This is a genomic window from Chryseobacterium wanjuense, from assembly GCF_900111495.1.
GTDB classification, from domain to species: domain Bacteria; phylum Bacteroidota; class Bacteroidia; order Flavobacteriales; family Weeksellaceae; genus Chryseobacterium; species Chryseobacterium wanjuense.
The window spans coordinates 979384-1037054 of the sequence record NZ_FOIU01000001.1; the positions used below are offsets into that span (position 1 = coordinate 979384).

Sequence of the window (57671 nt, forward strand, 5' to 3'; positions counted from 1 at the left end):
AGATGGAGTTCCGTTTGAAGATGAAGAAATTGACGAAGATAAAATTGATAAAGGACTTGATATTCCGGGAGTGGAAGATGATGATGAAATGGAAGATATCGGAAGCGAAGACGAAGAAAACAATTATTGGAGCCTGAGTGATAATGAAGACGATCACGAAGAGGAAAATGATGATGTTTTAACTTAAAATTTAAGCATATGCTCTATTGAACCTTACTGATTTTCAGTGAGGTTTTTTATTGGGTTTTCATTGAATGTTTTAAAATTTATCATTTAATTTTTATTTTTGAATTAAGCTATCCGAATTTATCCGCAACGAAATTCCCCTCCTCCGGAGGGGTGGATTCGACCAACGGGAGAAGACGGGGTGGTTTTAAAATAATATTGAAATACTATATCAACAGACCACCCCGTCAAAAATTCTTCGAATTTTCGCCACCCCTCCGGAGGAGGGGAATTTTACACCGTTGAATTTTCATCGTTTATTTGCAGGGATTTTCTAATTTGAATATCTTTAAAACTTTGAATTTTAAAATTAATTTTAAACGTTACACATAGAACTTAAACCGTAATATGACTTTCCAAGAACAGATACAGCAGGGGATTCCCAACCAGTTACCCGCGGCAAAACCATACGAAACCAATATCAATCATGCTCCGAAACGTAAGGAGATTTTAGGAGAAGAAGAGAAAAAATTAGCCTTAAAAAATGCTTTACGTTATTTTGAACCAAAATTTCATGCAGAATTATTGCCGGAATTCAAGGAAGAGCTGGAAAAGTATGGAAGAATCTATATGTATCGTTTCCGTCCGGATTATGAGATGAAAGCTCGACCAATTTCGGAATATCCGGGAAAATCTGAGCAGGCAAAAGCGATTATGCTGATGATCCAGAATAACCTGGATTATGCAGTCGCTCAACATCCTCACGAGCTGATTACGTACGGTGGAAATGGTGCCGTATTTTCCAATTGGGCGCAGTATCTTTTAACAATGAAATACTTGTCGGAAATGACGGATGAGCAGACATTGGTGATGTATTCTGGGCATCCGATGGGGCTATTTCCTTCGCACAAAGATGCACCGAGAGTGGTTGTTACCAATGGGATGATGATCCCGAATTATTCTAAGCCGGATGATTGGGAAAAATTCAATGCATTGGGTGTCACGCAGTACGGACAAATGACGGCAGGAAGCTATATGTATATTGGTCCGCAGGGAATTGTTCATGGTACGACGATTACTGTTCTAAATGCTTTCAGAAAAATTAATAAAGAACCACAGGGCGGACTTTTCGTAACTTCAGGTTTGGGCGGAATGAGCGGAGCTCAGCCAAAAGCAGGAAATATTGCAGGCTGTGTCACAGTTTGTGCAGAAGTAAATCCTAAAATCACCAAAATTCGTCACGAACAGAAATGGGTAAACGAAATCCATGAAAACCTCGACGAATTGGTAGCAAGAGTAAGAAAAGCTCAGGAAAACAAAGAAACTGTTTCTTTGGCTTATCTTGGAAATGTGGTTGAAGTATGGGAAAAATTTGATCAGGAAGATTTAAGAATCGATATTGGTTCAGACCAGACTTCACTTCACAATCCGTGGGCGGGAGGATATTATCCTGTCGGACAAAGTTTTGAGGAATCTAATACAATGATGGCGGAAAACCCTGAATTATTTAAAGAAAAGGTTCAGGAAACGTTAAGAAGACATGCAGAAGCCATCAATAAACATACGGAAAAGGGAACTTATTTCTTCGATTACGGAAACGCCTTCTTGCTGGAAGCTTCAAGAGCCGGAGCCGATGTAATGGCAGAAAATCCTACATTGGGAAGAGAATTCAGATATCCGAGCTATGTTCAGGATATTATGGGGCCGATGTGTTTCGATTATGGTTTCGGACCGTTCCGTTGGGTTTGTACAAGCGGAAAGCCGGAAGATTTGCAGAAAACCGATGATATTGCCTGTCAGATTTTAGAAAAGATCCAGCAGAATTCTCCTGAAGAAATCCAACAGCAGATGAAGGATAATATTCAGTGGATTAAAGGTGCGCAGGAAAATAAATTGGTTGTAGGTTCACAGGCTAGAATTTTATACGCCGATGCAGAAGGAAGAATGAAAATTGCTGAAGCCTTCAACAAAGCGATTAAAAACGGAGAAATCGGACCAGTTGTTTTGGGAAGAGATCATCACGATGTGTCGGGGACGGATTCGCCGTACAGAGAGACTTCTAATATTTATGACGGTTCGAGATTTACGGCAGATATGGCGATACACAATGTGATTGGTGACAGTTTCCGTGGGGCGACGTGGGTTTCCATTCACAATGGAGGCGGTGTCGGCTGGGGAGAAGTGATCAATGGTGGCTTCGGAATGCTATTGGATGGTAGCGATGATGCCGACAGAAGATTAAAATCAATGCTGTTCTGGGATGTGAACAATGGAATTTCCAGAAGAAGCTGGGCAAGAAATGAAGGCGCCATTTTCGCCATCAAAAGAGCCATGGAAGTGGAACCGAAGCTGAAAGTTACACTTCCGAATTTTGTGGATGAGAGTTTGTTTTAACCCACTTTGTCAAAGTTGAAAATCTTTGACAAAGTTTTGATATAGGAAAACCTGCCGTGAGGCAGGTTTTTATCTTATTTTGATAATTTACCGAAAGTATTTATCAACGTAAATCCATAGTAAATTTTATAAATATTTATCATCTATTGAATTCCCAATAACCATTTTTTACTTTATGTTCATTAAAAAAAGAAAATATATTGGGTACAAGATGCAGATCATTAGATAATTTGTTTATAATATTTTCTAAGGGATCAAAATTATCAACTTCTATAAATTTATAATTTCTATACTTGAAATGAGTGGTTGATTCTTGATAAGCTTTTATGAGCATTGTTTTATATTCTAATCCTATAAATTCACATAACTCTAAATTTCTATTGAAATATCCTCCCCAATTTAAAGTTAATAAATACTCAATAGCTTCTGAGTTCCAAAATTTTTGTAAGATATTATCCATTGTTGTCTGTCTTAAATTACCGTCTAAATGTCCAACATATAATCTTTCTTCATTATTATTTAATAAGACCTCAATTTGATAACTAGGAATATAACGTAATCCCATTTGTTGGTTAAAAAGTAAGTAAATAGAATAAATGATATTCATAGGATTGTATATTGATATATGAGCATATTTTATATGTTCCTTTTCATAAGTTAATTGCTCAAGTATTTCTAAAATATGATTTCTCCAAACAATATTGTCTGATAAAACATTTTTAATTTCTTTTTTAACTCTAGCTAAATTAGCAGTATTCATTAAATCTAAGGTAGATGTATATCTTTCTTTAGTTGTACCACTAGCTATAATTTCTTGCTCAATTATATCATTAGTAAGGAAAATATTATCAAGTAAGGCACCATATTTTTTAATTTCAATTAGTTGCCACTTTTCATCTTCAATAAATTTAACATATTTAGCAGGAGTACCGATTTCTACATAATCACATTTTGGAAAAGGCATCTGATTAATTATCATCTGGTTAAGCATTTCCATTTTTGTATAAAAAGTTTCTTCTAAATTTTTTATCTCTTCAATCTCTTCAATTATTTCTGGAGATGAATAATGTTTTAAAAGAATCTCTGTACTACTATTTAAAGATAAAGTTTGATTTATTGAATAAATCATATATTCAAAATTTAAATTAGGATCTAAGTTTTCTGTTCTAATTTCATTATACATACTAATTTCAAAATTTTGAATTGATTTTAAGACTAGATCTGAATAATTTTCAGGGGATTTTAAAATAATTAAGATAAAGTTATTTATGTCTCTATTTTGGAAAAAATTTATATGCTCTCGAATTCCTTCTTGAAGTGAAGCTTCATCAAGATAATATCTTGCCATTTGAATAGCACTTAATATTCGATCTTCTTGTGTAGCATTTGTATCTATTTTTTTTACAGAGATTCCCTCTTCATTAATAAAAAGTTGATATCCATATGATTTTAAGTCCGTACTATTTATAAAAGAAGAATACGGAACTAATAATTCTTTCCATTCTGTAGAAACAATAACGAGTTCTATCTCATCAGATTTGACAGCCAAATTTTGTTTTACTGCTTCTAGATATTTATATAGCTCATGTATGGCTTCTCTTGAAGAAGCATTTGATTTTTTAACTTCAATAATCACATATTTGTTTTCATTATTTATAGCAAGAATATCAATAAAACTTCTTGTTCCTATATTATTGGGTAAATATGCTTCCTTATCTAAAAATATATAATAAGGGTTAATTAAAGATAAATTTTGAACTAACAAGTCTCTTATTTGATTTTCTGTCATAGCTAAGTGTTTTTGGTTATTATTTATGTCAAATATAGCTATCCTATATATTTATCAAAAGAAAAGCTTTCTATAATTTTTAATCATAATCTCTTAAATCAAAAACACCCAACCCCTCCAGACAATAAAAACCCCTTTGAGACAACTCTCCAGAGTCCTCCATTTAATTAAAACAAGCTTGCTTGTACTTTCCGGAGATCTCCGGAATGCCCCTGCACCTTGCAGAAACTCTCCCGACATCTCCGGAGAGTTCCCGCAAGATGTTTGTAACTAAATAACTTTTTTATATATTTGATTTTTAATTTATTAATTCAAAAAAACACAAACAAATGAAAATCGCACTCACGAAATTGAGCACTAAAGACCTTGCGACTTTAGCTCAAAGAATTATTTCAAACTCTCAATCAGGAAAATATCCTGTTATTACCAATCATCCTCTTGCAGTGGCTTTACAGACTTCATATATGGAGTACGACAAAGTATATACGAAGCAGACCTTCAGCGGAAAAGGAAAAGACGTAGCCTCTGCAGATCGTGAAAGGGATGTTGCGTATTCCAATTTGAAAGTATTTCTGAACGGTTACCGACAGCTTCCTTCGGCTCCCAATGTTCAGCTGGCGGAAGACCTGTACGGAGTGTTTAAAACTTTCGGACTGGATATCGACCGTTTAAGCTATTCTTCACAGACCGCGCAGATGAAAAAGCTTATCGAAACATTAGAGCTTCCGGAAAACCAGCAGAAGATGGCGGCACTTTCTATCAACACCGCTTTTGCGGAAATGAAGACGAAACAGGAAGATTTTGAAGCCATTTTTGCACAGCAGGCGGAAGCCAATGCAGACCTCCGGCAGATGACAAGCGCTTCAGCCATTCGTAAAAATCTGGAGAAAATATTGAAATCGTACCTTAACCTGATCACAGCGATGAAAGACGTTCCGGGATGGGAACTGCTGTATTCCGATGTGAATGAACTGGTAAAAGCCGCGAAAAATTCTTCGGTGCCAAAAGGCAGTCAGGACAATGGAAGCCCTATCGTAAAAAAGGTAGATTAATATAAGGGGGCAAAAAATAAAGCCTAAATCATTAACTCAGCTTTCAGCATGACAACTCTAATAATGATGTCAGGCTGAGCGGAGTCGAAGCCTTTATAATAAAAACCTCCAGCAAACAATCACCGGAGGTTTTTAAATTTATTTCAAAAAAACTTAATTCTTCACAGCCTTAATCGCCGCTTCATAATTCGGTTCATGCGAAATATCCGCAACCTGCTCTTCATAAATGATTTTCCCCGAAGGATCGATCACGACAACAGCTCTGCTCAAAAGACCTTTCATCGCAGAATCTGTGATTTCTACACCGTACGTTTTCCCGAAATCCGAACGGAAATCCGAAAGCATCACGACATTTTTTATTCCTTCTGCGCCGCAAAATCTCTTCTGAGCGAAAGGTAAATCTTTAGAAATGCAAAGAACCACCGTATTTGGGATGTTGGCTGCATCTTCATTGAAGTGGCGCACGGAAGCTGAACAAACACCCGTATCCACACTTGGGAAGATATTAAGAATCAGGTATTTTCCTTTATAAGAATCAAGGGTTTGATCTTTCATCGTTACATCCGTAAGGGTGAATTTTGGTGCAGGTTTATTGACTGCAGGTAATTTGGCGTAGGTTTGTACCGGTTTTCCGCCCATCAAAACAGTGTTGGCGGTTTTAGCATTTTGTGCAAAAATGAATACGGAAACAAATAACAACGCGCTGAAAATTAATTTTGGATACATGAAATTTTTATTTTTTTAATTCTTTTTTTTATTGAAGTACAAAAATCACGAAAGATTTTTATGTTTTATCTTAGAATGTTTAAATATTTAAAAGTTAATAAGATGAAAATTCGAAATTTTAAAATGTTATGTATTTTTCACAATTTCAACTCATTATGTTTTTGAAAATTTTTTGGCTTTTGTCATCGAATAGACATCTAAGGTATACTTTTTCTGTTGTTAATATTAATTTTAATTCAAAAACCTTTTAAATAGAACAAATCTATCAGTCAGCTATTTTTAAAATCATTTTTTACGTCTAACTTTATTCTATTAAAATTTTCACACTAATTAAAAAAATAAATTTATGGATTCAGTAAATACGCCATCGTTTCATGAAATATTCAAATCCGAAAACGAAATCCCCGAAGAATATAAAGTACCCGAGATTCATCAGAGGGTTTATCTTTTAAACGGGGAGTTGGTCGAGTGGAACGGTGATGTACAAAATATTTATTCTCCCGTGTGTATTCCCACAGAAAACGGTCTGGAAAGAAAACTGTTGGGAAGCATTCCGAATATCAGCCCGAAAGAAGCTATGGAAGTGTTGGAAGCTTCGGTAAAAGCCTACAATAATGGGTTGGGAGAGTGGCCGACAATGTCTGTGGAGGGTCGTATCAAATGTATGCAGAAGTTTGTGTACCTGATGATCCAGCAGCGTGATCTGGTGATTAAATTATTGATGTGGGAGATCGGAAAAACATTGGCAGATGCTACTAAAGAATTCGACAGAACGGTAGATTACATCAATCAGACCATCGATGCTTTGAAAGATTTAGATCGCGAATCTTCACGTTTTCAGCAGGCAGAAGGAACGATTGCACAAATCCGCAGAGCGCCGCTTGGCGTGGTGTTGAGCATGGGGCCTTTCAATTATCCTTTAAACGAAATTTTCACCACTTTGATTCCGGCACTGATTATGGGAAATACGATTTTGTTTAAACTTCCAAAGCATGGTGTTTTGGCACATTATCCTTTGTTAAAAGCTTTTCAGGAGGCTTTCCCGAAAGGAACGGTGAATACTTTATACGGAAAAGGTTCCGAAATCATCACCCCAATCATGGAAAGTGGAAAAGTACAGGTTTTGGCGTTTATCGGTTCCAGTAAAGTGGCTAATGGATTGAAAAAACTGCATCCGAAGGTGAATCGTTTGAGAGCTATTTTAAGTTTAGATGCCAAAAACGCAGCCATCGTTACGAAAAATGCAGACTTGGATGTGGCGGTGAGCGAATGTATTTTAGGCTCGCTTTCTTTTAACGGACAAAGATGTACTGCGCTGAAGTTAATTTTTGTTCAGAAAGACGTGGCAGAAGAGTTTACAAAAAAATTATCAACTGCAGTTTCTGCGATGAAAGCCGGGCTTCCTTGGGAAAAAGATGTGAAAATTACCCCACTTCCGGAAGTGAATAAACCTCCTTATCTAAAAGAATGTATAGATGATGCTTTGGCAAAAGGAGCGAAAATTATGAATGAAAATGGCGGATTCACAGAAGAATCTTTCGTTTTCCCTGCGGTGGTTTATCCGGTGAATAGTGATATGAAATTGTATCATGAAGAACAATTCGGTCCGTTAATTCCTGTGGTTCCGTTTGATGAGATTGAAGAACCGATCGACTATCAGGTGAATGCAGATCATGGGATGCAGGTGAGTATTTTCAGTGAAGATCCGGTGGAAGTGGCGAAACTTATCGATCCGTTTGTGAATCTGGTAAGCCGTGTGAATATCAATTGTCAGGCTCAGAGAGGGCCGGATGTTTTCCCGTTTACTGGTAGAAAAGACAGTGCGGAAGGTACACTTTCTGTGTTTGATGCGCTTCGTTCGTTCTCGATCCGCTCTTTGGTGGCGGCAAAAATCACAGATTCCAATAAGAATTTGTTAAATACCATCGTAAGAGATCACGACTCGAATTTCTTAAGTACAGACTATATTTTCTAGTATAAATTCCTGATTTTAATATATATAATCCTCAATGAATCTCCTGATTCTTGGGGATTTATTTTTTAGAGCTCTGAAATTTTTTTATCATTAAAATTAATTATTCAATTTAAATTTTTAGTGTAAAAAATTTTAGTTATTTTAATTAATTGTTAATAATTTATTTTGAAACAAAAGAGTTGTAATTTTATTTTTATTTCATTGTTTTGATTAGAATGTTAAATTATATATAAATTTATTTGAGGGTTTTTAAAATTGTATAAATTTACACCCAATAAATTTTAACACGAAAATGAAAAAGAATTTTACACATGTTAAAGCATTGGCTTTTGCTGTTGCTCTTGTAATTTCACCTGCTTCTTTACTTCAAGCTCAAAATCAGAGAAATAACACTGAAATCTCAGTACAAAACTTACCTGAAATTTCGAAAAATTCTGTTATGGGGAATTTTCAGGCTAATTTTAGCGGACAAGACATTCCTGCTGGTTTTTTAATTACTCATTTAGGAGAATGGTTGGGAACAGATAGTGATCATACTTATAAGCTTGTTAAAGAATCTACTGATGAACTAGGGATAAAGCATTTTGTTTATCAGCATTATTTTAAAGGAGTAAAAGTTGGTGATGAACTTATTTTACTTCACGAAAAAAATGGGAAACTTACGTACGTAAACGGAGAAATTAGCGATAAAATCAATGTACAGGTCGGAAATTCGATTTCTGAAATGGAGGCAGAAAAAATTGCAGCTTTAGATATGAAAGCAGTCGGGAATACAAAATTTTCCGATTACGAACAATTAATCACAAAAGTAGATAACGGACGTGGGATAGAACTGCATTCTGTGTCTAAAATAGAAGGTTTTTCTTTAAAACCATTAAATGCATTTATCTATTATATTGATAATTCTACAAAAAATATTGTCAAAAAAGTTTCAAAAAACTATGAAGTAGATACACCGTCCAACAGCTTGACCTTATACAAGGGAACGCAGCCAATCACGGTAGATTCATATAATGGAAACTACAGACTGAAGGATAATGCAAGAAACATCCACACATTAGACGGTACGAATCTGGACGGAAATTACGATCCGACAACAGGTGAGCTTTCCGGTGGGCAGGAGTATACAAATGCAACCCCGGATTTCACGGCGACTAATACAAAACCAGCAGTTGAAGTACAGTGGGCAATGGAAAAGGCACACGACTATTATATTAGCAGACACAACAGAAACAGCTATGACGGAAACGGATCTATCCTGAGAAACTATTACCATTTCGATTTTGGTATTTTTGGTAATACCCCTGGATATGGACTGAATGCCGCAGCCATTGATGCCAGTGGAATTGTTTGTATGGTCTATGGAGACGGAGCGTATCCTCCTTATGCATCTGGTGTTGTTGCCAATCCTGTGGTGGGAATTGATGTGGCAGGACATGAATATTCGCATTTAATTATTGGAAGAAATGGTTTGGGAGGATTAAATTATCAGGGAGAATCAGGTGCTATTAATGAATCTATTGCCGATATGATGGGTGCTGCGATTGAGTTTTACTCGGGAATCAACGCCAACTGGACAATCGGAGAAGGAATTTTAAATCCGGCTGTATTACCTCCGGGATATTTCAGAAGCCTATCAAATCCTAATTCCGGACCTGCGGCTGTAGGAGGGCAGCAACCGGACACTTATATGGGAACCTATTGGGCTAGTACTGCGAATCCTAGTGATAGTAATGACCACGGTGGTGTGCATACCAACAGTGGAGTAGGAAATTACTGGTTTTATCTTCTTTCCAGCGGAGGTTCAGGAACGAATGATATTGGAAATGCTTTCAACGTTACCGGAATTACAATTCAAAAAGCGGAAAAAATCATTTACAGAGCCCTTACCAACTATATGACGCCGAACAGTACTTATATGGATGCTTACAACGCAACCAAACAAGCTGTAACGGATCTTTACGGAGCATCGGGCAACGAACAGCTTCAGAACGTAAGAGCTTGGTATGCAGTAGGAATCGGAAACGGAGTTTTGGCGACGAATGAAGTAGCAAACGGAGGTGAGAATCAGTTTACAATCTATCCAAATCCTGTTAAAGGCGGTATGTTTACGATAGAAAATAACAAAAATGATTCAACATTCGAAATTTATGATGTTTCAGGAAAGCTGGTAAAACATGCTGATAAATTAAGCAAAGGAACCAATAAAATTAACATCAACGGACTTGAAAAAGGGATCTATATCGTGAAAATAAATTCTAATGGAACTTCTGTTTCTAAGAAATTAATTGTAGAATAATAATAAACTTAAATACATATAAAAGGCCCGGCGGAAAATATTCTGCCGGGTTTTTTAATTATTTCATTAAAACTGTAACATTTTTTTTAAACTAAAACTAACTTTATAGAGCGCAATACAACATGATCTCATTAGAACAGGAATTTTTAGAAAAAATTGAAAAACATAAAGGAATCATTTTCAAGATTTCTAAAATGTATATGGACGAAAAGGACGACCGCGACGATCTTTTTCAGGAGATCACGTATCAGATATGGAAAGCGTATCCAAATTTTAAAGGACACAGCGAATTTTCAACATGGATGTATAGAATAGCGCTGAATACAGCCATTATTTTCCTTAAAAATGAAAAGAAAAGAAGTTTTATAAAAAATGAAGACTTCTCTGAATATAAAATCACCCAGGACGAATTTGATCATGAAAAAGAAGAAAAACTGAATGCAATGTATGGAGCCATTCATCAGTTAAACCCAATTGATAAGGCGTTTATTTTTTATTACCTCGAAAATTTTTCAGGAAAGGAAATTGCCGAACAGATGGGAATCTCCGAAGGAAATGTACGGGTAAAAATGAACCGTGCCAAAAATAAGCTGAAAGATATCTTAAACTCAAAATAGCAGAGAGCCGGGTAAATCACGAAACTCAGAACCCGCGTCTCGCATCTCAAAACAAAAAATCAACCATATGAATATAGATGAATTAAAAAATACATGGAGTGAAGACAGGGATGATGAAACTCCTGAAATAAGCACCGAACAAAAAAATAAAATAAATTTCCCGCTTGAAAAGATGCGCAAAAATATGCGAATGGAATTTTGGTCAACGGTGGGAATTTTCATTTTTGCATTTGCTCTGATTGCTTTGTGTGAAGCGCCATTTAAGTTTAAATTTTACATTACAATCCTAATCGCATCAATGGTTTTTGTAACTTTTTTCTTTTTTAGCCAGTTTTTTAAGCTTTACAAGGAAATGACCAATCCTGTGATGAAAACCTACGACGGTTTAAAGGATTTGCTGCATCAGCTTTATCTGAATAAACAATATTATTTTTCGTTTTATGTTGCTTTTGCGCCGTTTTTGGTGTGTGAATTAATTATTGTCCTGGAATTTATTCCGTATCCGAAACCTCCTTCAAATTTGAAGATTGCAAGTATTATTATCGGAGCATTAGTAGTGACTATGATTTCCTTATTTTTTCTGGGAAAGTTTTGGTTTCAAAAGTTTTACGGAAAATATATCCAGCAAATAGAAGGTCTTTTAATAGAATTGAAGAAATAGGTTTCGGCGGGCTGAAAGCCCGCCGAAACCTCCAAATATTATTTATGTAAATTTTTCTCTCTCTCAATTTCGCTCAATACCCAATCCATCTGCGGATCATTTTTATCAATAACATCCTGCAGCGTTTCGGTAACCGTGACATTAGGAACAACACCTTTTTTAGTATTGGAGAAAGTAATATTGGGTTGTACCAGAAGCAATCCGATGGGTAAATCGATTTTGGAATTAGGCAATTTTTGGAAAGAATAAAATCCGGCTACCGTTCCGTCATTGGCGCCTCCAGTTTCTTCACCTACAAGTACAACTCTTTTATCATTTTTAAGTTTGGAAGTAATAATTGATGAGGCAGAAAAACTTCCTCCATTAATTAAAACGAAAATTTTTCCGTTAAAAGTGTCTTTATTAGGTTTTGCAACTTTATCAGCTTTCATTTTATAATACACTTTTCCGTCCTTCTTATACGTACTGAAAGTTTGTGCAAAAAAGAAAGTAGGATAAGTAAGTCCTTTATAAGCATATTGTAAAATATTACTCTTTCGGAAATAGCTGGTTTTCAGGGGAGAAATTTTCGAAGTGACCTGCGAAGGCTTTATCAAAACATAAGGACTGGAAGTAAGATAAGAATACAAATTATTAATCTCATCCAGAGATCCACCGTAATTATTTCTTACATCTATAATAAGGTATGAAGATTTAGCATTTTTAATCTTTTCAAAAGTTTCTTTATAAAATTTTTCAGAATAATCTCTTGAAAAACTTTTTACTTTTATATAAGCAATCGAACTGTCTTTACCCAGGAATTTAAAATTCCGGTTATACGAATTGTTAAAAGCTACGTAATCATTAACTTTTTTCTCGGCCGTTCGCTTTTTCTGTTCCTTATCATTTTTAAGGTCATTTTCAGATTTTGATTCTCTTTTTAAATAATAAACTTTTCGTTCTCCGTTGTAGAGTGTTTCAATTTTTGCATGATCCGTAAAACCGTTTTCTGCCACATAAAAATAGAAGAACCAATCCTTCAGGAAATAAGGCTGAAAAGTTGTATTAAAGCCGTCGCTGCTTACAAGCTGTCTGTATTTTTTCAGATATTCGGAAACAGGAATATCGTTGATCGTCAGAATTTCTGTTCCGGGTTTAATATTTTCAATAGAATCTTTGTTTTCAACAATAAAAAGATGATCGTCTTTCACATAATATTCGAATCGGCTGAACATTCCTTTTTTATGTTCCAATCCTTTAATTTCCTTTTTGGTAAACTTTTTCCGTGGAATTCTTAATGAAAGATGCCCTTCACGAATATCTGCAATTACGGGCTGCAATTTAAAATAAAACTGAAGCGGAGTAAGAGGTTCGGTAATGGTCTTTTTGAGACTGTCAAATTTATGATCCAGATCCTTTTGAGAAATGTACCAATAGAGCTGCGGATGCATTTCTTTCAGTTTGGAATACGCAAAATCTACATCCTCTTTCAGCTTTTCGGGCGGAATACAGGATGCTTTCTGCTCATTATGTCTTCTGATTGATCCACAGGAAGTTATAATAAGAAGCAAAAACAATATGAAATAATTCTTTTGCACGTTTGGTTTTTCGACTGCTAAATTAAAAAGTTTAATAATTAAAATTGATATAATTTTAGTTAAAAAATAAAGGTTTATCATTTTCAAATCGTCATGATAATATAAAGTCATACATTTAACCCCTATTTTTATACATAAAAATGATCTATATACTTATTGCGGCAGCTGTTTTCATTGTTTTATTATATTTAATAATTACCAATCGTAGTGTTTTCGGTGCGGAAGCAAAAGGGAAAAGATTGGAAAGAATGCACCAGTCCAGACATTATAAAGACAATCAGTTTCAGAATCTCAGCTATACGCCTTCGTTAGCAGAAGGATACACTTTTCCGAAAGTGCTCTACGATTTCTTTTTTAAGAAGAAAAATCCGCTTTTAAAACCGTTAAATAATATTCCTTCCATTCATACGGATCTGAAAAATATTCCTAAAAATCAGGATGTTTTTGTCTGGCTGGGACATTCTTCGTATTACATTCAGACAGATGGAGTTTCTTTTTTAATTGATCCCGTTCTTAGTTTATATGGTTCTCCGTTTAAATTTTTCAATAAAGCTTTCACCGGAGCGGATATTTTTAAGCCTGAAGATATTCCGGTGCTTGATTATTTAGTGATTACCCACGACCATTATGATCATTTGGATTATCCCACGATCAAAGCCATTAAAAATAGGGTCAATACAGTGATCCTGCCTTTGGGAGTCGGTGCTCATTTGGAAAGATGGGGCTACAGACCTGATCAGCTGATTGAAGAAGAATGGGGAGATAATGCCGTTTTAAAAAGTGAAATTAAAATTACGTTTACCCCGGCAAGACATTTTTCCGGAAGAAAAGTGAAAAGAAACGTTACACTCTGGACTTCCTACGTTTTGGAAACGCCTACCAAGAAAATATTTTTAGGAGGAGACAGTGGCTACGATACACATTTTAAAATGATTGGAGACAAATACGGACCGTTTGATTATGCCATCATCGAAAACGGGCAGTACAACCAAGCCTGGAAATATATTCATGCATTGCCGGAAGATGTGATTCAGGCGAGTATTGATGTGAATGCGAAAAATATTATTCCTGTTCACTCCTCAAAGTTTGCTTTGGCTCTTCATGCCTGGAATGAGCCTTTGGAAAAGGTAACAAGTCTTGGGAAAGAAAAAAATCTTACTATTTTAACACCTATGATCGGCGAGCCGCTTGATTTAAATAAAACGGATCATCAATTTAAAGCCTGGTGGAAAGAGTAGCCTAAGCGTGCCAGATGTCTTTATATCTTGAAGGGTGATTTTCAAATTGTTGTCTCACAAAATCACATTCAGGATCTACCAGCAGGTCTTTTTCTTCGGCATAACGCACCAATTCATCCAAAAGCATTTTGGCATATCCATGACCTTCACGCTCTTTGTCGAGCTTGGTGTAGTAGACAATCAGGAGTCTGCCGTCAATCTCTATGGACATATAGCCGACTCTTTTTCCATCAATCAGCATCTGCAATTCGTCTTGATATGGAGATACTTCAAATTTTATATTTTCCATAAATGTTGAGATTTGGTGATTAATCAATGATTTCTGAGAACTTTTCTCCTTTTAAAATTACAAATTTAAAATGAAACTTAAATAATAAATTCAACAAATGCTTTCCAAAAAGCTTAAAATATTTGAAATATCCGGGTTCAGAATTCACTTTTATTACTAAAATTTCATCCATTTTATAACCTTCTTATTCATGATTTTATATTTAATAATCTGTAAAACATTTAAATGAAATTAAAAGATATTCCATAGGTTTTCAATAAGTTGGAATATATTTAACAAACATTGTGAATGCTTTTTGTCAATTTGGCATTTTAATTGAAACATACCTAATACTTTAATTTTAAAATGGGGTGAAATGAAAAAATTATTATTGATAGCAATGCTTGTTGGAACATTTGGTGTAAGCTATGCACAATCAGATTATTACAACGACTATAGAAGAAGCATCACGGATGTTAACTGGCAAAATGTAATAGCAGATTTGGTATTGACAACCGTACAGGCCAATCAGATTTATGCCTTGAACGACAGATATCGTGATTACAACTCATGGAACAGGATATATGTACACAATCCCGACAGATGGAGAGAAGACAGATATGTGGAACTGGAAAGGATTTTAGGAAGAGATAAATATGTAAAATTTAAGACCAAATATTATAAAGGACAAAATCCGGTAGCGTATTACAACAGAAATAAAAACAACGACAAACGCTACAAGCATATGGATAAAAAAATAAAAGTTCATAAGCAAAAGCACGGAAACGGGCATCACTAGAACCAATTTATCAACTATACATTCAATTTTAAATGGCAGGTCTGCGGATCAGCCATTTTTTTATATAATCAAACCCCAAAATCCAAACCCCAAACCCCAAACCTCAAAACCCGAAACCCGTATCTCGTATCCCGCACCTCACCTCACCTCAATCACTTTTATCAATTACTTCAATTTGAATACTAAAGTTCTGTTTGAATTTTATAATTTTGAACTATGGAATCCAAAGAAACAATAAAAGGTTTTTACGAACGAAATGCTCAGAACAAAGGTCTGCAATGTATCAAAACTCCCGGAGTAGGGCATTTCAATGTGTTTTCACGAGAAAATTGTTCATCAATTACGCCTTACAGCAGAAGAGATTATTATAAAATTTCATTGATTATAGGAAAAGGTAAACTTCATTATGCAGATAAATGGATTTATGTGGATAAGCCTGCATTGCTATTTTCAAACCCTGTAGTTCCTTATTCGTGGGAAGCGGAAAACAAGGATCAGAAGGGATTTTTTTGTCTTTTTACCGATCAGTTTCTGCATACCGGAAACCGTTTCGGAACACTTCAGGATTCCCCGCTTTTTAAGATCGGCGGAACTCCGGTTTTCTTTATTGATGAGCAACAGCAGGGAATAGTTTCGGATATTTTTTTTAAAATGATGACGGAAATCCAATCAGATTACCTGCACAAATATGATATGTTACGGGCGTACCTTCATCTGTTGATCCATGAAACGATGAAAATGCATCCGGCGGAAAATTTTGAACCTTATCAGAATGCTTCGCAAAGGGTAGCGTCTCTGTTCATGGAACTTCTCGAAAGGCAGTTCCCGATCGACAGTCCTGAGAGATATCTGAGACTGAAAACACCCACGGATTATGCCGAAAATCTTTCGATACACGTCAATTCGTTAAACCGTTCTGTGAAGGAGATTACGGGAAAAACAACAACTCAGCAGATCACTTCAAGGATCATTCAGGAAGCCAATGCTTTGCTGATGCATACTGACTGGAATGTCTCGGAAATAGCTTATGGACTGGGTTTTGAAGAGCCTGCTTATTTTACCAACTATTTTAAAAAACAAACCGGATTGACACCAAATGCCATAAGAACTTCCGTTGTTTGAATTTTATAATTCTTCGTTTGAATTCTATATTGAAACCGGAAAATCTCTGTCATAATTTTGTCATGTTAATTTAAAATCACAAACAACTATGAAATTTAGAAAATTAGGAAACACAGGAGAGCAGTTGTCTGCTATTGGTTTGGGATGTATGGGGATGAGCTTTGCGTATGGTCCTACCGACGAACAGGAGAGCATCCATACGCTGCATCGTGCATTGGATTTAGGCGTGAACTTCTGGGATACGGCGGATATGTATGCGAATGGAGAAAACGAAAAACTGATTTCAAAAGTTTTGGTGCCGAACCGTGATAAAATTTTTATTGCTACGAAATTCGGATTCAGGTTTAAAGATGGAAAAGCGAGTCATAGCGGTGCTCCGGGAACGTATTTCGATGGCTCACCGGAATGGATCAAAAAAGCAGTTGATTTGAGTCTTCAACGATTAAAAATTGACGAAATTGATCTTTACTATGCTCACCGGGTTGACCCGAATATTCCTGTTGAAGAAACCGTCGGTGCAATGGCGGATCTTGTAAAAGCGGGAAAAGTAAAATATTTAGGATTATCGGAAGCTTCCGCAGAATCCATTAGAAAAGCGAATAAAATTCACCCGATTACAGCATTACAGTCAGAATATTCATTATTAACGAAAGATGTGGAAAAAGAAATTCTTCCGACTATTCGTGAGCTGGGAATTACTTTGGTTCCATATTCTCCTTTGGCGAGAGGGCTTTTCTCAAATATTACTGAAGTACAGAATTTTGGAAATGAAGATTTCAGAAAATCGTTGCCGCGTTACCAGGAGGAATATCTTGAAAATAACAGAAGTCTAGCTAAAGAATTCAATGATTTTGCACAGTCTAAAGGTGTAAAAGGAACTCAACTGGCTCTGGCCTGGGTACTGAATCAGGGAGATGATATCATTCCGATTCCGGGAACAAAACGCATTAAATATTTGGAAGAAAATATTGCAGCGATCAATATCGAACTATCTTCATCAGATTTGGAAACCATCGATTCTATCCTGAAAAAATATCCGAATACGGGGGAAAGATACAACGAAGGTTCTATGAAATTAGTGAATAATTAAAAAACGTATATCAAATTCAGGTTCATGAATTTTTTAAAGGAATCTGAATTTTTTCATGAAAAGATTTAATGATAGGGATGGTCACACTTAAAGAAAAAAATAAACTAATTGCTACAGTTTTAGCATTTGCAGTAATTCCGATGTCGGGATTAGCGACGGATATTTACCTGCCTTCAATGCCGAGTATGGCAACGGAACTACGCCAGCCGGAAAGTAACATACAGCTTACTTTATCGATATTTTTAATCAGCTACGGATTAACACAGTTTTTTGCCGGAAGTATTGTCGATTCATTCGGTAGATACAAGGTTTCGATGATTTCGCTGGCCTTATTTGTAGTGTCTTTTTTAATTACGGCAACGACACAAAATATTTTTGTCATTTATGCCATGCGCGTTTTACAAGGTATTTTGTCGGGATTTGCAGTGGTCTCCAAACGGGCATTTTTTGTGGATGTGTATGAAGGTGACGAACGGAAACATTATCTCAGCATAATGACGATTGTCTGGTCGGTTGGTCCTATCATTGCGCCTTTTATCGGTGGGTATTTGCAGAAAAGCTTCGGATGGCAGTCAAATTTTTATGTTTTGGCAGGATATAGTTTGCTGCTCTTATTATTAGAGTTTATATTTTCAGGGGAAACATTGAAAAAGAGAAATCCTTTTCATTTTGAGTTCTTATTGAAAGAATATAATTCAATGTTTAAAGCAAAAGACTTTTTCTATGGAATGATAATGTGCGGATTGAGCTACTCGATGATTATGTTCTTCAATCTCTGCGGTTCATTCATTATTGAGCATAAAATGGGCTATTCTGAAGTGGTAGCCGGATATGTTTCACTAATCTTGGGATTTGCTTGGATGACAGGAGGTTTTTTAGGAAAAGCATTAATCAATAAAGCATTTTTGCCTAAAATTCGGTATGCTAACTTTATTCAATTGATTTTAATCATTTTGATGTTTGTTGCTTCATATTTTTCAAGCAATATTTACAGTCTGGTAGCTTTTGCTTTTTTAATTCACGTGACTGCCGGATTTATCTTTAATAATTATTTTTCATACTGTATCGGAAGATTTCCGAATTCTGCAGGAATTGCAGGCGGTCTTACAGGTGGAATTGCTTTCATTATCACCTCTGCAATCAGTTACGGGATTGTTGCGATGATCAGACCTCAGATGCAGCTGGAAGTGGCGGAAGGCTATTTTGTACTGGGAATTTTAGGGTTATTTATTTTAAGTATGATTAAACTACGAAAAGCGCATGCATAGTGTTAATCCTTAAGTTTTAACACTTCAATTATATTTTATATTTTTTCTACCATAATTTTCAACAATAAATCCTCTCATTACTGGGAGGATTTATCTTTAACATAAGATTAAATATCTAAAAAGTTCTACAAATATTTTCACAAATTGTATTGATTGTTAAATGATTAGTTGTGTTTTAGTGTAGAATTTATGAGATTAGAGTTTCATAAACTATTCTTCTCCAAAAATTAATTCGGGAGTGTATAATTTTCTAAACATAAAATAAGTCACCGAAAGAACTGTAAAGGCTACAATAGCATCAATTGCCGATGCAAAACCGATCACTGCGATCTTTGAAAAGAATGCAAAAATAATATCGAAGAACATTCCTGCGAATACCCATTCTTTCAGTCTTAATAATCTGTTGGGAAGTAATAATACCAGGATTCCGGCTAATTTAAATACTCCTAAAATATAGATAAAATGCGATGGATAGCCTAATTGCAGCGTGATGTCCCAAACTACAGGATTTTTTGTGAGTTCAAAGAAGCCGCTTGCTCCAAACCATACTGACATAAAAATTGCTCCTGACCAATAGATGATTTTTGTTGTTTTTGTTTTCATTTTTATTTGTTTAAGTTGTTAATATTTTATTATTTGAATTGATTGAAATATATGCTGGCAAAGCGCAAGGGCACGCAATGAATTTATAAGGTTTATATTTTAAGGCACAAGAACACTTCGACAGGCTCAGTGTGACAAAAGATTTTTCAATGAAATTTGCTCCTAATTATGAAGTTTTCAATTTTATAGGAGATAAAATCTTTGCGATTTAAAAGCTTAATACATTTAATAAAGCTTTGCGTCTTTGCGTTTTAAACCGTATTAAAAAATAGCCTTAGCAGAACCCAGAATCTCCCCGGTTTTTGTATTCTGAATCATTCCGATAACCTCCCAATCGTTGGTGTTGAAATTTTCAGGAAGCTTAAAGCTTGTAGTTCCTTCTGAAGAATTTTTTAAAGAAATTTGATTTTGCTGATGAACAATCTGCCAATGTTGCAAATGACGGCCTTCATTTTCACCTTTTTGTACATTGGTGGCGGATTTTTTTTCAACCAAAGTGATGAGAAGCTTGTTTTGTGAATTATTTTCTACTGTTTTATAATTTACATTGATTTCTTTCTCCGAAGAGTTTGCGGATAAATCGATATGAAGATTTTTAGAATTAAATAAAGCATTCTCAATGGCGTCTTCAACATTGTTTCGGTCCGAGCCTACAAACTCTTTTTTACCGTTCACAACCAGTTGGGGCGTATAAACCTGTGAGCGCAATGTTCGGCTGTAGTACTGCTGTCTCTGGGAATTTTCCACGCTGCTGAATTTATCTTTCCAGCCCAGATTATTCCAATAATCTACGTGATAGGCAAGGATATAGACCGGTTGATCTTTGTACAGTTTTTCAATTTCACCCATCAATTGATCTGCAGGCGGGCAGCTCGAGCAGCCTTCGGAAGTGAACAATTCCAGCACAGCGAAACCATTGGCTTCTGTTGGATTATTTTGTTGAGGTTTTTCTGATTTGTTAGTATACACAAATGCGGAAACGGTAAACATTAAAGCTACGAAAGCCGCTGTTCCTATAAGGTTTTTTAGTATCATTTCTTTTAATTTTGATTCAAAAGTAGATACCTTTCCGTCGTGAAAGAATACAAAAAAGGTTCAACCGGACAAAATGAATGGTGAACCTGTATATTATTAACCTGAAGTTTTTAAAATCGAGAAGGAATTTAAAAGTTGGAAGTTTAACGGTCTTCCAGCCAGGTAAAGAAACTGTGCGTTTTTTCTTTATTAATAAGAAGCTTTTCAGGAGTTTCAATGGTTAATTTAACCAAAATTTTACGCTGAAAATAATGCTCCATTTCTTTGATTGCCTTGAAATTTATTAAGTATTGTCGATTAATCCTGAAAAATTGTTTTTCAGAAACCTGCTCGGCAACCTGACCCAAAGATTGGCTCAGCTGAAACTGTTCTTTGTCGAAAGTCACAAGATGGGTAATCTCGTTATGAATGTAGAAGTAAGCAATATTTTCCGTCTGAATCGTGGTGTATTTTTGATTTTTAAAAACCAAAAAATTACTCTTACTTGCCGCTTGTGGCTGGGCTATTTTCTGCAAAAGGGATTCGAGCTCCGGCAGTTCGTTTTTCTGGAAGAATTTTTTTAACTCGTCCACCTTTCTTAATGCTTCGGAAATATCCTCCCGGGAAAACGGTTTTAACACATAATCAACGCCTTTGCTTTTGAAAGCATCAAGCATATATTGATCGAAAGCGGTGCAGAAAACCACCGGACAGGTGATGTCAACCTGCTTGAAAATTTCAAAGGAAAGACCATCGGACAGGTGAATGTCCATAAAGATCAAATCGGGCATACTGCCTTTGGACAGGGCTTCAATGCTCATTTCGATGCTGTCGTAGACGCCGGTGATTTTGGATTCGGGTTTTAGTTCTGAGATTAGGTTCTGAAGAGATTTCGCAGCTCTGAACTCGTCTTCAATGATGATGATATTCATGGATGAATGGTAGTTTTATTTGAAAGATTTTTTCGTCTGAATTTATTTCTATTTCCTTTTCCAGCAGATGTTTGTAGCGCAATTTTACATTGTCTAGTCCGACCCCCAGAGAATCTTCTGTCGCCATTTTCTTTTGAATAGGATTTTCAATGATAATCTTATCTTCGGAGTTGTAAATTTTGATGTGTAAAGGTTTGCTTTGTGAAACAATATTATGTTTAATACAGTTTTCAACTAATAATTGTAAGGTAAAAGGAGGAATTAATGTTTTTAAAACTTCGCTATTTAATTCATTGGTAAAAGTAATTCCTTCACCAAAACGGGCTTTTTGTAGAAAAAGATACGAATCGACGATTTTCATTTCTTCTTGAACAGTAATGAGGTCTAATTTTCTGCTTTCTAATGTAAAGCGGTAAAAATCAGAAAGTTTCATAACGAAGTCAACCGTTTCGGAATCATTCGTTTCAGCCATTGATTTTAAGGTATTTAAACTGTTAAAAAGAAAATGCGGATTGATCTGTTGTTTTAATAATTCAAATTGCGCTCCCAGGTTATCGCTTTTCACTTTTTCAAGCTCCAATTGAATTTGTTGACCGGTATAATTATTTTGAAGCAACGTTAAAAACATATAGCAGACCAAGTTGATCAAAATTCCTCTAACCTCGACCATGAGCATGGCCGGACCAAAATTGATGTGCGATAAAATAAGTTGCTGAATCCAGGCCAGGCCAAACATAATGACCATCCCGAAAGCCAAAACGATCATTAATCTTGAGTAAGAAATATGTTGCCTTTTTCTGCCGGAATTCCGGTTGAGCATATAGATGTTGAGATACCACATCATGATGGAAAAAGCTGCGGTGATGGCAGAGTTTACAACCGCTTCTTTCCAGTTGAAAGCGTGGGAAGCTAGCTGCGGAACGGATGATAAAGCCCCTAAAAATATGGAACTTACCCAGATTACAGCCGGCGAAATTTTGAGTTTTTGTTGTTGCATGACAACTATCGGTTTTAAAGATGTTAAGTTATGTAAAATGTTGCAGATTTAATAGTGAATAGTGAATTTTGCTACACAGGTCAATCGTCAATTTTTTAAGGTGAAAAAAATTCACAAGCGAAACGAATTGACTATTCACCATTGACTTGTATAAAACAATCCGGAGCCGATTTCTCAACTCCAGATCATCACTTTCACTTTTTACTTTATTTATGGTCTTACTACAGGTTTATAGCTCATGAAATATTTTATTCTTTCCTCCTTGTTTGAAGGATTATTTTCAGTTCTTACTTGGTCTTTCAGCTGATAGGAAATAGTTCCGTTTTTGTCGCTGTGTATAGTTTCTACACTTAATAATTCACCTGTGATCGTTCCTCCGATGTATTGCGGATTTTCATGGTATTTCCAGGTGACTAATTTAAACTCGGAATTAGCTTTTGGTTGATTATTTTCAGTTGCTAAAGATTGAAGCGCTTCCTGATTTCCATACAAGGCAGACATGGTTTCTTTCTTCGGATTCAATGAATTTGAAATAAATTTTAAATCTCCGGGATCGAAAACGATTCGCTTTAAATCTTTATCCGGTTCATCGATTTTACATGCAGTGAATAAAGCACAAACGGACATGATGATGAATAATATTTTTTTCATTATTTCTGAAGGTTTTTAATTAATCTTTCGGTATTTACTTTCATGGGAACGTCAAACAGATATCCTGTCTTTTCTCCTAACTGTCGGTGGCAGGCGATGCATGATTCTTTGGCAAACGATGCTGTTTTTCCTGTAGGATGGAGTTCATTTCCTGAAAATTTTGCAAATCCCCAACCTTCCGTATCGGTATATTTTTTCGAATCTTTTACCATGAATTGGGCATTCACAAACTCTCCAGGTCTGATTTCTCCATTGGATAATTCCTCTTGTTTCCAAACCGATTTTACAACGATGCTTCCATCCGGCCAAGGGTGAAAATTATCTGTTTCAACCGCCTTTACAGCAATGTCATTTCCATAGATTACACGGATTGAATTGTCAAATAGGGTACTCATACTGATCACTTTCCAGTTTTTGAAATCATCGGTATACTTTACACCGTTTGGCGAAACCGGAAATTTTGATGAAGTATTATTTTCAGGTAAATTAATATTTTGATGAATATTTTTTTCTTCCTTTTTTGCGGTATCAACTCCTGATAATGATAAAGTATATTTCTTAATGATATCAATATCTTTTTGAGTGACCTTCGCTGATGAATGTAGAATGGTGTATTCATGAAGAGGCATTTTTCCGCTTTGCATCATATTTAAAATGGCATACATTTTCCCCTGATGTTCCCCCGCAGAATAATTCCATTCTGAAAAATTAAGGACTTGTCTGGCTCTTTTTACATCTTTGTTCACTGCCCATGAGATCGGTGCAATCTTGTCGTACCAGCTCAGATTTTGCTGATTAGAATGACAATTAAAACATGAGTTTTCCAAAATAGAAATGACTTCACGCGGTGCTTCGATTTGTTTGGTGACAGATTTCCCTTCCAAAGGCTGATTGAAAAACTGCAATCCTCCAAAGATTCCCAAGACTACCAAAAATACAATAGCAATGGGATTTCTTTTCTTTTTTACTGTTTCCATAAAATTGTTGGTTTATTTTTTTTGATGAACCAAAAGTAGCCTGTAGAAAAGGTTTTCGAAACGAAAAAAGAGGTGAAACGGACAAATAGAATGGTAAAAGTGGAATTTTTGAGAGTAAAAAGAAGTTGAAAAGAGAAGGAAGCTGGAAGATGGAAATTTATACTAACTTCCGACCTCCCGCTTCCATGCTTCCGGCTTATAAAATCATTCCGCCGTCGATAAGAATTTCCGTTCCTGTCATAAAGCTTGCCACATTATTATTGGATAAATAGACTACTGCTTTTGCTACATCTTCTGCAGTTCCCATTTTTTTCAAAGGAATTTGGTCAGTGAGCCAGGCATCAAGTCCTTCCAGTGTTTTTTCATCCAAACCGGCTTTTGTCATGATTTCAGTTTTCGTAGGTCCCGGACTTACAATGTTCACCCTGATTTTTCTTGGGGCTAATTCTACTGCAGCTGTTTTTGCAATTGAATTTAAACCCGCTTTACTTGCCTGATAAATTGAGCTGTTAGGTCTGTATGTAGTCGCCACATTGGAGGATAAAAAGACCACTGATGCACCGTCATTCAGCAAAGGGATGAATTTGCTTAAAGTAAAATAAGCACCTCTGAAATTAATATTCATCACATTGTCAAAATTTTCGGGATTCATATTTTCTATTGAGCCTAATGTTCCTGTAATTCCGGCATTAATGAAAAGTATATCAACTTTTCCGTACTGGTTTTCCACTTCTTTTTTTAAAGCATCAATATCATCAAGATTCGCCTGATCCGCCACAAATGGAATTGCTCCCAATTCTCCGGCTGCCTTTTCAACGGCTTCTTTTCGTCTTCCCGTGATGATTACTTTTGCCCCTTCGGCAATTAATTCTTTGGCGGTTGCATAGCCAATTCCGCTGTTTCCGCCAGTTACGATGGCTAGTTTGTTATTAAATGTATTCATTTCTTTAAAATTTTTGACAAAGTTATTTCAAATTGGTATACTTTTGTAATCAGTATCACAGAGTATATCAGTATCATTCATTATATCACTTAACTTTGCAGACATGGAAAGAGATCAAACCGAAGAACTTAGAGCATTGCAGGACACCCTATATTTTATCGGGGGAAAATGGAGAATTCCTGTTATCAATTCTATTTGTAATGGCAACAGACGTTTCCGCGAAATTGAAAGAAGCATCCCCGGAATCACCACAAGAATGCTCTCAAAAGAATTAAAAGATATGGAAATGAATAAGCTGGTAAAACGAACCGTTTATCCTGAAACACCGGTTTTAATTGAATACGAGCCGACGGAATATTGCAGGACTTTCGGAAAGATCATCGCTGAAATGATCAATTGGGGCAGGGAACACCGTAAAGTAATTGTTGAGGGGTAAATTTCCTGATTTGCATGAAAATTATTAATCATATCATTAAATCTTTTCATTTTTATTGAATAACTTTTATGTATACCTTTGTAAAAGCAAAACTAAAAACAAAATAAAATGGTAGAAAATGAAATCAGAGCAATGCTTGAAAGATATTTCGATGTATTGCAAACACAAGACCTTAATGAATTCGATAAAGTATTCAATTCCAATAGTGTATTATATTCTGCACAGGATGGTAACTTCGTAGTAAGACCATTCGATGAATACAGAGAAATGGTGAAAAATAGAAAATCTCCTGTGGAGATGGGTTCAGGCCGTAAAGACGAAGTGGTTTTTTTAGACATTTTATCAGATACGATGGCTTTTGCCAAAGTACGTTTACAATTATTTGACAATATTATGGTAGACTATCTGAATCTGGTAAAAGTAGACGGAAACTGGAGCATTGTTTCTAAGTTATTCTATAGAGAAGGTCCTGCTTCATAAGCTGTTATAAAAAAAGGATTCGGTATTATTGAGTATTGTGGATTTCCGCTTTCAGATAATCTATAAAGCTGTTAAAATATTGTGGATGTTTTAATGCCTTTAAGATCGCAATATACTGAATCCTTTTTAACCCTTTTTTTCCGATTCTTACTGTTTTCAGCGAAGGATCATTCTTCAGATATTGCTTTGCAGACCATTCTGACATGGTCATGACACCCATTTCCGCTTTTACCATAGATAAAGAAGCTTCGGTAAGAGGAATCGGGGTTATTTTTTTTGGAGTAATATTTTCAGGTTTTAAAAATTGATCATACAAAGTCACCTTGTCAATAGGCAAAGAGTGGATGATCAGGTTTTCATCGATAAAATCATTAGGTGACACATATTCTTTGGATGCCAATCTATGGTTTTCGGAAACGATCAAAACAATTTCATCTTCAAAAAGTTCCAGAAATTCTACATTTTCATTTTTTGCGGGATCACTGATGATCGCAATGTCTAAAGTACGCTCCAGAATTCCTTTTAAAGGATTACCTGTGATTTCCACAACAATATTCAGATCAATTTTAGGGTAAGAATCCTGAAATTTTTTCAGTAAAGGAGCCAGCCAGTGATATCCGGAATAGCATTCGCTGCAGAAGTTGATGCTTCCGACATCTCCATGAATCAAATTATTAATTTCATTTTGAGTATCATGAAGTTTATTAATGATCTCATTTGCTGTATGGTACAGCTTTTCTCCGGCTTCTGTAAGGATGAGCTTCTTATTATTTCTGGTAAAAATATCTGTTCCCAGTTTTTGTTCGGCTTCTTTTAATTGATGGCTTAATGCAGATTGAGTAAGGTGCAGTTTATCACTTGCTTTTGTGATACCGCCTTCTTCTACGATGGCTTTTATTAGTTTTAAGTGTCTTATTTCCATTTGTGTTATATTTTAAAATAAAATTTCCCCTCTTATCAAGGGGAAATTTTTTATAGTGGATTTAATTAAATTCCGTCAATGATTTCATTCAAAACTGTGCTCGGTCTCATCGCAGCATATGTTTTGTAGGTGTCAGTTTTGTAATAACCATCAATATTTTGAGGCTTACCTTGGGCAGCGATCAGTTCCTGATTGATTACCGCTTCATTTTCCTGCAATGCCTGTGCAATTGGAGCAAATTTTGCTGCTAAATCAGCATCTTTTGTCTGGTTTGCCAGTGCTTCCGCCCAATACATCGCCAGGTAGAAGTGAGAACCTCTGTTGTCGATCTGTCCTACTTTTCTAGCCGGAGACTTATCTGTAGCTAAGAATTTTGCATTTGCTTCATCCAATGTATCTGCTAAAACCTGAGATTTTGTATTCCCCTGAGTTTGTGCTAAATGCTCTAAAGAAGCCTGTAATGCCAAGAATTCTCCTAAAGAATCCCATCTTAAATACCCTTCTTCCAGGAATTGCTCAATGTGTTTCGGAGCAGAACCCCCGGCTCCTGTTTCGAATAAACCACCACCGTTCATCAATGGAACGATAGAAAGCATTTTTGCAGAAGTTCCAAGCTCAAGGATTGGGAAAAGGTCTGTTAGATAATCTCTCAACACGTTTCCTGAAACTGAAATAGTATCTTTTCCTTCTCTTGCTCTTTTCAACGTTTCCGTCATAGCATCTTTTACATCAAGAATCTTAATGTCGAGACCGGTTGTATCGTAATCTTTAAGGTATTTTTCAACTTTTTTAATGATCTCTCTGTCGTGAGCTCTTCCTTTGTCTAGCCAGAAAATAGCCGGAGTATCAGATAATCTTGATCTGTTTACCGCTAATTTTACCCAGTCCTGAATCGGAGCATCTTTTGTCTGACACATTCTGAAGATATCACCTTTTTCTACTTTTTGAGAAAGAAGAACGTTTCCGTTTTCGTCCTGTACTTCAATAGTTCCGTCTGCAGTTGCCTGGAAAGTTTTGTCGTGAGATCCGTATTCTTCAGCTTTTTGAGCCATCAAACCAACGTTCGGAACAGAACCCATCGTTGTAGGATCCAATTTTCCGTGCGCTTTCATATCGTCGATTACAGACTGGTAGAAACCTGCATAAGAACGATCCGGAATGATACAAACCGTATCTTCTTCTTTACCTTCTTTGTTCCACATTTTTCCTCCACCTCTTACCAAAGCAGCCATAGATGCGTCAACGATAATGTCAGAAGGTACGTGGAAGTTGGTAATTCCTTTGTCAGAGTTTACCATCGCGACTCTTGGTCCGTTCGCCAAAGCAGCCTCAATATCAGCCTTAATATCAGCTTCCTGAGCATTTCCTTTGATTTTTTCGAAAAGATCTGCAAGACCGTTGTTTGGATTAACATCTAAAGACTTGAAAGTCTCAGCATATTTTGTAAATACATCTTTAAAGAACGTTTCTACGATCGCCCCGAAAATAATAGGGTCAGAGATTTTCATCATCGTAGCTTTCAGGTGAGCAGAAAGAAGCACGTTTTTGTTTTTAGCCTCTTCGATTGCTTTTTGAACGAAAGCTTTCAAAGCGTTTAAGTTCATTACAGAAGAATCGATCACCTCACCCGCCTGAAGGTTTGCGAAATCTTTTAATAAAGTTTCAGCACCATCATTTCCTTTAAATACAATTTTGAATTTTGTAGCGTTTTCTACTGTGGTAGAAGTTTCTGTTCCGTAGAAATCTCCGTTGTCCATGTGAGCTACGTCAGTTTTGCTGTCAGAAGCCCAGTCACCCATTCTGTGAGGGTTTGCTTTTGCGTAGTTTTTAACGGCTTTTGGAGCACGTCTGTCAGAGTTCCCTTCCCTTAATACAGGGTTTACAGCACTTCCCAATACTTTAGCATATTTAGCTTTGATCGCTTTTTCTTCATCATTTTTAGGCTCTGCAGGATAATTTGGTACCGCGAAACCTTTAGATTGTAATTCTGCGATCGCTTCGTCCAACTGAGGTACTGAAGCTGAAATATTAGGTAATTTGATAATGTTCGCATCAGGTTGAGTAGCCAGCTGACCCAATTCAGCCAAAGCATCACCGATTTTCTGATCATCTTTCAAAAATTCCGGGAAGTTGGCTAAAATTCTTCCTGCTAAAGAAATATCCGGAACTGCGATCTCAATGTTTGCTGATTTTGTAAAAGCTTTTACAATCGGTAAAAACGAGTGTGTAGCCAGCATTGGAGCTTCGTCCGTAAGTGTGTAATAGATTTTTGATTTGTCTGACATTATACTGTTATTTATTATTTGATTTTTTAAGACTCACAAATTTAGTTAAAAATTAATTTTTTTAGATCAATCCCAAATAAGATTTTCCATTTTAAGAATTATTTAACCATTATTTACTCGGAAAAGCACATCAATTTGATTAAATTTGAAAAACTAAAAAAAATAAATTATGTCTACGACAATTACATTAAAAGGAAACGAAGTACATACAATAGGAGTGTTACCGTCTGTGGGAACTACAATCAGAGATTTTGCATTGGTAGACTCAGGATTGCATGTGAAGACTCTTGACAATTTTGACGGGAAGAAAAAAGTTTTCAATATTTTCCCAAGTATTGATACACCGACGTGTGCGTCTTCAGCAAGAAAATTCAACGAAGAAGCTTCATCTCTTGATAATACGGTAGTGATTAACGTTTCTAGAGATTTACCTTTTGCATTGGGTAGATTCTGTGCAGCAGAAGGACTAAGTAATGTGGAAACTTTATCAGATTTTAGAGGAAGTTTTGGTGATGATTATGAAGTGACGATTGCAGATTCTCCGATGAAAGGTCTGTTGAGCCGTGCCGTGATTGTTACGGATGCCGACAACAAAGTGATTTACACAGAACAGGTTTCAGAAATTGCAGATGAACCTAATTATGAGGCAGCTTTGGCAGCATTAAAATAATAAAAGAAATACAATTTTTGTAAAGAGCCTTGTGAATTTTCGCAGGGCTTTTTCAGAGGTAAACTAAACACAAATGACACGAATTTTTTCACGAATAGACACAATCCTGTCATTTCGGCAAAGAAGAAATCTATTAACCATATTTATTAAATGAAAATATTCTCGATTATTTCATCAATAGGAGCGGGCTTTAGCCCGCTTAAATAAAAAATCAATCAAATTGGCTTTAGCCAAAACGTAAAAAAAAAATGCAAAATTTATTCAAAATTCTCATCATTCATCCTGAAAAAATACTGACCTCAATCATCAAATTATAATCATAAATAAACCTACCTTTACCTCATGAAACGTTCCGGAACAGCAGATTTACCGCTTCACTATGGCAAAGTACCGCCTTGGCTGTATGAGCGTATGTCTATTCTCGGGCTTTCCATTGTGGAAGTAATTTTAATGGATTATGGGAAAGATGAAGTTCTCCGCCGATTGGCAGATCCGTTTTGGTTCCAGAGTTTTGGCGCGGTGATGGGGATGGATTGGCATTCTTCGGGAATTACCACTTCTGTCATGGGTGCTTTAAAACGTTCTGTCAACCCCAATTCTCAGTCTCTCGGCTTGTATATTTGCGGAGGAAAGGGCAAATTTTCCAGAGATACACCTTCAGAACTCATTCAGATTGCTGACAAAACCGGTTTGAATGGAAATGAGCTCGTAAGAGCCAGCAAACTTTCTGCAAAGGTTGATAATACAGCGATTCAGGATGGCTATCAGTTGTATTTGCACAATTTTATTTTGTCAGACAACGGAAATTGGAGCGTCGTACAGCAGGGAATGCACGAATCAGACGGAACGGCAAGACGTTATCACTGGCATTCCGGGAACATAAAATCGTTTGTGGAAGAGCCTCACACAGGAATTAACGGGATTTCAAGGGGGCAGATTCTAAATCTTACCGATTCCGAAGCTTCAGAAAACAGGAAGGGAATTTTAGATATTTCCCATACCGATTCTGCGGAAATTATGAGCGATTTTGCACGATTAATTCTTCCCAATCATCATGATGTTCAGGCTTCTGATGTTGATTTAAGACGTCTCGGAGCACTTTTGTATGTAACCCGAGAACAGCAGCCTCAGAATTTTGAAGATTTACTGATGTTAGAAGGCGTTGGTCCGCGAACGATGCAGTCGCTGGCTCTGGTAAGTGAAGTGATTCACGGTGCGCCTTCAAGATTCAAAGATCCGGCAAGATTTTCCTTTGCTCATGGCGGAAAGGACGGACATCCGTTTCCGGTTCCCACCAAAGTTTACGATGAAAGTATTCAAATCTTAAAATCTGGAATTGAAAAATCAAAACTGGGAAATTCAGATAAATTAAAAACTTTAAACAAGCTTCATCAAATTGTTGAGGCTACCGAAAAAGATTTTACTCCCAATTTCGACATTCAGGAAGTTATCGAAGAAGAAAGACAAAACTCATGGAGATTCGGCGGAAAAACGGTCTTTGGAGATGCTCAGAAACCTTCTAATCCTAAGCCGATTCAGCTTTCTTTGTTTTAATTTTTTTTAACCACAAAAGTCACAAAAGATTTATAAAGCACTCTGCGTTTAATAATTTATAATCAATATAAACAGTCCTTAACCCTCGTATGTAAAGGATTGCACGGTTTTAAAGTATTGTAAATTATCATTTTGTTTAATATTTCCTTTATCATTTCCCATAAAAATTCTATTTTAGAGCTTCAAAAAAACATTGACTTGATGAGCAGCAAAGCCTTAGAAATCTGTTATGATTTCCCATTTTTCCTATCCGAAGAGCTTGAAGAAATATTTCAGGCTCATGAAAAAGTAGTGTTTCAGAAAGGAGAGTTTATCCTGGAAGAAGGAAAAACGGCCAACGAATATTATATTTTGGAGAGGGGGCTGGCTCGTTCGTTTGTGAATGATTTTAATGGAAACGAGGTGACAACCCATTTTTTCGTGGAAAATGAGGTGATTATCGAAGTTTCATCTTTGTTCCAAAGGATTCCGACACAGGAAAATATTGTCTGCATTAGCGATTGCGAATGCTGGAAATTCAGTTTTGAGACTTTTCAGGAATTATTTCACAAAATACCGAACCTCAGAGAATGGGGCAGAGCTTGGATGTCTCAGCAGCTTTTCGTTTACAAACAGCGTTCGGTAGAGATGTTTACACTTTCTGCTACAAAACGTTATCTTAATCTTTTAGAACAAAAACCTCATGTCATTCAATTTGCTCCGTTGAAGCAGATCGCTTCTTATCTGGGAGTTACAGACACTTCCTTAAGCCGGATTCGTAAAGAATTGGTTTCTCATCCGAAGAAAGTTTAAATCTTGTCTTATGGCAAGTTGATTTTCATTGTGACTTGGTAATTTTGGTTAAAAGTTTAACATTAAAAAAATTACAAAATGACAATCAACCAAATTTACGTAAACCTTCCTGTAAAAGACGTTCAGAAAACAAGAGAATTCTGGACAAAGCTTGGCTTTTCTATCAACGAGCAGTTTTCAGACGAAAAGGCAATTTGCGTTATCATGAAAGAGGATCATATTTATGCCATGTTCCTGAATGAAGAATTTTTCATGACTTTTACAGACCGTCCTATTGCTAAAGGCGATACCACTCAAACACTCCTTGCTATTGGTGTGAACAGCCGTGAAGAGGTTGAAAATATGGTGAATACAGCTATTGAAAACGGAGGATCAAAATACAGTGAAGCGCAGGATCACGGCTGGATGTATCAAAATGCTTTTTCTGACCTGAACGGGCATCAGTGGGAAGTAATGTTTGCTGATATGTCTAAACTTCCGACAGAATAAACTTTCAAAAATTAAAACTAAACATTAAAAAAAATTACAAATGAAAATTAATCAGATCTTTGTCAACCTTCCGGTAAAAGATATTCAAAAAACAAAAGAGTTCTGGACAGCTATTGGATTCTCAGTGAATGAACAGATTTCAGACGAAAGAGCCGTTTGTATTGTGTTGAATGACAATATTTCCGTCATGTTTTTAACAGAAGAATTTTTCCAGACTTTTTCGGAAAGACCGGTTCCAAAAGGTGATACAACCCAGGTTTTGGTAGCCATCGGATTAGACAGTCGCGAGGAAGTAGATCAGGTAGTGAATACGGCAGTCGCAAACGGAGCTTACCAGCATGAAGAACCGCAGGATCATGGCTGGATGTATCAAAATTCTTTCTGGGACATCAACGGGCACGGCTGGAATGTCATTTTTGCAGATCCTTCTCAAATTCCTGCAGAATAATTTATAAGCTCTTGCAAATTAAGATTTTAAGTTTAAAATTTCATATACGCAATCATCTGCTCAATCTGCGAGAGAATACAAAAACCCAAAATCCAAAATATGAAAAACGAAATAGAAATAGTAAAAGTTCAGATATTCAGCAATTATAAGGTAATCTCAATGAATATCGAAGGAATCACCAACGAAGAAGCCATGACTTTTCCCAATGGTGAAACCAATTGTATGAACTGGGTTTTAGGCCATTTAATTTATATAAGAAACCCATTGCTAAATATTTTAGGTGAAAAAGCTGTTTGGGATGGGGACAGGTTTTCCTGCTACAACAGAGGCGAAATTCCCTTGGAAAGGAAAGATGAGTTTGTTTCTTTTGAAGAATTAAAATCTTATTTAAAACAATCTCAGGACAGATTAGAAGCAAAGCTCGACAGCATTGAAAGTTTTAATTCTGAAAATATTAAAGATATTTCAACACTTTGCCTTCACGAAATATACCACAGCGGACAAATGGGCTATCTCAGAAGAATTCTTGGGAAACCGGGAGCGATAAAATAAATTTCTGAAAATAATTAAAAAACAATTAAAAAAAATCAACAAATGGATACACCAAAATCAAAAAAATTAGACATCATTATTCCTGCCTTTCGAGGTCACAGTCAGAGTTTTCTGATGGTTCTCGATGGCATTTCAGAAGAAGATGCATTGAAAAGAATTGAAGGAAGAACCAATCACATCGTTTGGATGGCTGGGAATTTTCTGGATATGCGTTACGGTCTTGGAGCTGTTCTCGGGCTTCAGGAAGAATTTGAATTCAAAGATTTTTTCTTTCAGGGAAAGGCACTGGACGAAAGTTTTACATATCCGACTATCCAACAGTTGAAAGAGGCTTTCCATAAAATTTCACCCCTTGTTTATCAAAAATTATTGGAAGCTTCTGATGAAGAATTGGATAAAGCTTTTCCGATGGGAATGAACATCGATTTCTTTCCGGAAACTGTTCTGAACTTCGTAGGAATGTGTATCGGCCGTGAAGATTACCTGTGCGGACAAATGGGATTGATGCGCAGAATTCTGGGTTACGAAGGAATGAAATATGATTTTGATAAAGATTTAAAATATTAATCGATGAATCCGGTTGAAAAAGGATACAAGCAGGTCAATGGAATCAGGATGTATTACGAAATCTACGGTTCCGGAGAGCCTTTGGTATTGATTCATGGAGGCGGAAGTTCTATTTTGTTCGATTATAAGGAAGTGATCTCAAGACTGGAAAATCAATTTCAGTTGATCGGAATCGACCTTCAAAATCATGGAATGTCCGAACACCGCGATATTCCCGAAACCTTTGAGCAGGATGCCCGTGATGTTGCCGCTCTTTTGAAAGAAATCAATGTCAGAAAAGCGTCATTCTGGGGCTTCAGCAATGGAGGAAGTACGGTGATGCAGCTCGCTCATCTTTTTCCCGAAATAGTTGAAAAATTGGTGGTTGCATCAGCATTTTACAAACGAGCCGGAATGATGGACGGCTTTTTCGAAAGTATGATGGAAGCAACGTTGGAATCGATGCCGGAACCTCTTAAAATTAATTTTTTAAACCTTAATCCAGACTTTTCGAAACTTGAAAATATGTTCGACAAAGACAGTAAAAGAATGCAGACTTTCGAAGACTGGAGCGACGATGTTTTGAAAGGGATAAAATCTCCCACACTGTTCATTTCAGGTGATAAAGATGTGATGAAGCCTGAGCATGTTGTAGAAATGTGGCGATTGGTGGAAGGTTCCCAACTGATGATTCTTCCGGCGACTCACGGTTCTTATATGATGGCCGATTTTGGAGGAAATGTGGATGAAAAACTGATTGATTTAACAGTGAGTGAGGTGGAGAAGTTTTTGAGGAATTAAAATTTAAAAAATAGATTATTAAATCCGCTGCACTTCTTTTCAGAAAGACGACTTTATACATAGCAAACGTTCATCCTTTGCTGAGTGAAACGCCTTTGCGAACGAAAAATATTTTCAATCAGATCAAAAAACCTTTGTGTTAAATTAAAACACTAATAACATAAATCCTTTCACAAATCTCACAAATATTTCGTGTCATCCGTGAAAAAATTAGTGCTATTTGTGTTTAGAAAAAAACAAACTTTAAAAATAATATATCATGGCAAAATTAAATCCATACTTAAATTTCGACGGAAAAGCAGAAGAAGCTTTTAATTTTTACAAATCGGTTTTCGGAGGAGAATTTCTTGGGGAAATTCATAAAATGGGCAATGCTCCCGGAACTGAAAACTTATCGGAAGAGGAAAAAAACAGAGTGATGCACATCGCACTTCCGATCGGGAATGACCTATTGATGGCATCCGACATTGTTCCGAGCTTCGGACAAAAACTGAATGTTGGAAATAACAATTATGTTTCAATTTTCCCGGAATCCAAAGAAGAAGCAGACCGACTTTTCAAAGGTCTTTCGGAAGGTGGAAACATAGAAATGCCGATTGAAGACCAGTTTTGGGGAGATTATTTCGGCAGCTTTCAGGACAAGTACGGAGTTCATTGGATGGTGAACTATAACGAAGAATACACAAAATAATCTTATATTTAAACTAAATTATAAAAAAAGGGTAACTGAATTTTGGTTGCCCTTTTACTACACTAAAAAAATACAACGATTTATGGAACCTATTAACATTGACATAACGATTTTAGCTCCCGTACAGAAAGTTTGGGATTATTACAACGATCCGAAACACATCACAAAATGGAACTTTGCCCACGAATCATGGCAGTGCCCACGTTCTGAAAACGATCTAAAAGTAGGCGGAAGATTTAAAAACAGAATGGAAGCCAAAGACGGAAGCTTCGGATTTGATTTTGAGGGAATTTATGATGAGGTGATTCCTAATGAAAAAATAAAATATCATATGGAAGACGGTAGAAATGTGGATGTGAACTTCGATAAAATCGATGAAAATACTACGAAAGTAAGAATAGCTTTCGATCCTGAAAAGCAAAATACTGTGGAAATGCAGAGAGATGGCTGGTATGCTATTCTTAATAATTTTCACAAATATGTTGAAAACCATTAATTAATACCTTTTTTAAGCCATGATCAATTTAGTAATAATGGCAAAATGTTTAAGTTCCATTTGCGCGGTGAGTCATGTGGTACAGGGAGATTTTTTGCAGGGCGTTATTGCAATGCCTGCAAGAAGAGCATTGGAAAAAGAGAAAATAGATTCTTTGGAAAAATTGTCGAATTATTCTGAGGAAGAAATCATGCAGCTTCATGGCTTCGGAAAAAATGCAATGGAAAAACTAAAGATTTACATGAAAGAGAATCATGTTTCTTTTAAAAATTAATATTTAAACACAAATTACACGAATATTTATCACCAATGACACAGATAATCTGTGAAATTCATGATAAGATTTGTGATTATCAGTGTTTAGCGAAACTAAAATTTTAAATTATGAATAACGATATTTTCCCGTGTCTTTGGTTCGACGAAGATGCTAAGGAAGCAGCAGAATTTTACAGTAAAGTATTTGACGGAAAAATCACTGCAGACACGCCTGTTGTGATGAATGTTGATCTTTTTGGTCAGAAGCTTATGCTGTTAAATGGCGGTCCTCAATTCAAAAAAAATCCTTCGGTTTCTTTCATGGTGATCTGTGAAACGGAAGATGAGGTTCAGAAATACTGGGATCAGCTGCTGGACGGCGGAATGGCTTTAATGCCTTTGGATTCCTATTCCTGGAGCAAAAAATACGGCTGGATTCAGGATAAATATGGAGTGACGTGGCAACTCTTTTTAGGTGAAAAAAGAACTGAGCAAAAAATTATTCCGACATTAATGTTTATTAATGAAAACAACGGAAAAGCCATGGAAGCGATGGAGTTGTACACCAAAACTTTCCCGAATTCCAAAATTGGAAACATTCTGAAATACGGAGAAGGAAGTGAAGGGCATCCCATTCAGGAACCTGATGAAAATATTCAGCATGCGCATTTCGAAATCGATGGCTACAGCTTTTTCTGTATGGATAATTCTTATGATCATCAGTTTAACTTTAATGAAGGAATTTCAATGGTTGTAATGACCGATGATCAGGAGCAGACCGACCGTTACTGGAATACGCTGACTTCAGACGGTGGAAGGGAAAGCATGTGCGGATGGTTGAAAGATAAATACGGTTTTAGCTGGCAGATTGTTCCGAAAAAATTAATTCAGTTAATGAGTGATCCGGATCAGGAAAAAGCTCAGAATGTGGTTCAGGCGATGATGAAAATGCAGAAAATTATAATCAAAGATCTGGAAGATGCTTACAATTCTTAAATAAGGTTGGAAGATGAAGGTAGGAGGTTTGAAGTTAAAATATTTAATTAAAATTTTTTAAGGGATTAAAAATCTTCAACGTGTCTTTTCGGCTTGCTGTTTGATGCTATTTAGAGAAAAAAGATTTGCTTATGAAAACACAGAACAAGTCGAAATCTAAATCAAAAGTCCCTAAAGAAGGGCTGTTCCCGGAAATTATCAGGGAAAATTATCAGGGAAGTCAAAAATTACTCAACAAAAAAGCTGTCATTTCCGGTGGAGACAGTGGAATCGGACAGGCCGTTGCGGTGCATTTTGCAAGAGAAGGAGCAGATGTTGCCATTATTTATAAGGAAAGTGACGACGATGCCGGCGAAACAAAAAAACTGGTAGAAAAAGAAGGAAGAAAATGTATTGTCATTAAAGGAGATCTTACGAAAAAAGCTTTCAGGACAAAATGTTCTGAAAAGGTAAAAAAAGAATGGGGAAATCTGGATATTTTGATTAATAATGCCGGAATTCACACTTCAAAAGATAGCCTTGAAAAGATCACGGATGAACAGATTCAGAAGACTTTCGATACCAATATCATTTCGATGATTTCTTTTACAAGAAACTTTTTGCCGATGATGAATGAAGGAGGCAGAATCATTTGTACAACTTCAGTTACAGCGTATCGGGGAAGTGATCACCTGATTGATTATGCCGCAACGAAAGGCGCTATTTTATCCTTCATCCGTTCACTTTCTACTAACCTTGCGGAGAAGAAAATTTTAGTGAACGGGATTGCTCCCGGACCCATCTGGACGCCGCTTGTGAAAGAAACTTTTAAGGATATTTCAACATTTGGGAAAGATACTCCGCTGAAACGGGCGGGACAGCCTTCTGAAGTGGCTCCGGCCTATGTTTTCCTGGCTTCCGAAGATGCCAATTACATCACGGGAGAAGTGATTCACATCAACGGAGGAGATTTTGTAGGTGGGTAAAAAATAACGCTTAATCAATCTCAGCATTAACCTTAAATTTAGCCTTAATCTTAACCTTAATTTAAATGAAAAAATTATCATTCGAAATTCAGATAAGTGCGCCGCCCGAAAAGGTGTGGAGTGTACTTTGGGACGAAATATCTTACAGACAATGGACTACAGCTTTCACGGAAGGCTCTTTTTACCAGGGAACTTTGGAAGAAGGAAGTCTTGTGAAATTTTTTGACCCGAATAACAATGGAATGTACAGCAGGGTAGTAAAAAATATTGCGAATACAGAAATGAAATTTTTACATCTTGGAGAAATTTATGATGGCATTGAAGTGCCACAGCAATGGGGAGAAGCAACAGAAGCCTATATCTTGGACGAAAACGAAGAAGGAACACAATTGATCATCAAAATACAGACACCGGAAGAATTTAAAGAATTTTTTGAAGAGAAATTTCCGAAAGCTCTGGGAATTATCAAAAATTTATCTGAAAATCAATTTTAAAGTTTAAAAATTAATATTCATAAACTGTATAAATATTAAGCTATAATTTGTGTTATTAGTGAAAATATTTGTGCCATTTGTGTTAAAAAAAAATCAACATTAAAAACAAAAAATATGGAAACATTATCTTACGAAAAAATTATCAATGCTCCGAAACAAAAAGTCTGGGATGTACTTTGGGGAGACGATACGTATAGCGAATGGACAAAATTTTTCGGTCCTGGATCGAAAATGAAATCCGATTGGAAAGTGGGAGGGAAAACCTATTTTATGAATTCGGAAGGAGAAGGAATGGTTTCGACAATTGATAGTTTGGAAGAACCAAATCAAATTATTTTTAAACATTTGGGAATGGTAGACAAAGAAGGAAATGAAGACACCCAAAGCAAAGAAGTCATGGAGTGGAGCGGTTCTTTTGAGAAATATATTTTAATCGATTTTGACGGACAAACAAAGCTTCATGCAGAAGTTCAGGTAGAAAAAGACTGGAAAGATCACCTGAATAACGGCTTTATTCAAGGCTTGGAAGTTGTGAAAAATCTTGCCGAGAAATAGTTTTTCTTTCATGAATCGAACATTTTAGCTACCTAACCCTTGTCAAGGTTTTAAACCTTGACAAGGGTTACATTTTAAAAAAAAACTTACGCAAACATCCGTGTAAATCTTTAAAACAAAAAAGGAAAAATGAAATTATTAACCATTCTCTTCATCACCTTCATTCTGGCATTATTAGGAACCAAAATTTTTCAGGGCGACTGGAATTTTTTGTTTTCAGGGAATCTTGGGATGGCGGTTTTTATTATATTCACAGGGCTTTCCCATTTCAAATTCCAGAAAGGAATGGAGATGATGATTCCGGATTTTATTCCTGCCAAAATATTTTGGGTCTATTGTACGGGATTCATTGAAATTGCTGCAGGAATCGGTCTGATGATTCCTTCGATCCGTGAGCTGACGGCTTTTTTATTAATTATTTTCTATGTTTTGGTTTTTGTAGCCAATATCAATTCTTCAAAGAAAAATATCAACATTTTCAAGGCAGATTATACCGGACCGGGAATGAATTATCTTTATAGAGAAAGAATTCCGATGCAGATTATTTTGATTGCCTGGACCTGGTATTTTGGGATTTATTTGAGCTAAAAATTAAATATCGAACAGAGAGTTTTGCTTTCCGATTTTCTCTTTTTTAGTAAAATAAATGTATAAATTTTCGTAGAGTAAAAATTTATGGCATTATATGGTAATAATTTTCATACTACTTTCTAATTATTGTAAAAAAAATCCTGAAAAATGGATACTATTTAATTAAAATTTACAATCAGATATTCAGATAATATTTAATTATTAATTACATAAATGGAGTGGTTTTAATTATAATTAATTGATTTACATGTATTTAAATATAAATGGTATACCGATGGTATGCCATTTTTTTTACCTTGTCATGAAATTTGATTCACTTTGTACCAGAAATCTGATGGAAGAATTTTAAAAAGAATTTTTTCAGATTATTTAAAAATATTCACTAAAAAACACAAATGAGAAAATAAATTGTATGTCTGGAAATCTCTAAAAATAACCCAGGCATATAATTCAAAAACACAAAACAACAAGGATGAAAAAACACAACTTCGTAATACTATTTGTATTACTCTCTTCCCTAATGCCTTTATCTGGAAAAGCAACAAAATTTTCAACAGTAAAAAATTCATCGACTACAATTGCGAATGTCTTGAACAAAAAAGGCGATAAACAACCATCCGGAGATACTAAACCAAATAAAGCTGACAAAAATAAAAGCAAATTTACCGGTGAGTTTACAACCGATTTTACTGCAAAAAACGGATTAATCTATGTAAATGCAGAACTGAACGGAAAACCGGCATCTTTCGTATTGGATAGCGGACTTGGATCGGATCTTATTTTAAATTCCAATTCTAAATTATTAGAAGATTTAAAAGAATCTGACGTATGTATCAGCGGGATGGGAAGCGGAAAATGCAGACAAATTGAAACGTCCTGGGTCAGTACATTTAACTGGAAAGGGATTATGGTTTCTGATGTTGATGTCGTGGCGATGCCTCTTTCAAACTTAGGTGGAAATGATAATTTTGCAGGGATTATTGGTTTTAATATGTTTAAAAATTATCAGTTAACTTTTGATTATCAACACCATAATTTAAAAGTGAGCACCAATAAAAACCTTGAAAAAGAGATAAAAGAAAATGGAAAACTTCTTTCTACGATCCCTTTTGAGATGAAAGAACATATGCCTGTATTTGATGTGGAAATCAACGGCAAAACATATAAAATGGGTTTAGATACAGGAGCATCCGTTAATGTAATAAATATCAAATATTTTGATGGTTTTACTAATTCTTTAACCAAAATTCAGGAAGTTTCCATGAAAGGATTTGGAGGTGAATCTAAAGTGAAAAGAGGCAGCATCAAAGAAACAAGAATCGGAGGTCTTACTTATGATAATATGGATTACAACTTCGAAAACGCCTCTCTGAATAACCTGAATAAAGAATACAAATACGGTATCGACGGCTTAATTGGCTATGACTTTTTGAAAAAATACATCACTGTGGTCGACTTCAATTCAAAAGAGATCCGTATTTACGAAGGATCAAAAAATTAATCGCAACTAATTTCTTCAATTTATATTAATTAATTTGAGCTTATAGGTTTCTAAAACTTATAAGCTTTTTTTGTGTTTAAAAGTGGCTTTATAAAGATATTTGAGTGAAATGGCCGGCTATTTTTTTATATTTAATTTTTTAAAGGAAAAAATATTTTAAATTTATTAAAGTAAAACGAAAATTTCAATCGTCATAGCAATATGGAGATTGTCGAAAAAATAACAATGCCACAGAAGGAGAAGGAAAATATCATCTCGCAGACCGTTTCAAAGTACGGAGGAAGGCTGATGTCGTACATTCGTCCGAAAGTGAAAAACACGGAAGATGCGGAAGATATTCTGCAGGAGGTGTGGTATCAGTTCAGTAGTCTTACCAATCTTTCTGAGATTGTGAACGTTGGCGGGTGGCTGTACAGGGTGACGGCCAATAAAATCACGGACAAATACCGCAAAAAGAAAACCGAAAATCTTGAAGATTTCGTCTATGAAGATGAAGACGGGGATTTTTCCATCAAAGATATTTTACTGATGGACGAAAGTGCGGGTCCGGAAGTGAAAATGTTTCAGGATGAAATCTGGAAAAAACTCTTTGAAGCCTTGGAAGAACTTCCGGAAAAACAAAGATTAGCCTACGTAGAAAATGAGCTCAATGACAAGACACTCCAGGAAATTGCCGATGAACAGGGCGAAAACATTAAAACAATTATCAGTCGGAAAAACTACGCTGTAAAACATCTGAGAAACCGATTGAGAAAATTATACGAAGATTTAAATAGTTAGTAAAAAAGAAAGATATGAATCATAAACATAAAAAAGGATGGATTTTTTTAATAGTATGTCCACCGTTGATTTTTTTAGGAGTTACCTGGATCGTGATGGCGCTCTGGAACCATCTTCTCCCGGAAATTTTAGGAGTAAAATCGATAACATATTGGCAGGCCATGGGAATATTGGTTTTAAGCAAGATACTTTTCGGCGGTTTTCATTTCGGAAAAGGAATGAGAGATTTTAAAGAGAAAAAAATGATGCGCGAAAGAATGATGAACCTTACCCCTGAAGAAAGAGAAAAATTCAAAGAAGTCTGGAAAGACAGATGTTCCGGAGGTTTTTTCAACCGACACAACAAAACAAACGAATAATTGAAATTTTTAAAGAAGTAGTAAAGTAAAATTAAAATTCATTCGTCTCTATAAAAAACAAGAAGTAGTAAAATTTAAAATTTTGAAAAAATGAAAAATTCAGCATTAAAAGGAGCTCTGGGAGCATTAGCCGTTGTGGGTATAGCATTCATTGCTAAAAAAGCAGTACAAAGAAAAAGATTTGTAAAAGGTATTTTCGAAGAATACGGGATCAAAGAAAGATCACCTTTCGGATTGGCCGACAAAATCAGAGAAATGAACGAAGAACAATATCAGGAACTGAAAGGCAAATTCAAGAAAGAATTCGCTTCAAAATGCCACAGCAGATTCGAGAAAAAAGAAGATATTGTAGAAGCGTAATATAAAAAGTAACTCAATGAAATTGTTAATTCCGGCTCGGGAAGCTTCGCTTCCCGAGCCGGAATTTTTTATGTTATTACGAGCGAAGCGACGCAACAACCTCATAATTGTCATTCTGACGAAGGAAGAATTTATATCATTTAGTATTACCCATTACCGATTACCGATTACTCATTTTTTGTAGCTATTTCCCGCTATCCACTCATACTCCTCACGCCACGCCCTCCAACACCAAACCCTCCAACTCTCCAGCTTGTTCCGGGGTAACCGTTCCTATCGGGGCTAGGATATTAGTCGTTCGTTTCAACTTTTTACCACTTAGTTTGTCTTCCTGAAAGGATCTCAACAACGCAATTCTGAAAACTTTGTATAGATCCTTTCAGGAAGACAAACTGAGTATAAACCTTCGCTGAGTGAAACGCCTTTGCGATCGAAAAATATCCCCAATCATTTAAAAGAAAACCTTGCGAACTTTGCATTAAAAAGAGATTGCTTCGCTTTGCTCGCAATAACAAATTCCTTATTTTTGTAGAACTTAAATGAAAGATTACTACTATTTTCTCGGGATTTCTCATGATGCTTCGGAAGAGGACATCAAAAAAGCTTATAGAAAATTATCCTTGAAATATCATCCTGATAAAAATGAAAACGACGACTTCTTTGCAGATCGTTTTCGTGAAATTCAGGAGGCTTATGAAACATTGAGCGATAAAAGCAGGAGACATTCTTACGACCAGAATTTAGAAAATCACCAAAAAAGTTTCAGATACAATGTTCCGCCTTCGATCAAGACATTTACGGCGAATAAAATTCATGCTAAAAAAGGAGAGGAGATTATCATCAATTGGCAGACTCAGAATGCTGATGTGGTAAAAGTTCTCCCTTTCGGACTGGAAAAACCGTACGGAGAAAGAACATTTAAAATAACCGAATTTAAGGACGGGAAATTCCAGATTTTACTTCATGCGACCAACTCGCTTTTGCATAAAACGGTGGTTCAGGGAATTACTATTACAGAAGTTTTTGAAAACAATACAGAAAAATTCAAAGATAAAGCGGAAGAATTATTCAAGTCACAACCGAGAACAGCTGCAAATCCGCATGGTCAGCCAAAAGTTGCGAGGATCGTCGTAGGAGTTATATTCCTGATTTTGGCGATTTATTTTTTAATAAAAAGTCTGAGCTAATTAAGCCATTTTCTTCCTTCCCGGACACTTTTTACATCTTTTTCCTTTTTTGAATTTCTTGCAGCAGGATTTCTTATCACCGCAATACATTTCTTCAGTATTCACAGAAAAAACAGGTGCCAAAGGTGGAACTTTGAAAGGGACAATCATATTCATGCTGCAAATATATTAATTTAGAATAAATACAGATAATAAATTTTCAAAAATTGTTTCAAAACTGATTATTAACAGGTTGCCTTTAAATTTTTATGCCTTATAATATGATAGGTGAATATAATTAATGCAATAAAATAATTTTGAAGATAAGTTTTAATTAATTCGAGTTTAATAAGAATTTTATTTATTAAGGAGTGTCACTTCGAGTAGATTTTGAAGAAAATCGTATCTAGAAGTTAAGTTAAAGTTCCCGGTACATTTTTCTTTATTCCATTACCAAAAAACACTCGAACTGACGGGAGTTTTCTTATCCAAATTCGGGTTTAATAAAAAAATAAATAAGAGTTTTTTTTAGACAATCAGTATTAGTTAATTATTAAAAAAAAACTGTGGTTCATTAAGCATTTATAAGTAAATCTATCATTATGTTAAGAAATACTAAATTGAAATTTAAACAAAAAAATATTCAAAAGTCATTAATTTTAAAACTGATATGAGTCTTTCTTTGCTTTTTCTGCAATTTTCAGATGTTGTATAATCTTGTAAATTATTGTAATTTTACCAATCTTTTTTTACAAACAAAATCTAATATAAAAAATGAATACAGAACAGTTTGTGAGCCGTCACATTTCCTTGAATGAAGCCGATAAACAGGCGATGTTGGAAAAAGTTGGCGTTTCAAGTATCGAAGAGCTAATCTCTCAAACCATCCCTTCTTCTATCCGTTTAGAAAAAGATCTTGAAATCTCAGAACCGCTTTCAGAATACGAAATGCTTATTCATTCGAAAGAATTGGCATCGAAAAATACTGATTATACAAGCTATATCGGTTTTGGATATCACAATACATTGTTGCCGTCGGCTATTCAGAGAAATATTTTTGAAAACCCGAGTTGGTATACAGCTTATACTCCTTATCAGGCGGAGATCGCTCAGGGAAGATTGGAAGCTCTTTTGAATTTCCAGACTGTTGTGTGTGATCTTACAGGTTTTGCTTTGGCAAACGCTTCATTGTTAGACGAATCTACGGCAGCTGCAGAAGCAATGCACATGTTCTTCAACAACAGAACGAAAGATCAGAAAAAAGCAGGGGCAAACAAATTCTTCGTTTCAGACCTTGTTCTACCTCAAACCATTGCTGTTTTAAAAACTAAAGCAGAAGGGTTGGAAATCGAAATCGTAGAAGGTGACCACAAAACGCACCAGTTGGATGCTTCTTACTATGGCGTTCTATTGCAGTATCCGGGTAAAAACGGAATCGTTTTAGATTATACGGAAGATATCGTAGAATATAAAAAATTAGACCTTCAGGTTGCTGTTGCCTGTGATCCGATGGCTTTGGTTAAGTTAAAATCTCCTGCTTCAATGGGGGCAGACTGCGCTGTTGGAACAACGCAGAGATTTGGTATTCCATTGGGATATGGTGGCCCTCACGCGGCATTTTTCTCTTGTAAGGAAGATTATAAGAGAGATATTCCGGGAAGAATCATCGGGGTTTCTCAGGATATGTACGGAAGACGTGCACTGAGAATGGCTTTACAAACGAGAGAGCAGCACATTAAGAGAGAAAAGGCAACTTCCAATATCTGTACAGCTCAGGTTCTTTTGGCAGTAATGGCGGGAATGTACGCTGTGTATCACGGTCCTAAAGGATTAAACTATATCGCAGATCAGATTCATTTTAAAGCAAATGCTTTGAAAGGTGGTTTGAAAGCATTAGGATATGAAATCGTTGAAGAGCCAATCTTCGACACGGTAAAAATCGTAATGAATGAGGATGAAAAGGGAAGATTAATGAGAATGATGCTTGATCACAGACTTAATCTGAACTATTTCACAGAAGGAATCGTAAGTGTTGCGATCAACGAAAGTACGACATTGGAGAAATTAAATGTTCTGATGGCTTCTTTTGCTCAGTTTAAAGACAAGCAGACTTTCAAATTAGAAATTAAAGAAGGATACAGCATTCCTGAGGAGAATTTAAGAAAAGACGAAATTCTTACGGAAGAAGTATTCAACAAATACCACACGGAAACAGAATTAATGCGTTACATCAAGCGTCTGGAAAGAAAAGATTTATCATTAACACATTCAATGATTTCTCTAGGTTCTTGTACGATGAAACTGAACGCAGCTACTCAGATGTTACCGTTATCTTGGGAAAATTGGGGCGCAGTTCACCCATTTGTACCGGTTGACCAAGCTGGAGGATATCAGGAGATGATCCGTGAATTGGAGAAAGACTTGGCAGAAATTACAGGTTTTGCAGGAACTTCTCTTCAGCCAAACTCTGGAGCTCAGGGAGAATATGCAGGATTAATGGTAATCAGAGAATATCACATCTCAAGAGGCGAAGGTCACAGAAATGTAGTATTGATTCCTCAGTCTGCACACGGAACAAACCCGGCTTCTGCAGCAATGGCAGGAATGAAAATCGTTGTTGTTAAAAACCTTGAAAGCGGAGAAATTGATTTCGAAGATTTAAAAGCAAAAGCAGAACAGCATTCTGAAAACCTTTCTTGTGTAATGATCACGTATCCATCAACTTACGGGTTCTTTGACGCCAACATTAAAGAAATTACAGCATTGATCCACCAGCATGGCGGACAAGTATATATGGATGGTGCCAACATGAACGCTCAGGTAGGTTACACAAGTCCTGGAAACATCGGAGCAGACGTTTGTCACCTGAATCTTCACAAAACTTTCGCAATTCCTCACGGAGGTGGAGGTCCTGGAGTTGGTCCGATCTGTGTGGCTAAACACTTAGTTCCTTTCCTTCCTTCAAACGCAAACATCAGAATCGGGGCTAAAGAAGCTATCGACGGTATTTCTGCGGCACCTTACGGTTCCGGATTGATCTTGAATATTTCTTACGCTTACATCAAAATGCTAGGAACTTCAGGATTGAAAAAAGCAACGGAGCATGCGATCTTAAATGCTAATTATTTAAAAGAAATTTTAGCTGAGCATTTCCCGATTTTATATTCAAATACGCAGGGTAGAGTAGCGCACGAGTGTATCGTAGATTTCAGACAGTTCAAGTCTTTAGGAATTGAAGTTGCTGATGTTGCGAAGAGATTGATGGATTATGGTTTCCACGCTCCTACAGTTTCTTTCCCGGTTGCAGGAACATTAATGATCGAGCCTACAGAATCTGAAAGCAAAGCGGAAATCGATCGTTTTGCAGAAGCTTTAATTGCCATCAAACAAGAGATTGATGAGATTGCAAACGGTGAAGCAGATCCTGCAAACAACGTATTGAAAAACGCTCCTCACACGGAACAACTGGTTATCTCTGATTCTTGGGATAAACCATACAGCCGAGAAAAAGCGGCGTATCCACTAGAATGGGTGAGAGACCACAAATTCTTTGCTTCTGTTTCAAGAGTTGATGAAGCTTACGGAGACAGAAACTTGGTTTGTACTTGTGAGCCGATCGAAGCTTATATGTAATTAAAAGTTTTTTAGATATAAAATCCCTCTCAGTTTTGAGAGGGATTTTTTTTGTTTTTATAATGAAACATAATTATTGCTCGTTTGCATATTTTATTGCTTCTTCAAGCACATCAATATCAATATCTTTTAATGTTTTAAATTTAATACAATATCCAGTCACACTCGCTTTGCCTAGTCTTTTTCCATACGTTTCGGCTAAGAATTTTTTATCATCAATTCCCATAATGTAAACAGAAATTCCTGTTGTATTCGCACTTAATCCAATTTTATAGAACTCTTTTGTGCTTCCGTTAGCATATTTCATCATGTGAACTCCATATCCGATATTGGGATTGGAAACTACTTTTCCTTCATCGTTTTTACCGTCTAAAAACCATAATTTACATTCCGGCATTGCTGTTAAAATTAAGTGATGCAGGGTTTGGAGTTCGCTGTTTTTAGATTCTGGTTGGGTGGTGATGTAGTTTTGGATTTGTTGTTCTATTCTCATATGAAAAGAGTCAGTTTATTTAAATATAAATCAATTCGCAATATAATAAAAATACTTATCCGTAATTTTTTCTGATTTTATAATTTCAAAAAGCATATGGTCATTTTTCCATCTTGTTTTTTTGATTAAAATAAAAACCATAGGAAATCGATCAAATATAAAAACAAAATTTTTTAATCAATTAATATTTCAGAATTAAAAATATCTTTTCTATTAACTAAAATAGAGTCAAAATTTACCTTTTTAAATGTATTTTCTTTGTTGTAAAACTCAAATTTATACTTATATATTTCTATAATTTTTTCTTTGATTTCAGTATCAGGTTTCTGAAGGTATTTCTCGCAAAGGCAAAGTGCCATTTTTCTCATTGCTGACTCATATTCCCATTGATTTGGAATGTTATGACCATTGTAAATTCTGCTTTCTTTTTTCTCGTCATGCAGAGGATAATTAATCTTACAATTTTTAAAACTTACCTCTCCCGTGTATTTTTTAGAACAGGAAATTAATAAAATTGATATTAAAAAAATATTGAAAAATTTCATTACAAATTTTTACTGTTTTCATTCCAATAATAAGAATCCGGATAAATTCTCGCCCCAAAAACCGCCGTTCCCACTCTCACGATCGTAGAACCTTCTTCAATGGCAGTTTCCAGATCGCCGCTCATTCCCATGGAGAGTTCTTTCATTTCTACGTTCGGAATATTTTGTTGGATAATTTCCTGTTGCAAATTTTTTAAGATTTTAAAACAAGTCCGGACTTTTTCCGTTTCCGCACTAAACAGCCCAATCGTCATCAAACCCTTGATTTTCAATGTGTCAAATTCGGAAACTTTTTTCACTAAATCAATCGCAAAATCAGGATGAATTCCAAATTTACTTTCCTCATCCGAAGTATTCACCTGGATCAAAACATCCATCGTTTTTCCTTCCATGGCAAGCCGTTGATGAAGCTTTTCAGCCAAATCCAAACGATCAAGAGACTGAATACAACGTACATCATATTTCAAAATATCCTTGATTTTATTTGTCTGGAGATGTCCGATAAAATGATTTTCGTGGGGAATGTCTTTTAAATCTTCATATTTTTCCTTGAGTTCCTGCACTTTATTCTCGGCAATTAATGTTTCGCTGTTTTCCAGAGCGAGCTTTATCCTTTCAGCGGAAACGGTTTTGGTTGCCAGTAATAATTTCACTTCATCAGCATTTCGGCCTGCTTTTTCACAAGCATTTTTTATTCTTTGGTTGATGATTTCAAGATTATGGAGTAGATCTTCTTTCATGATTGAGTTTGATGTTGAGCTTCCAGTTTCTGAATTAAATTTCCCTTCACAACCGTAAAAGTATGATCTTTCGCTTCCGCAAAAGAAACCTCATATTTTCTTTCAATTTTCCTCAAATCTTCCGGGAATTTTGACAATAAATTATCATAAAAACGATCCAGAAAATCTTTCGAAGGCATTTCATAATTAATTTTGAGCTGGAAACGTCTGATCAACGCAGGATCAATGATTTCAGGGTGGTTTGTAGCACACAGAAGAAGCGCATTTTCGGGATAATAATCAATCAGCTGGATCAATGTATTCACCAGTCGTCTCATTTCGCCCACATCTTTGTCGTCGCTGCCCCTCGCTTTCCCGATCTGATCGAGCTCGTCAAGGAAAAGTACCGATCTTTCACGAGCCGCTTTATCGAAAATCATTTTAATATTTTGTGAAGTTTCGCCAATTCTTGAAGAGACGATATTGCTTAGATTAAGGATGATGATATTTTTACCCAAAGCATTCGCAACTGCCTTTGCAGTCATGGTTTTTCCGCAGCCCGAGCTTCCCTGCAGGAGCACTTTATTGTTCACCGGAAGACCATATTCCTGCAGTTCACGGGAATACGTATTTTCTTTGATGAGCTGTACCAATTGTTCCTTATTGTTGGGGGCAAGGAAAACATCATTCAGCGTCACTTCTTCTTTGTCTTGAATAATAAGGTTGTACAGATTCATCGTTTTTTTATTTTAAAATTAAGCTTTCATTTGATGTTCGGGGCAGTCGATTCGCAGATCTTCAGAATATAAAACTTTCTCCAGAAGTCCACAAACAGGCTCTTTTCCTTCTGCAGAGGGTCGAAAATACACGCAAGTGGTACACATTCTCTGAATTGTAATCACTCCTGTTTTGTTCAGATGATGAATAATATCAAACAAACTCTGAAGCATATTTTCCTTGCTTTCTTCATCCAGATTTTGAATCGGAGCGCTGATTTCCCTTGTAAAATAAGATGTTTTATCGGCAATTTCCTTTCCTTTTTGGGTAAGATGAATGATGTAGCTTCGCGTGTCGTGAGGTTCGTATTCTTTAGTAATCAGATTTTTTTGTTCAAGGGATTTTACGGTTTCGCTGATCGTGGCTTTCGTCATATTAAATTCATCCGCCAGATAACTCACTTTTCTTTTTTCGTTGCTGTGATTCAACAAAAATATTAAAACCTGCACCTGAATCGGGCTCAAAGCATACTCCTTACTTTCCTGCCAAAGCAAAACACGGAAAGCCTGTGAAATCCTTTCTAAGGAAGCCACAATTTTGCTCTCCGTGTTCTGGTTTTGATGCTTTAAGTTAAAATCTGATTCGTTCATCAATTACAATTTTCCATTTCTATAATGGTGTAGCCTTTTTCGTTGATATCGGCTTCCCATTGTGGCAGAACGGTTTCTATATGGCAGAAACTGCATTCTTTTGCGGAAAGTTCCTGACTTTCCTGGCCTTTTCCTTTTAAATAATCTTTTCCGTAACCGTAGATTACGTCTGTTTCTTTAATTTCTGTCGGAGCAATAATGTCGAAATGCATTACTGTTCCGTCTTTTTTTGTTACGTATGTGTCCCAAACTGCTACTTGCATTTTATAATTTTTTATTGTTGTTTAAATATGGGTATAAACTTTTTTAAACCACAAAAGTGACAAAAGAATGACATATTAATTATTTTAAGATCACCATTAATCTGTAGATAAGAAAGCATAAGTTTTTAAAATCTGGATTTTTAATTTTGGTTAACTTTTATTTTTCTAATTAACTACAGCTTTTTATCTTTTGTGGTAAATATAAAATGCTTCACAAAGGTAGTAGTCCTAACTATGTGAAGCAAATTTTTTTATCCTTTTACTTCTTCCATAGAAGCACCAAAGTTGATATGAAGAACATTTCCTGTAGGAGTTACCAGCGCCGGAACAGATTGTATTCCTGCTTTTTCTGCTTCTGCAATTCTCTCTTTGTTGTCTCCAAGATGTACGATTTCCACGTTGTCTAGTCCGATTAAAGAAATGATGTCATGTTCTGCGCTTACACAAACCGGGCAACCTGCGTGATAAAAAACTGATTTTTTCATTGTCTTAAATTTTAATTGTTAGAGATTAATTTTCTAATGCAAATTTAGTTAGGATTACTAACTAAATATAACAGTATTTCATGTTTAACAAAATTTTAACAAAAATTAAAATTAAAAATTAAATATAAGTAATTGGAAATTTGATACTTAATCGATTGAAAATATCATTTGACTGTACTGTTCAAATAAAAAAGCCGAACGCAATTGTCCGGCTTTAAGCTTAATTATAATTGAAATTTGCTATGAAATGAATATTTCCTAAATAAGATCAATCTGGTTAGGATTGAAATTTTAAAACAATTCTCAAATTGTCTTATGAGTTTTCTGGTTTAGTTTAATTTTTTTCAATAATTAATTTCTTTCTCTTCTTGCTGTTGCAAAATAAGAAGCGAATACTACTAAACATGTTGCGATTCCGATGTAAGTGATCATTTTGTTTTATTTTTAATTATTTGACTTTTTTTTATCGATTTTACATTTGCAATATTACAACTTTCAAATTATATGCCAAAGGAAATAATCATGATGTATATCAGTGTTTTACGTAATTTTAAATTAATTTTTAATGATTTTTTGTTTACGATAATTTAATATAAAATTGAAAAATTTTGTGTACTTTTATTATCTTATCTGTAAAATTTTATCAATATTTCAATAGTTTTATGTCTTGTATTCAAGAGTTGATAATACAAAAAAGAAAAAATGGCATGCATAATACCATCAATTCAGATAAAATTAAATCACTTAATTTTGATGTTTATACGATTTAAATGTTAAGAAAATTTATTTTTGGATAAAAAATGAAAGAACTTTCATCAATTAGATTAAAGATGTTGCTCTCTTGAAAACGAAAAAATTAATAAAGCTTCTGATCTTTTTCGCAATAGAAACTTCTTCTTTTTCCAAGGCCGGTTTGTTTTTTTATCAGCTTTTCACCGCATTTCGGGCAAACGGATTTGGTATGGGCGAGCCAGTGTTTTTTCAGGGTAAATTCGCGTTTCCATTTCAGAAAATCAAAACTGTAATTTCGGGCTTCAGCAATGAGTTCTTTGATCTTTTTCGCGGGCATATTTCCCAGTAAGCTTTCCGGCTGTACTTCGATTCTGAACAACACTTCATTCTTAATAATATTCCCGACTCCGGAAAAAATATCCTGATTCATGAGGGCGTCGCAAACCATCATTTCCGGTTTGGATTTTAACTTTTTCTCAGCTTTTTTAGGATTCCATTCATCACTCATGACATCGGCTTCCCAATCAATTGCTGCCAGAAATTCTGAATCTACAAGTTTTACACTGCAGGTATAGAAATACATTCCACTTCCTTTGAAAATCAATGCCAATCGGAGCTGGCGGTCGGGTTTTGTCTGCTCATCCACACTATAAGATCCGAACATCAGCAAATGAATCCTCACCGCTATATCATCAAATACAAGATAAGTTTGTTTTCCAAAAGTCCGGATTTCCTTTAAAATTTTCCCTTTCAGAATGGGATGGTCGATTTTTGCATTTCCATGCGCTTCTATTACTTTTTTACCTACAAGTTTTTGCAGGTTTTCTTTCATAAGTATTATGGAGGGACCTTCGGGCATAATTTAGATTACATATCCACGTTCTGTACTTAGAGACCATGTACCGTTTTCATAGACTGCAATAATTTTGCCACCACTTGATGATTCGTGGTAGGGGATATAAAATGTTTTCCCGTCCGGGTCTTTTTTTATTCTGCCATAGTATGTAGAGAATAATCCTGGTTTATAATCACTATTTAATTTACGTGCCTTTTCTTCGGGAAATATTAAAACCCTTCTTTTTCCAGGATTTACTTTTTGAAAATATTCGCAATCGGATTCATAAGTTTCAAAAGTATAATGATTTTCCTGAATGTTTTGATAACCGTCTTTTTCAATAATCTCTTCAAAAAGTTTTGTAAACTTAGTATTTTCAGATTTATATCGAGGATTTAAATCTTCAAAATCAGAAATTTTGTCTCCATCGGTATCTTTGGAGTTTGGGTTTAAAAAAATAAGATTTTCAAAAAAATCATTATATCCATCATCATCAGAATCTTTTTTTATGTCATTTAGATCGATCTGAAAGGTTAAAAAGTCTTTCACTGCTTCTATTTCCGGATGTCCCGGTCGTCCCCAAGATTCGGCTATTGCTATAAAAGAGCCATCAATACTAAGTTTATTGTCTTTGATGAAAATTTCTTTTTGATTTTTGTTGATGTAAGTATTTTTATTAAATCCTATATAATAAGCTTTAGGCGTTTTGTTTTTAATTTCTAAGAGCCAATAGCCAAATCTGTTTTCAGCAATAGCGTAGGATATATTTTTTTCCTTTTGAAGCTGAATATACTTGAACTGGTCACTGAAATATGTATTGAATTCGGCATATTTTTTTTCATATTCTGCTTTTCTCTTTTCCCAGAAATTAGGAATTGTATCGTAGCCTGTGTATTCTAATATTTCATCTTTTTGATAACTAATATTAGATTTGTTTTCCTGAAACTTTATATGTTTAGGATTGTTAAACAAAATCAATTCTTCTGTGTCTTTGATAAATAAAAAATTACCGGAACGATAATGCTTTTGTCCATCATCAAAACAGTTATCCTGAGAAAATAAGCAAATTGGAAATAATAAAAATAAGAGGTTTTTCATTTGTGTTCTTTTGGGCAAATTTAAAAATATTTTCATTTATGCAATTCATTAAACATCTCAACATATTTATCCTTAAACATCTTCTCCGCATTCTCAGGAAAGCGAAAACCATCCGGACCTACATATATTTGTTTTGAGTGAAAATCTTTCTGTACAATTCTTGTCTGATGGTATTTTGTTAACCAAACATCAAAATGTTCAACCAGTTTTGTCGCTTCGTCTAACAACTCCGGAGGCAAAAAGTGTCCGTTGTTGATGAGCAAATCTCTGATGTGCTTGTTAGATTGATAAATAATTTCATCTTCATAAAAGGGGTCGTAGTCTTTTATTTTAGAATATTTATTTTGAAAAGCCAGCTTTAATCTATTTAAATGAATATAAACCTGTCCCAGCAGTTCCACGGTATTTTTCCGCCATTCGAAATAGGAAGTGTCTTTCTTTGCCAAAGCTTCAAATTCTCTTTTAAGAATAGCATTGTGCCGCTCTGTTCTCTTGTGGAAAAAGTAAGCGATAATGGCTGTAAATAAAGCCGTAACGATCGAACTTCCCAATATTTGTTGTAACAATTCAGACATGGTTTCAGTTTTTGTGATTGAACTTGTTTAAAATAAAAAAGTTTAAACCGACTATTAATAAGGACAAAGTTAATTTGAAAAACAGACAAGATTTTCAGGTATTTTACGGAAAATAGGAGTTGTATATACGGAAAAATTGAACGTAGATATTTTGGGTTTTTAAGAAAAAATCATCCGATTAGTTCATTAAAAATAAAATTTGAAGTAATTTTGAAAAATGATGAACTTAAACCAGATTTTCACCAATCAGCGTACAGGAAACAATCCGCAGACAAAGGCTTCAAGAACGGATTTTCAGAGGGATTTTGACAGAATTATTTTTTCATCGGCTTTCAGAAGACTGCAGAATAAAACGCAGGTTTTTCCGCTTCCCGGGAGTGTTTTTGTGCATAATCGTCTGACGCATTCGTTGGAAGTTTCGTCTGTTGGAAGAAGCCTGGGAAGTGTCATGGGAGAGTTTATTCATGATCAGTTTAATAGTGACTTGACCGAAGATGCCAAGAGTTTTTATCTTCACAATTTAGGAAATGTGATTGCTGCGGCCTGTCTTTGTCATGATGTGGGAAATCCGGCTTTCGGGCATTCGGGTGAAGATGCGATTGCAAGTTATTTTGAAAAAAATGAAAAAGATTTAAAACCAAAATTCAATGAAAAGGAATGGGCAGATCTTGTCAATTTTGAAGGAAACGCCAATGCAATCAGAGTTTTGGCTCATCAGCAGCAGGGAAAAGATGCAGGAGGAACTCAGCTGACCTTCGCAACATTAGCAAGTATTGCAAAATACCCTTGTGAAGCGATTGCTAAACAAAAAGGGATTATTCACAGAAAGAAATTCGGGTTTTTCCAGAATGAAAAAGAAATTTTCCTTGAAATTGCAAAAGGAACGAATTTAATTTCAGAAAGCGAGGAACCGCATATTTTCAAAAGACATCCTTTTGTATGGCTCGTGGAAGCGGCGGACGATATCTGCTACAATATCATTGACATGGAAGATGCGCACAGATTGGGCATCGTTTCAACCTCCGACTGCGAAAATCTTTTCTTCGAACTGGTAAAATCTGAAACGGATGATATTAAAAGGGTAAAAGATAAACTGGCATCCATCGGCAACGACAACGAAAGAATTTCATATTTAAGGGCAAAAGTCATTAATGCTTTAATTAATAAATCCATTGAAACGTACAAACTGAACTTTGAAAAGATCCTTGAAGGAAATCTTGACAAAGCTTTGCTTGATATTTATAAATCTGAAAATGATTCTTTAAAGGAAATCGAAAAATTTTCTATCGCTAAAATCTACAATCATAAAGCCGTGGTAGAAATCGAAAATGCCGGCTACAATGTAATGTACGAGTTGCTGAATCATTTTATTCCGTCAATTTTAAAATCAAAAGACGAAAGAAAATCCTACGATAAAATGGCACTAAAACTTCTTCCGCAACAGTTTGTATACGAAGACGGTACCGATTATGAGAAAGTTTTGGGTGTGATCGATTTTGTATCGGGAATGACGGACAATTACGCAACCGATCTTTACAGAAAAATCAAGGGAATTGATATTGGAATGACGGTTTGATTTGTAGGCTGAGAGATGGAAGATGGGAGTTGGAGGTTTGACAAATCCATTAATTGTTTTAAACTAATATAAAACTTGAAATATCCACAAAGTTTGTTGTCCTGTTAAGGATCTAGCCACGAATTTTTCCGTAAAGTTTTTGATTCTATGTTTAGATCCTTGACAGGATGACAAACTCAGTGGTTATACATCTGGATTAGTAAAAATAAAACTTACTTAACTACAATATAAAATTACCAATCCAATTGTAAAACCTCCAACTCCCAGCTTCCATCCCAATCACCCCATCAGTTCATTCGCTTCTTCAATCAACGATTTCATCAAAACTGATGCGTTTTTATGTTTTAAAATCGGTGCAATCTGGCCTGACCAGAAGAAAACCAATTCATGTTTCTTTTGTTCTAATGCGGCTTTTCTTATCGATGCAATAAAGGTTGTCTGCAAAGGAAACGGTAGGGTTTGATCTGTTGCAGTCAATAATTTTCTTGTGATTTCTGTTGTAATTCCGCGTCCTAATCTTCCGGTGTACGCTCGGGAAAGGGTAGTGGATCTTGCAGCGTCTGAGAATAAAAATTCTTTGTGAATCGGCAATGCTCCGGACTCTTCGGTAGCCAAAAATGCGGTTCCGATTTGCGCGGCTTCTGCTCCCAAAGTCATTGCTGCGGTAATTCCGCGACCGTTGGCAATTCCTCCTGCGGCTACGAGCGGAGTTTTAACCTTATCTTTCACCAATTGAATTAAAGCAAAAGTTCCGGTAGTTGAAAGTTCCGCTTTATCCAAGAATGAAGGTCGGTGACCGCCACTTTCAAAACCTGATACTACAATCGCATCTACACCGAGGTTTTCCAGTGCGATGGCCTCGTTTAAAGTTGTGGCATTTCCAACAACGATCGTTCCCTGGCTTTTCAGTCTTTCAATAATATCCTGATCCAAAAGTCCGAACATGAAGCTGAAAACTTTAGGTTTAATATCAAAAACAACCTGAAGCTGGTTCTGAAATCTCGACTCG

The 57671-nt window shown here is 35.7% G+C and carries 62 protein-coding genes (2 of these 62 only partly in view); 37 read left to right on the forward strand and 25 right to left on the reverse strand.

Translation table 11 applies throughout. The features are described from left to right. Positions 1-187, forward strand: partial view of a hypothetical protein gene (locus BMX24_RS04435; RefSeq protein WP_089790853.1) — the 3' portion only. It extends 107 nt beyond the left edge of the window; 187 of the gene's 294 nt are visible here — the last part of the coding sequence; the start codon falls outside the window, past its left edge; the stop codon is at positions 185-187. Positions 188-573: 386 nt separating this feature from the next. Then, entirely contained in the window at positions 574-2559 is a 1986-nt protein-coding gene (locus BMX24_RS04440; protein ID WP_089790854.1) for a urocanate hydratase, read from the forward strand. A gap of 139 nt (positions 2560-2698) precedes the next feature. Here the strand turns inward: BMX24_RS04440 and BMX24_RS04445 are convergent, their stop codons facing one another. After that, positions 2699-4348, reverse strand: a complete 1650-nt coding sequence (locus BMX24_RS04445) for an endonuclease NucS domain-containing protein (RefSeq protein ID WP_089790855.1) — start codon at positions 4346-4348, stop codon at positions 2699-2701. Between the two features lie 329 nt (positions 4349-4677). Between BMX24_RS04445 and BMX24_RS04450 the strand changes: the two genes are divergently transcribed. Next, positions 4678-5400: a DUF6261 family protein gene (locus BMX24_RS04450; RefSeq protein ID WP_089790856.1), complete on the forward strand. Its 723-nt coding sequence runs from the start codon at positions 4678-4680 to the stop codon at positions 5398-5400. 153 nt (positions 5401-5553) lie between these two features. On the opposite strand, the gene tpx (BMX24_RS04455) is transcribed toward BMX24_RS04450, so the two are convergent. Further along, positions 5554-6126 (reverse strand): thiol peroxidase, encoded by a 573-nt coding sequence (gene tpx / locus BMX24_RS04455; protein WP_170835654.1) that lies wholly within the window; start codon positions 6124-6126, stop codon positions 5554-5556. Between the two features lie 346 nt (positions 6127-6472). Between tpx (BMX24_RS04455) and BMX24_RS04460 the strand changes: the two genes are divergently transcribed. The 4 genes from BMX24_RS04460 (at position 6473) to BMX24_RS04475 (ending at position 11678) form a co-directional block, all read left to right on the forward strand. After that, a complete protein-coding gene (locus BMX24_RS04460) occupies positions 6473-8101 on the forward strand; it encodes an NADP-dependent glyceraldehyde-3-phosphate dehydrogenase (RefSeq protein WP_089790857.1) in 1629 nt (542 codons plus the stop codon). A gap of 292 nt (positions 8102-8393) precedes the next feature. Continuing rightward, positions 8394-10400 (forward strand): M4 family metallopeptidase, encoded by a 2007-nt coding sequence (locus BMX24_RS04465; protein ID WP_089790858.1) that lies wholly within the window; start codon positions 8394-8396, stop codon positions 10398-10400. 122 nt (positions 10401-10522) lie between these two features. Continuing rightward, positions 10523-11017, forward strand: a complete 495-nt coding sequence (locus BMX24_RS04470) for an RNA polymerase sigma factor (RefSeq protein ID WP_170835655.1) — start codon at positions 10523-10525, stop codon at positions 11015-11017. Positions 11018-11084: 67 nt separating this feature from the next. Next, entirely contained in the window at positions 11085-11678 is a 594-nt protein-coding gene (locus BMX24_RS04475; protein ID WP_089790859.1) for a hypothetical protein, read from the forward strand. Between the two features lie 38 nt (positions 11679-11716). Here BMX24_RS04475 and BMX24_RS04480 read toward each other — a convergent pair whose 3' ends face one another. Continuing rightward, the gene (locus BMX24_RS04480; RefSeq protein WP_228404681.1) at positions 11717-13228 is read right to left on the reverse strand and encodes a S41 family peptidase; all 1512 of its coding nucleotides are present in this window, start codon (positions 13226-13228) and stop codon (positions 11717-11719) included. A gap of 167 nt (positions 13229-13395) precedes the next feature. Between BMX24_RS04480 and BMX24_RS04485 the strand changes: the two genes are divergently transcribed. Beyond that, entirely contained in the window at positions 13396-14493 is a 1098-nt protein-coding gene (locus BMX24_RS04485; RefSeq protein ID WP_089790860.1) for an MBL fold metallo-hydrolase, read from the forward strand. 1 nt (position 14494) lies between these two features. Here the strand turns inward: BMX24_RS04485 and BMX24_RS04490 are convergent, their stop codons facing one another. Then, complete coding sequence (locus tag BMX24_RS04490; protein WP_089792746.1) at positions 14495-14782, reverse strand: GNAT family N-acetyltransferase; 288 nt, start codon at positions 14780-14782, stop codon at positions 14495-14497. Positions 14783-15137: 355 nt separating this feature from the next. Here BMX24_RS04490 and BMX24_RS04495 point away from each other — a divergent pair, with 355 nt between their 5' ends. From BMX24_RS04495 to BMX24_RS04510, 4 genes are all read left to right on the forward strand, one after another. Beyond that, on the forward strand, positions 15138-15560 hold the full coding sequence (locus tag BMX24_RS04495; RefSeq protein WP_089790861.1) for a hypothetical protein: 423 nt from the start codon (positions 15138-15140) through the stop codon (positions 15558-15560). 216 nt (positions 15561-15776) lie between these two features. Continuing rightward, complete coding sequence (locus BMX24_RS04500; RefSeq protein ID WP_089790862.1) at positions 15777-16682, forward strand: helix-turn-helix domain-containing protein; 906 nt, start codon at positions 15777-15779, stop codon at positions 16680-16682. 88 nt (positions 16683-16770) lie between these two features. Then, positions 16771-17772: an aldo/keto reductase gene (locus BMX24_RS04505; protein WP_089790863.1), complete on the forward strand. Its 1002-nt coding sequence runs from the start codon at positions 16771-16773 to the stop codon at positions 17770-17772. A 77-nt stretch (positions 17773-17849) separates the two neighbouring features. Next, positions 17850-19040 (forward strand): MFS transporter, encoded by a 1191-nt coding sequence (locus BMX24_RS04510; protein ID WP_089792748.1) that lies wholly within the window; start codon positions 17850-17852, stop codon positions 19038-19040. A gap of 210 nt (positions 19041-19250) precedes the next feature. Here BMX24_RS04510 and BMX24_RS04515 read toward each other — a convergent pair whose 3' ends face one another. From BMX24_RS04515 to BMX24_RS04545, 7 genes are all read right to left on the reverse strand, one after another. Then, entirely contained in the window at positions 19251-19643 is a 393-nt protein-coding gene (locus tag BMX24_RS04515; protein WP_089790864.1) for a DoxX family protein, read from the reverse strand. A gap of 261 nt (positions 19644-19904) precedes the next feature. After that, positions 19905-20678: a DUF1223 domain-containing protein gene (locus BMX24_RS04520; protein WP_089790865.1), complete on the reverse strand. Its 774-nt coding sequence runs from the start codon at positions 20676-20678 to the stop codon at positions 19905-19907. A gap of 143 nt (positions 20679-20821) precedes the next feature. Continuing rightward, entirely contained in the window at positions 20822-21589 is a 768-nt protein-coding gene (locus BMX24_RS04525) for a LytR/AlgR family response regulator transcription factor (protein WP_089790866.1), read from the reverse strand. Further along, complete coding sequence (locus BMX24_RS04530; protein ID WP_089790867.1) at positions 21570-22586, reverse strand: sensor histidine kinase; 1017 nt, start codon at positions 22584-22586, stop codon at positions 21570-21572. The genes BMX24_RS04525 and BMX24_RS04530 overlap by 20 nt, the downstream gene beginning before the upstream one ends. Positions 22587-22796: 210 nt before the next feature. Further along, a complete protein-coding gene (locus BMX24_RS04535; protein WP_089790868.1) occupies positions 22797-23237 on the reverse strand; it encodes a hypothetical protein in 441 nt (146 codons plus the stop codon). Next, positions 23237-24214 (reverse strand): heme-binding domain-containing protein, encoded by a 978-nt coding sequence (locus tag BMX24_RS04540; protein ID WP_089790869.1) that lies wholly within the window; start codon positions 24212-24214, stop codon positions 23237-23239. Before BMX24_RS04540 ends, BMX24_RS04535 begins: the two co-directional genes overlap by 1 nt. Positions 24215-24410: 196 nt before the next feature. Next, the gene (locus tag BMX24_RS04545; protein ID WP_170835656.1) at positions 24411-25157 is read right to left on the reverse strand and encodes an SDR family oxidoreductase; all 747 of its coding nucleotides are present in this window, start codon (positions 25155-25157) and stop codon (positions 24411-24413) included. Between the two features lie 103 nt (positions 25158-25260). Here BMX24_RS04545 and BMX24_RS04550 point away from each other — a divergent pair, with 103 nt between their 5' ends. Further along, a complete protein-coding gene (locus BMX24_RS04550; protein WP_089790870.1) occupies positions 25261-25593 on the forward strand; it encodes a winged helix-turn-helix transcriptional regulator in 333 nt (110 codons plus the stop codon). A gap of 108 nt (positions 25594-25701) precedes the next feature. After that, entirely contained in the window at positions 25702-26073 is a 372-nt protein-coding gene (locus BMX24_RS04555; protein ID WP_089790871.1) for a nuclear transport factor 2 family protein, read from the forward strand. 25 nt (positions 26074-26098) lie between these two features. Here the strand turns inward: BMX24_RS04555 and BMX24_RS04560 are convergent, their stop codons facing one another. Both BMX24_RS04560 and BMX24_RS04565 read right to left on the reverse strand, forming a co-directional pair. Further along, positions 26099-26995 carry a LysR family transcriptional regulator gene (locus BMX24_RS04560; RefSeq protein ID WP_089790872.1) on the reverse strand — a complete coding sequence of 299 codons (897 nt, stop codon included), beginning with the start codon at positions 26993-26995 and terminating at the stop codon, positions 26099-26101. A gap of 65 nt (positions 26996-27060) precedes the next feature. Next, complete coding sequence (locus BMX24_RS04565; RefSeq protein WP_089790873.1) at positions 27061-29280, reverse strand: NADP-dependent isocitrate dehydrogenase; 2220 nt, start codon at positions 29278-29280, stop codon at positions 27061-27063. Positions 29281-29449: 169 nt separating this feature from the next. On the opposite strand from BMX24_RS04565, the gene tpx (BMX24_RS04570) reads away from it, so the two are divergent. From tpx (BMX24_RS04570) to BMX24_RS04670, 21 genes are all read left to right on the forward strand, one after another. Next, a complete protein-coding gene (gene tpx, locus BMX24_RS04570; protein WP_089790874.1) occupies positions 29450-29950 on the forward strand; it encodes a thiol peroxidase in 501 nt (166 codons plus the stop codon). A 342-nt stretch (positions 29951-30292) separates the two neighbouring features. Then, positions 30293-31504 carry a DUF763 domain-containing protein gene (locus tag BMX24_RS04575; protein ID WP_089790875.1) on the forward strand — a complete coding sequence of 404 codons (1212 nt, stop codon included), beginning with the start codon at positions 30293-30295 and terminating at the stop codon, positions 31502-31504. A 201-nt stretch (positions 31505-31705) separates the two neighbouring features. After that, positions 31706-32296 (forward strand): Crp/Fnr family transcriptional regulator, encoded by a 591-nt coding sequence (locus BMX24_RS04580; protein ID WP_089792750.1) that lies wholly within the window; start codon positions 31706-31708, stop codon positions 32294-32296. Positions 32297-32374: 78 nt separating this feature from the next. Then, positions 32375-32785 (forward strand): VOC family protein, encoded by a 411-nt coding sequence (locus BMX24_RS04585; RefSeq protein ID WP_089790876.1) that lies wholly within the window; start codon positions 32375-32377, stop codon positions 32783-32785. A gap of 40 nt (positions 32786-32825) precedes the next feature. Then, positions 32826-33233, forward strand: coding sequence for a VOC family protein (locus tag BMX24_RS04590; RefSeq protein WP_089790877.1), 408 nt, complete (start codon positions 32826-32828; stop codon positions 33231-33233). Positions 33234-33332: 99 nt separating this feature from the next. Then, on the forward strand, positions 33333-33785 hold the full coding sequence (locus tag BMX24_RS04595) for a DinB family protein (RefSeq protein ID WP_228404683.1): 453 nt from the start codon (positions 33333-33335) through the stop codon (positions 33783-33785). A 42-nt stretch (positions 33786-33827) separates the two neighbouring features. Continuing rightward, on the forward strand, positions 33828-34352 hold the full coding sequence (locus tag BMX24_RS04600) for a hypothetical protein (protein ID WP_089790879.1): 525 nt from the start codon (positions 33828-33830) through the stop codon (positions 34350-34352). A 3-nt stretch (positions 34353-34355) separates the two neighbouring features. Next, positions 34356-35132 carry an alpha/beta fold hydrolase gene (locus tag BMX24_RS04605; RefSeq protein ID WP_089790880.1) on the forward strand — a complete coding sequence of 259 codons (777 nt, stop codon included), beginning with the start codon at positions 34356-34358 and terminating at the stop codon, positions 35130-35132. 259 nt (positions 35133-35391) lie between these two features. Continuing rightward, entirely contained in the window at positions 35392-35823 is a 432-nt protein-coding gene (locus BMX24_RS04610) for a VOC family protein (RefSeq protein WP_089790881.1), read from the forward strand. A gap of 82 nt (positions 35824-35905) precedes the next feature. After that, positions 35906-36319 (forward strand): SRPBCC family protein, encoded by a 414-nt coding sequence (locus BMX24_RS04615; RefSeq protein WP_089790882.1) that lies wholly within the window; start codon positions 35906-35908, stop codon positions 36317-36319. 37 nt (positions 36320-36356) lie between these two features. Next, positions 36357-36593 (forward strand): helix-hairpin-helix domain-containing protein, encoded by a 237-nt coding sequence (locus BMX24_RS04620; RefSeq protein ID WP_228404685.1) that lies wholly within the window; start codon positions 36357-36359, stop codon positions 36591-36593. 110 nt (positions 36594-36703) lie between these two features. Further along, complete coding sequence (locus tag BMX24_RS04625; RefSeq protein ID WP_089790884.1) at positions 36704-37570, forward strand: VOC family protein; 867 nt, start codon at positions 36704-36706, stop codon at positions 37568-37570. 131 nt (positions 37571-37701) lie between these two features. Next, entirely contained in the window at positions 37702-38535 is an 834-nt protein-coding gene (locus BMX24_RS04630) for an SDR family oxidoreductase (RefSeq protein ID WP_089790885.1), read from the forward strand. A 65-nt stretch (positions 38536-38600) separates the two neighbouring features. Beyond that, positions 38601-39029, forward strand: coding sequence for an SRPBCC family protein (locus tag BMX24_RS04635; protein ID WP_089790886.1), 429 nt, complete (start codon positions 38601-38603; stop codon positions 39027-39029). A gap of 114 nt (positions 39030-39143) precedes the next feature. Continuing rightward, entirely contained in the window at positions 39144-39584 is a 441-nt protein-coding gene (locus BMX24_RS04640) for an SRPBCC family protein (RefSeq protein ID WP_089790887.1), read from the forward strand. Positions 39585-39713: 129 nt separating this feature from the next. Continuing rightward, positions 39714-40172 (forward strand): DoxX family protein, encoded by a 459-nt coding sequence (locus tag BMX24_RS04645; RefSeq protein ID WP_089790888.1) that lies wholly within the window; start codon positions 39714-39716, stop codon positions 40170-40172. Positions 40173-40647: 475 nt separating this feature from the next. Next, positions 40648-41676, forward strand: coding sequence for an aspartyl protease family protein (locus tag BMX24_RS04650; protein ID WP_089790889.1), 1029 nt, complete (start codon positions 40648-40650; stop codon positions 41674-41676). Positions 41677-41901: 225 nt separating this feature from the next. Next, the gene (locus tag BMX24_RS04655; protein ID WP_228404687.1) at positions 41902-42456 is read left to right on the forward strand and encodes an RNA polymerase sigma factor; all 555 of its coding nucleotides are present in this window, start codon (positions 41902-41904) and stop codon (positions 42454-42456) included. A gap of 14 nt (positions 42457-42470) precedes the next feature. Continuing rightward, on the forward strand, positions 42471-42815 hold the full coding sequence (locus BMX24_RS04660) for a hypothetical protein (protein WP_089790891.1): 345 nt from the start codon (positions 42471-42473) through the stop codon (positions 42813-42815). Positions 42816-42905: 90 nt separating this feature from the next. Next, a complete protein-coding gene (locus BMX24_RS04665; protein WP_089790892.1) occupies positions 42906-43175 on the forward strand; it encodes a hypothetical protein in 270 nt (89 codons plus the stop codon). A gap of 539 nt (positions 43176-43714) precedes the next feature. Then, positions 43715-44362: a J domain-containing protein gene (locus tag BMX24_RS04670; protein ID WP_089790893.1), complete on the forward strand. Its 648-nt coding sequence runs from the start codon at positions 43715-43717 to the stop codon at positions 44360-44362. Here the strand turns inward: BMX24_RS04670 and BMX24_RS21135 are convergent, their stop codons facing one another. Beyond that, positions 44363-44518: a hypothetical protein gene (locus tag BMX24_RS21135; RefSeq protein WP_170835657.1), complete on the reverse strand. Its 156-nt coding sequence runs from the start codon at positions 44516-44518 to the stop codon at positions 44363-44365. Positions 44519-45115: 597 nt separating this feature from the next. On the opposite strand from BMX24_RS21135, the gene gcvP reads away from it, so the two are divergent. Next, positions 45116-47974, forward strand: coding sequence for an aminomethyl-transferring glycine dehydrogenase (gene gcvP, locus BMX24_RS04675; protein ID WP_089790894.1), 2859 nt, complete (start codon positions 45116-45118; stop codon positions 47972-47974). A gap of 73 nt (positions 47975-48047) precedes the next feature. On the opposite strand, the gene BMX24_RS04680 is transcribed toward gcvP, so the two are convergent. The 10 genes from BMX24_RS04680 to BMX24_RS04725 form a co-directional block, all read right to left on the reverse strand. Next, positions 48048-48467, reverse strand: a complete 420-nt coding sequence (locus tag BMX24_RS04680) for a DUF1801 domain-containing protein (protein WP_089790895.1) — start codon at positions 48465-48467, stop codon at positions 48048-48050. Positions 48468-48640: 173 nt separating this feature from the next. Continuing rightward, on the reverse strand, positions 48641-49012 hold the full coding sequence (locus tag BMX24_RS04685; RefSeq protein ID WP_089790896.1) for a hypothetical protein: 372 nt from the start codon (positions 49010-49012) through the stop codon (positions 48641-48643). Further along, the gene (locus BMX24_RS04690) at positions 49012-49752 is read right to left on the reverse strand and encodes a YggS family pyridoxal phosphate-dependent enzyme (RefSeq protein ID WP_089790897.1); all 741 of its coding nucleotides are present in this window, start codon (positions 49750-49752) and stop codon (positions 49012-49014) included. The genes BMX24_RS04685 and BMX24_RS04690 overlap by 1 nt, the downstream gene beginning before the upstream one ends. Next, a complete protein-coding gene (locus BMX24_RS04695; protein ID WP_089790898.1) occupies positions 49749-50468 on the reverse strand; it encodes an AAA family ATPase in 720 nt (239 codons plus the stop codon). The genes BMX24_RS04690 and BMX24_RS04695 overlap by 4 nt, the downstream gene beginning before the upstream one ends. A gap of 18 nt (positions 50469-50486) precedes the next feature. Further along, entirely contained in the window at positions 50487-51098 is a 612-nt protein-coding gene (locus tag BMX24_RS04700) for a MarR family winged helix-turn-helix transcriptional regulator (protein WP_089790899.1), read from the reverse strand. Continuing rightward, entirely contained in the window at positions 51098-51361 is a 264-nt protein-coding gene (locus BMX24_RS04705; protein WP_089790900.1) for a DUF2024 family protein, read from the reverse strand. The genes BMX24_RS04700 and BMX24_RS04705 overlap by 1 nt, the downstream gene beginning before the upstream one ends. A gap of 251 nt (positions 51362-51612) precedes the next feature. Continuing rightward, complete coding sequence (locus BMX24_RS04710; protein WP_089790901.1) at positions 51613-51846, reverse strand: thioredoxin domain-containing protein; 234 nt, start codon at positions 51844-51846, stop codon at positions 51613-51615. A gap of 856 nt (positions 51847-52702) precedes the next feature. After that, positions 52703-53437 (reverse strand): DNA-formamidopyrimidine glycosylase family protein, encoded by a 735-nt coding sequence (locus BMX24_RS04715; protein WP_089790902.1) that lies wholly within the window; start codon positions 53435-53437, stop codon positions 52703-52705. Between the two features lie 3 nt (positions 53438-53440). Next, positions 53441-54511, reverse strand: coding sequence for a hypothetical protein (locus BMX24_RS04720; RefSeq protein WP_139176734.1), 1071 nt, complete (start codon positions 54509-54511; stop codon positions 53441-53443). Positions 54512-54543: 32 nt separating this feature from the next. Beyond that, positions 54544-55086, reverse strand: coding sequence for a hypothetical protein (locus BMX24_RS04725; RefSeq protein WP_089790904.1), 543 nt, complete (start codon positions 55084-55086; stop codon positions 54544-54546). 220 nt (positions 55087-55306) lie between these two features. Between BMX24_RS04725 and BMX24_RS04730 the strand changes: the two genes are divergently transcribed. Continuing rightward, positions 55307-56662, forward strand: a complete 1356-nt coding sequence (locus tag BMX24_RS04730; RefSeq protein ID WP_089790905.1) for a deoxyguanosinetriphosphate triphosphohydrolase — start codon at positions 55307-55309, stop codon at positions 56660-56662. Positions 56663-56941: 279 nt separating this feature from the next. Here BMX24_RS04730 and BMX24_RS04735 read toward each other — a convergent pair whose 3' ends face one another. Further along, positions 56942-57671, reverse strand: the 3' portion of a protein-coding gene (locus BMX24_RS04735) for an NAD(P)H-dependent flavin oxidoreductase (RefSeq protein WP_089790906.1). Its footprint extends 344 nt past the window's final position; 730 of the gene's 1074 nt are visible here — the last part of the coding sequence; its start codon lies beyond the right edge, outside the window; it ends in the stop codon at positions 56942-56944.

What these genes read in the sequence shown, in the direction of transcription:
- BMX24_RS04440 (WP_089790854.1), top strand. Translation starts at nt 574, where the DNA reads ATGACTTTCCAAGAACAGATACAGCAGGGGATTCCCAACCAGTTACCC.
- BMX24_RS04445 (WP_089790855.1), bottom strand. Translation starts at nt 4,348, where the DNA reads ATGACAGAAAATCAAATAAGAGACTTGTTAGTTCAAAATTTATCTTTA.
- BMX24_RS04450 (WP_089790856.1), top strand. Translation starts at nt 4,678, where the DNA reads ATGAAAATCGCACTCACGAAATTGAGCACTAAAGACCTTGCGACTTTA.
- tpx (WP_170835654.1), bottom strand. Translation starts at nt 6,126, where the DNA reads ATGTATCCAAAATTAATTTTCAGCGCGTTGTTATTTGTTTCCGTATTC.
- BMX24_RS04460 (WP_089790857.1), top strand. Translation starts at nt 6,473, where the DNA reads ATGGATTCAGTAAATACGCCATCGTTTCATGAAATATTCAAATCCGAA.
- BMX24_RS04465 (WP_089790858.1), top strand. Translation starts at nt 8,394, where the DNA reads ATGAAAAAGAATTTTACACATGTTAAAGCATTGGCTTTTGCTGTTGCT.
- BMX24_RS04470 (WP_170835655.1), top strand. Translation starts at nt 10,523, where the DNA reads ATGATCTCATTAGAACAGGAATTTTTAGAAAAAATTGAAAAACATAAA.
- BMX24_RS04475 (WP_089790859.1), top strand. Translation starts at nt 11,085, where the DNA reads ATGAATATAGATGAATTAAAAAATACATGGAGTGAAGACAGGGATGAT.
- BMX24_RS04485 (WP_089790860.1), top strand. Translation starts at nt 13,396, where the DNA reads ATGATCTATATACTTATTGCGGCAGCTGTTTTCATTGTTTTATTATAT.
- BMX24_RS04490 (WP_089792746.1), bottom strand. Translation starts at nt 14,782, where the DNA reads ATGGAAAATATAAAATTTGAAGTATCTCCATATCAAGACGAATTGCAG.
- BMX24_RS04495 (WP_089790861.1), top strand. Translation starts at nt 15,138, where the DNA reads ATGAAAAAATTATTATTGATAGCAATGCTTGTTGGAACATTTGGTGTA.
- BMX24_RS04500 (WP_089790862.1), top strand. Translation starts at nt 15,777, where the DNA reads ATGGAATCCAAAGAAACAATAAAAGGTTTTTACGAACGAAATGCTCAG.
- BMX24_RS04505 (WP_089790863.1), top strand. Translation starts at nt 16,771, where the DNA reads ATGAAATTTAGAAAATTAGGAAACACAGGAGAGCAGTTGTCTGCTATT.
- BMX24_RS04510 (WP_089792748.1), top strand. Translation starts at nt 17,850, where the DNA reads ATGGTCACACTTAAAGAAAAAAATAAACTAATTGCTACAGTTTTAGCA.
- BMX24_RS04515 (WP_089790864.1), bottom strand. Translation starts at nt 19,643, where the DNA reads ATGAAAACAAAAACAACAAAAATCATCTATTGGTCAGGAGCAATTTTT.
- BMX24_RS04520 (WP_089790865.1), bottom strand. Translation starts at nt 20,678, where the DNA reads ATGATACTAAAAAACCTTATAGGAACAGCGGCTTTCGTAGCTTTAATG.
- BMX24_RS04525 (WP_089790866.1), bottom strand. Translation starts at nt 21,589, where the DNA reads ATGAATATCATCATCATTGAAGACGAGTTCAGAGCTGCGAAATCTCTT.
- BMX24_RS04530 (WP_089790867.1), bottom strand. Translation starts at nt 22,586, where the DNA reads ATGCAACAACAAAAACTCAAAATTTCGCCGGCTGTAATCTGGGTAAGT.
- BMX24_RS04535 (WP_089790868.1), bottom strand. Translation starts at nt 23,237, where the DNA reads ATGAAAAAAATATTATTCATCATCATGTCCGTTTGTGCTTTATTCACT.
- BMX24_RS04540 (WP_089790869.1), bottom strand. Translation starts at nt 24,214, where the DNA reads ATGGAAACAGTAAAAAAGAAAAGAAATCCCATTGCTATTGTATTTTTG.
- BMX24_RS04545 (WP_170835656.1), bottom strand. Translation starts at nt 25,157, where the DNA reads ATGAATACATTTAATAACAAACTAGCCATCGTAACTGGCGGAAACAGC.
- BMX24_RS04550 (WP_089790870.1), top strand. Translation starts at nt 25,261, where the DNA reads ATGGAAAGAGATCAAACCGAAGAACTTAGAGCATTGCAGGACACCCTA.
- BMX24_RS04555 (WP_089790871.1), top strand. Translation starts at nt 25,702, where the DNA reads ATGGTAGAAAATGAAATCAGAGCAATGCTTGAAAGATATTTCGATGTA.
- BMX24_RS04560 (WP_089790872.1), bottom strand. Translation starts at nt 26,995, where the DNA reads ATGGAAATAAGACACTTAAAACTAATAAAAGCCATCGTAGAAGAAGGC.
- BMX24_RS04565 (WP_089790873.1), bottom strand. Translation starts at nt 29,280, where the DNA reads ATGTCAGACAAATCAAAAATCTATTACACACTTACGGACGAAGCTCCA.
- tpx (WP_089790874.1), top strand. Translation starts at nt 29,450, where the DNA reads ATGTCTACGACAATTACATTAAAAGGAAACGAAGTACATACAATAGGA.
- BMX24_RS04575 (WP_089790875.1), top strand. Translation starts at nt 30,293, where the DNA reads ATGAAACGTTCCGGAACAGCAGATTTACCGCTTCACTATGGCAAAGTA.
- BMX24_RS04580 (WP_089792750.1), top strand. Translation starts at nt 31,706, where the DNA reads ATGAGCAGCAAAGCCTTAGAAATCTGTTATGATTTCCCATTTTTCCTA.
- BMX24_RS04585 (WP_089790876.1), top strand. Translation starts at nt 32,375, where the DNA reads ATGACAATCAACCAAATTTACGTAAACCTTCCTGTAAAAGACGTTCAG.
- BMX24_RS04590 (WP_089790877.1), top strand. Translation starts at nt 32,826, where the DNA reads ATGAAAATTAATCAGATCTTTGTCAACCTTCCGGTAAAAGATATTCAA.
- BMX24_RS04595 (WP_228404683.1), top strand. Translation starts at nt 33,333, where the DNA reads ATGAAAAACGAAATAGAAATAGTAAAAGTTCAGATATTCAGCAATTAT.
- BMX24_RS04600 (WP_089790879.1), top strand. Translation starts at nt 33,828, where the DNA reads ATGGATACACCAAAATCAAAAAAATTAGACATCATTATTCCTGCCTTT.
- BMX24_RS04605 (WP_089790880.1), top strand. Translation starts at nt 34,356, where the DNA reads ATGAATCCGGTTGAAAAAGGATACAAGCAGGTCAATGGAATCAGGATG.
- BMX24_RS04610 (WP_089790881.1), top strand. Translation starts at nt 35,392, where the DNA reads ATGGCAAAATTAAATCCATACTTAAATTTCGACGGAAAAGCAGAAGAA.
- BMX24_RS04615 (WP_089790882.1), top strand. Translation starts at nt 35,906, where the DNA reads ATGGAACCTATTAACATTGACATAACGATTTTAGCTCCCGTACAGAAA.
- BMX24_RS04620 (WP_228404685.1), top strand. Translation starts at nt 36,357, where the DNA reads ATGGCAAAATGTTTAAGTTCCATTTGCGCGGTGAGTCATGTGGTACAG.
- BMX24_RS04625 (WP_089790884.1), top strand. Translation starts at nt 36,704, where the DNA reads ATGAATAACGATATTTTCCCGTGTCTTTGGTTCGACGAAGATGCTAAG.
- BMX24_RS04630 (WP_089790885.1), top strand. Translation starts at nt 37,702, where the DNA reads ATGAAAACACAGAACAAGTCGAAATCTAAATCAAAAGTCCCTAAAGAA.
- BMX24_RS04635 (WP_089790886.1), top strand. Translation starts at nt 38,601, where the DNA reads ATGAAAAAATTATCATTCGAAATTCAGATAAGTGCGCCGCCCGAAAAG.
- BMX24_RS04640 (WP_089790887.1), top strand. Translation starts at nt 39,144, where the DNA reads ATGGAAACATTATCTTACGAAAAAATTATCAATGCTCCGAAACAAAAA.
- BMX24_RS04645 (WP_089790888.1), top strand. Translation starts at nt 39,714, where the DNA reads ATGAAATTATTAACCATTCTCTTCATCACCTTCATTCTGGCATTATTA.
- BMX24_RS04650 (WP_089790889.1), top strand. Translation starts at nt 40,648, where the DNA reads ATGAAAAAACACAACTTCGTAATACTATTTGTATTACTCTCTTCCCTA.
- BMX24_RS04655 (WP_228404687.1), top strand. Translation starts at nt 41,902, where the DNA reads ATGCCACAGAAGGAGAAGGAAAATATCATCTCGCAGACCGTTTCAAAG.
- BMX24_RS04660 (WP_089790891.1), top strand. Translation starts at nt 42,471, where the DNA reads ATGAATCATAAACATAAAAAAGGATGGATTTTTTTAATAGTATGTCCA.
- BMX24_RS04665 (WP_089790892.1), top strand. Translation starts at nt 42,906, where the DNA reads ATGAAAAATTCAGCATTAAAAGGAGCTCTGGGAGCATTAGCCGTTGTG.
- BMX24_RS04670 (WP_089790893.1), top strand. Translation starts at nt 43,715, where the DNA reads ATGAAAGATTACTACTATTTTCTCGGGATTTCTCATGATGCTTCGGAA.
- BMX24_RS21135 (WP_170835657.1), bottom strand. Translation starts at nt 44,518, where the DNA reads ATGAATATGATTGTCCCTTTCAAAGTTCCACCTTTGGCACCTGTTTTT.
- gcvP (WP_089790894.1), top strand. Translation starts at nt 45,116, where the DNA reads ATGAATACAGAACAGTTTGTGAGCCGTCACATTTCCTTGAATGAAGCC.
- BMX24_RS04680 (WP_089790895.1), bottom strand. Translation starts at nt 48,467, where the DNA reads ATGAGAATAGAACAACAAATCCAAAACTACATCACCACCCAACCAGAA.
- BMX24_RS04685 (WP_089790896.1), bottom strand. Translation starts at nt 49,012, where the DNA reads ATGAAATTTTTCAATATTTTTTTAATATCAATTTTATTAATTTCCTGT.
- BMX24_RS04690 (WP_089790897.1), bottom strand. Translation starts at nt 49,752, where the DNA reads ATGAAAGAAGATCTACTCCATAATCTTGAAATCATCAACCAAAGAATA.
- BMX24_RS04695 (WP_089790898.1), bottom strand. Translation starts at nt 50,468, where the DNA reads ATGAATCTGTACAACCTTATTATTCAAGACAAAGAAGAAGTGACGCTG.
- BMX24_RS04700 (WP_089790899.1), bottom strand. Translation starts at nt 51,098, where the DNA reads ATGAACGAATCAGATTTTAACTTAAAGCATCAAAACCAGAACACGGAG.
- BMX24_RS04705 (WP_089790900.1), bottom strand. Translation starts at nt 51,361, where the DNA reads ATGCAAGTAGCAGTTTGGGACACATACGTAACAAAAAAAGACGGAACA.
- BMX24_RS04710 (WP_089790901.1), bottom strand. Translation starts at nt 51,846, where the DNA reads ATGAAAAAATCAGTTTTTTATCACGCAGGTTGCCCGGTTTGTGTAAGC.
- BMX24_RS04715 (WP_089790902.1), bottom strand. Translation starts at nt 53,437, where the DNA reads ATGCCCGAAGGTCCCTCCATAATACTTATGAAAGAAAACCTGCAAAAA.
- BMX24_RS04720 (WP_139176734.1), bottom strand. Translation starts at nt 54,511, where the DNA reads ATGAAAAACCTCTTATTTTTATTATTTCCAATTTGCTTATTTTCTCAG.
- BMX24_RS04725 (WP_089790904.1), bottom strand. Translation starts at nt 55,086, where the DNA reads ATGTCTGAATTGTTACAACAAATATTGGGAAGTTCGATCGTTACGGCT.
- BMX24_RS04730 (WP_089790905.1), top strand. Translation starts at nt 55,307, where the DNA reads ATGAACTTAAACCAGATTTTCACCAATCAGCGTACAGGAAACAATCCG.